This window comes from Bacteroides sp. D22 (assembly GCF_000163675.1).
Taxonomy (GTDB): domain Bacteria; phylum Bacteroidota; class Bacteroidia; order Bacteroidales; family Bacteroidaceae; genus Bacteroides; species Bacteroides xylanisolvens.
In genome coordinates this window covers 83762-140964 of the sequence record NZ_GG774799.1, presented here as the reverse complement: position 1 = coordinate 140964, position 57203 = coordinate 83762, and the positions used below count along the sequence as shown (strand labels likewise).

Annotated in this window: 31 protein-coding genes and 4 pseudogenes; 9 read left to right on the top strand and 26 right to left on the bottom strand. The window is 39.4% G+C overall.

The features are described 5' to 3' along the window. Positions 1-135: 135 nt before the first annotated feature. The 3 genes and pseudogenes from HMPREF0106_RS18735 to HMPREF0106_RS18745 all read right to left on the bottom strand — a co-directional run bounded on the left by HMPREF0106_RS18735 (position 136) and on the right by HMPREF0106_RS18745 (position 1081). Entirely contained in the window at positions 136-507 is a 372-nt protein-coding gene (locus HMPREF0106_RS18735) for a hypothetical protein (protein ID WP_009039253.1), read from the bottom strand. 22 nt (positions 508-529) lie between these two features. Next, a pseudogene (locus HMPREF0106_RS18740) lies at positions 530-801 on the bottom strand (hypothetical protein). Between the two features lie 7 nt (positions 802-808). After that, entirely contained in the window at positions 809-1081 is a 273-nt protein-coding gene (locus HMPREF0106_RS18745; RefSeq protein ID WP_009039252.1) for a hypothetical protein, read from the bottom strand. A 694-nt stretch (positions 1082-1775) separates the two neighbouring features. Between HMPREF0106_RS18745 and HMPREF0106_RS27365 the strand changes: the two genes are divergently transcribed. Then, positions 1776-2033, top strand: coding sequence for a hypothetical protein (locus HMPREF0106_RS27365; RefSeq protein WP_009039250.1), 258 nt, complete (start codon positions 1776-1778; stop codon positions 2031-2033). Positions 2034-2159: 126 nt separating this feature from the next. On the opposite strand, the gene HMPREF0106_RS18755 is transcribed toward HMPREF0106_RS27365, so the two are convergent. From HMPREF0106_RS18755 to HMPREF0106_RS18760, 3 genes are all read right to left on the bottom strand, one after another. Further along, positions 2160-2966, bottom strand: coding sequence for a KilA-N domain-containing protein (locus HMPREF0106_RS18755; RefSeq protein ID WP_009039249.1), 807 nt, complete (start codon positions 2964-2966; stop codon positions 2160-2162). A gap of 705 nt (positions 2967-3671) precedes the next feature. Beyond that, the gene (locus tag HMPREF0106_RS0124380) at positions 3672-3923 is read right to left on the bottom strand and encodes a hypothetical protein (protein ID WP_050427851.1); all 252 of its coding nucleotides are present in this window, start codon (positions 3921-3923) and stop codon (positions 3672-3674) included. 377 nt (positions 3924-4300) lie between these two features. Beyond that, positions 4301-5590: a DUF3440 domain-containing protein gene (locus HMPREF0106_RS18760; RefSeq protein ID WP_009039247.1), complete on the bottom strand. Its 1290-nt coding sequence runs from the start codon at positions 5588-5590 to the stop codon at positions 4301-4303. A 267-nt stretch (positions 5591-5857) separates the two neighbouring features. On the opposite strand from HMPREF0106_RS18760, the gene HMPREF0106_RS26970 reads away from it, so the two are divergent. After that, on the top strand, positions 5858-6001 hold the full coding sequence (locus HMPREF0106_RS26970) for a hypothetical protein (RefSeq protein WP_157133789.1): 144 nt from the start codon (positions 5858-5860) through the stop codon (positions 5999-6001). 408 nt (positions 6002-6409) lie between these two features. On the opposite strand, the gene HMPREF0106_RS18765 is transcribed toward HMPREF0106_RS26970, so the two are convergent. The 8 genes and pseudogenes from HMPREF0106_RS18765 to HMPREF0106_RS27720 all read right to left on the bottom strand — a co-directional run. Beyond that, positions 6410-8602: a hypothetical protein gene (locus tag HMPREF0106_RS18765; protein WP_009039245.1), complete on the bottom strand. Its 2193-nt coding sequence runs from the start codon at positions 8600-8602 to the stop codon at positions 6410-6412. 2 nt (positions 8603-8604) lie between these two features. Next, positions 8605-10806 (bottom strand): HEAT repeat domain-containing protein, encoded by a 2202-nt coding sequence (locus HMPREF0106_RS18770; RefSeq protein WP_009039244.1) that lies wholly within the window; start codon positions 10804-10806, stop codon positions 8605-8607. Positions 10807-10812: 6 nt separating this feature from the next. Continuing rightward, the gene (locus HMPREF0106_RS18775; RefSeq protein WP_009039243.1) at positions 10813-12987 is read right to left on the bottom strand and encodes a hypothetical protein; all 2175 of its coding nucleotides are present in this window, start codon (positions 12985-12987) and stop codon (positions 10813-10815) included. A gap of 25 nt (positions 12988-13012) precedes the next feature. Further along, positions 13013-14572: a DUF6850 family outer membrane beta-barrel protein gene (locus tag HMPREF0106_RS18780; protein WP_009039242.1), complete on the bottom strand. Its 1560-nt coding sequence runs from the start codon at positions 14570-14572 to the stop codon at positions 13013-13015. Between the two features lie 20 nt (positions 14573-14592). Next, positions 14593-15867 (bottom strand): DUF4876 domain-containing protein, encoded by a 1275-nt coding sequence (locus tag HMPREF0106_RS18785; RefSeq protein ID WP_009039241.1) that lies wholly within the window; start codon positions 15865-15867, stop codon positions 14593-14595. Between the two features lie 12 nt (positions 15868-15879). Then, positions 15880-18750 carry a TonB-dependent receptor gene (locus HMPREF0106_RS18790; protein WP_009039240.1) on the bottom strand — a complete coding sequence of 957 codons (2871 nt, stop codon included), beginning with the start codon at positions 18748-18750 and terminating at the stop codon, positions 15880-15882. A gap of 765 nt (positions 18751-19515) precedes the next feature. After that, a complete protein-coding gene (locus tag HMPREF0106_RS18795; RefSeq protein ID WP_009039239.1) occupies positions 19516-21237 on the bottom strand; it encodes a helix-turn-helix domain-containing protein in 1722 nt (573 codons plus the stop codon). Positions 21238-21562: 325 nt separating this feature from the next. Then, a pseudogene (locus tag HMPREF0106_RS27720) lies at positions 21563-22393 on the bottom strand (DDE transposase); the annotation flags it as partial. Between the two features lie 378 nt (positions 22394-22771). Here HMPREF0106_RS27720 and tnpB point away from each other — a divergent pair. Further along, complete coding sequence (gene tnpB / locus HMPREF0106_RS28105) at positions 22772-22981, top strand: IS66 family insertion sequence element accessory protein TnpB (RefSeq protein ID WP_316928389.1); 210 nt, start codon at positions 22772-22774, stop codon at positions 22979-22981. An 820-nt stretch (positions 22982-23801) separates the two neighbouring features. Here the strand turns inward: tnpB and HMPREF0106_RS18805 are convergent. From HMPREF0106_RS18805 to HMPREF0106_RS18850, 10 genes are all read right to left on the bottom strand, one after another. Beyond that, positions 23802-25280, bottom strand: coding sequence for a sialate O-acetylesterase (locus HMPREF0106_RS18805; protein WP_009039238.1), 1479 nt, complete (start codon positions 25278-25280; stop codon positions 23802-23804). 5 nt (positions 25281-25285) lie between these two features. Beyond that, positions 25286-27010 carry a right-handed parallel beta-helix repeat-containing protein gene (locus HMPREF0106_RS18810; RefSeq protein ID WP_009039237.1) on the bottom strand — a complete coding sequence of 575 codons (1725 nt, stop codon included), beginning with the start codon at positions 27008-27010 and terminating at the stop codon, positions 25286-25288. 36 nt (positions 27011-27046) lie between these two features. Continuing rightward, positions 27047-28999 (bottom strand): glycoside hydrolase family 97 protein, encoded by a 1953-nt coding sequence (locus tag HMPREF0106_RS18815; protein ID WP_232286757.1) that lies wholly within the window; start codon positions 28997-28999, stop codon positions 27047-27049. 54 nt (positions 29000-29053) lie between these two features. Continuing rightward, positions 29054-31192, bottom strand: a complete 2139-nt coding sequence (locus HMPREF0106_RS18820) for a hypothetical protein (protein ID WP_009039235.1) — start codon at positions 31190-31192, stop codon at positions 29054-29056. A gap of 923 nt (positions 31193-32115) precedes the next feature. Beyond that, positions 32116-33432, bottom strand: a complete 1317-nt coding sequence (locus tag HMPREF0106_RS18825; RefSeq protein ID WP_009039234.1) for a M60 family metallopeptidase — start codon at positions 33430-33432, stop codon at positions 32116-32118. Positions 33433-33444: 12 nt separating this feature from the next. Then, complete coding sequence (locus tag HMPREF0106_RS18830; protein ID WP_009039233.1) at positions 33445-34806, bottom strand: M60 family metallopeptidase; 1362 nt, start codon at positions 34804-34806, stop codon at positions 33445-33447. A 10-nt stretch (positions 34807-34816) separates the two neighbouring features. Further along, complete coding sequence (locus HMPREF0106_RS18835) at positions 34817-36127, bottom strand: M60 family metallopeptidase (RefSeq protein ID WP_032851072.1); 1311 nt, start codon at positions 36125-36127, stop codon at positions 34817-34819. Positions 36128-36305: 178 nt separating this feature from the next. Beyond that, the gene (locus tag HMPREF0106_RS18840; protein ID WP_009039231.1) at positions 36306-37958 is read right to left on the bottom strand and encodes a DUF1735 domain-containing protein; all 1653 of its coding nucleotides are present in this window, start codon (positions 37956-37958) and stop codon (positions 36306-36308) included. A gap of 55 nt (positions 37959-38013) precedes the next feature. Further along, complete coding sequence (locus HMPREF0106_RS18845) at positions 38014-39864, bottom strand: RagB/SusD family nutrient uptake outer membrane protein (RefSeq protein WP_009039230.1); 1851 nt, start codon at positions 39862-39864, stop codon at positions 38014-38016. 12 nt (positions 39865-39876) lie between these two features. Further along, entirely contained in the window at positions 39877-42981 is a 3105-nt protein-coding gene (locus HMPREF0106_RS18850; protein WP_009039229.1) for a SusC/RagA family TonB-linked outer membrane protein, read from the bottom strand. Positions 42982-43273: 292 nt separating this feature from the next. Here HMPREF0106_RS18850 and HMPREF0106_RS18855 point away from each other — a divergent pair, with 292 nt between their 5' ends. From HMPREF0106_RS18855 to HMPREF0106_RS18870, 5 genes are all read left to right on the top strand, one after another. Continuing rightward, positions 43274-47215, top strand: coding sequence for a hybrid sensor histidine kinase/response regulator transcription factor (locus tag HMPREF0106_RS18855; RefSeq protein WP_198138545.1), 3942 nt, complete (start codon positions 43274-43276; stop codon positions 47213-47215). Between the two features lie 913 nt (positions 47216-48128). Then, positions 48129-48218, top strand: coding sequence for a DUF4372 domain-containing protein (locus tag HMPREF0106_RS28210; RefSeq protein WP_305367531.1), 90 nt, complete (start codon positions 48129-48131; stop codon positions 48216-48218). A 243-nt stretch (positions 48219-48461) separates the two neighbouring features. Further along, a complete protein-coding gene (locus tag HMPREF0106_RS27710; protein ID WP_232286755.1) occupies positions 48462-48656 on the top strand; it encodes a hypothetical protein in 195 nt (64 codons plus the stop codon). Between the two features lie 820 nt (positions 48657-49476). Further along, entirely contained in the window at positions 49477-52626 is a 3150-nt protein-coding gene (locus tag HMPREF0106_RS18865) for a SusC/RagA family TonB-linked outer membrane protein (RefSeq protein WP_009039227.1), read from the top strand. A gap of 16 nt (positions 52627-52642) precedes the next feature. After that, positions 52643-54235, top strand: coding sequence for a RagB/SusD family nutrient uptake outer membrane protein (locus tag HMPREF0106_RS18870; RefSeq protein WP_009039226.1), 1593 nt, complete (start codon positions 52643-52645; stop codon positions 54233-54235). 408 nt (positions 54236-54643) lie between these two features. Here HMPREF0106_RS18870 and HMPREF0106_RS18875 read toward each other — a convergent pair. Then, positions 54644-55326, bottom strand: a pseudogene (locus HMPREF0106_RS18875) (transposase); the annotation flags it as partial. 140 nt (positions 55327-55466) lie between these two features. On the opposite strand from HMPREF0106_RS18875, the pseudogene HMPREF0106_RS27360 reads away from it, so the two are divergent. Then, positions 55467-56366 (top strand): annotated as a pseudogene (locus tag HMPREF0106_RS27360) (IS4 family transposase). Positions 56367-56405: 39 nt separating this feature from the next. Here the strand turns inward: HMPREF0106_RS27360 and HMPREF0106_RS0124355 are convergent. Continuing rightward, on the bottom strand, positions 56406-57032 hold the full coding sequence (locus tag HMPREF0106_RS0124355; protein ID WP_032851070.1) for a discoidin domain-containing protein: 627 nt from the start codon (positions 57030-57032) through the stop codon (positions 56406-56408). Positions 57033-57203 lie beyond the last annotated feature (171 nt).

The window sequence follows — 57203 nt, the reverse complement described above, 5'->3', positions numbered from 1 at the left end:
ACAGGCTATGTAATATTTTCTATTGATAGGAAACATTGTATTTTGTACGCACTCTTATAAACTATAACAGGGTATTCACGCGAAACACCGCCCGTATTTCGATGTGGGCGGTGTCTTCTATATTATATCTATGAATCAGGTAAGTCTGCCACCGAATAGTAGAGCACGCTGTTGCTCGCAGAACTTTTTGTATTCGTTTTCGTCCGTGCCTTTTTCGATGGCTCTGTCGATGACATCACCCAGTTCATCGAAACAGACCTCCTCATTAACACATACCGCGGTGATTCCATGCAGCAGATACACCTCATAGTAATCAGAGCCGTTGAGCGCAACTATCACGTAGCCGGTGTGCAACCGTCCGTTCACCTTGATACGAAGTGCAGGCATACCGTTGTACACCATGGCGGTAAATTCCTTGATACCCCATGACATGAGGACACTTGCCGGTGTCATGGTTATTAACTGTTCTTTGGCGGTCTGTGCGACCTGTATTGCATACTCTTCCATAATTATGACTTTAATTTTATTGTTATTCGAACCATTCGGGATTGTCCTGCTTCAGTTCGGCAATCAGGTCCTCGTCTGGTAATTTGAGACCGTTTTTGTCCGTGAAGAAGAAATCTTGTCGTAGAGCCTTTCGGCTTCCTTACTCGCAAAACCCTCGTTTTCGTCGTTGAAGCTGCCAGGCTGGAGGACATCAAGCAAGGCAGTCGATCCGATAAGGAGTTCTTCACCCTCGTTTGAGTTTACTACACGGCAGATGTAAGTATTGCCGTCGAATTGTACTTCTTGTGTTTTCATAAGCTTGTTATCTTAATGGGATGTGTTTTCCGTTTTCCTTGAGATATTCCATGATGCACTTTGCTTCTTCGTGCGAGGCTCGGTTGCGGTCGTCGTAGTGACGCGTTTCGTCCGCCATGACTGCAATACATTCTTTAATAAGCCGGTAAAGGCTCTGTTGCAATGTCGGGTGCTTTTCGGGAATGGCAGCCGCAAACCGCTTGGGATTGAATCCGTAGTTATTTACCGACATTTCCCAATCTTTCGCGAGTTTGTACTCTTTGCTTTCTTTGATGCCCATTGTCTTTAATTTTTAATGATTTATTTTATTTCCCTTTGTTCGGTTCTTTTTCTGCCTGAACCGCTTGGGATTTACAGATGCTTCAAGGGACTGTCGGACAAGCCATTTCCGCCGCTTTTTCCGGAAAATTACTCTTTCTCGGAAAGGAAGAATTTTACAGGAAATGCACTTCAAAGCGACGGAATCAAGCGCGACAGTCCAAATTTGCGTCTGGAAAACCGACCGGCAAGGGCAGGAAGTAACCGGTCGAACAATCGGAAGTAGCCCAGATTACAATTAGCCATTTCGAACAGGGGGCAGTCGTAACCTAACCTTGACCAATTTCATCTCCTTGCTACATGGCTCGATCAGGAGTAACGGCCGCAGAGATCCTGCCGGAACTAGCCATGCCGCCGATAGTGCTTTGGAAAATTGAAAAACTGATACCTAAACAAGTAAGGAGGAACACGAATGCTTGAAATTTGACTAGTCGGACAATCTTGTATATCAGAAAAATAGCTTTGATAAAGAAACGACATACAAATATCTTACACCTACGTCTTATAATGTAAGTGGCTGGGAAAAAGCTGTAGTCAATATAGCAATAAAGGATGGATTACATTCCGATACGGATTCGGACACCAATATCGAACTCAACCACGAGTACACGTTTGACAGTAGCCAACGGCCCATCAAACATGTATTTTGTTCACAAATGGCAATGGTTACATGTACCTACCAATATAAGGGGAATGACAAATATCCCTCAACCATGATAGAGGAACATCCCGAAGAAGGTGTAACCACCTATCATTACACCTATACGCAGTTCGACAAGAAAAACAATTGGACGGAACGAAAGGTTAGCTATGCCACTGAATATGACGACTACGATGATGACATGAATTATATCGGGAAAAAACAAACATTGCCAGAAGAATACATTGAGAAAAGAGCCATTGAGTATTGGTAAAGTGAATTAATAGTTATAACTGAAGATTTAAACATTGGAGCGGTTTGAAAGTCACTCCGATGTTTTTTATATTATATTCGTTGGAAGGAAGGCCTGCCAAACGTCATACTTCTAAAAGTAGTTTCTTTATTTTAGTAGCTTGCGGTCGTTGTTATTACCCTCTAAAACTTTCATCTGTTGAATTGCAATCTGATTAAGTTTAATCAACCGTTCACCCTGCGGAATGCCTTGGTCTATGAATACCGCATTGAGGTTTTCCATATTTGAGAGGCAAATCAATTCGTTAATAGAAGCATAATCCCGGATATTCCCCTTCAGTTCGGGGTGTTGTTCACGCCACATCTTAGCGGTCATGCCGAACATCGCCACATTCAGCATATCGGCTTCGTCAGCATAGATAATATTGGCTTGTTTGGCTGTTACTGCGGCAGGAATAAGGTTCTGCTTGATTGCATCGGTATGTATGCGGTAATTTATCTTGGATAGCTCACGTTTGGCGGTCCAGCCTAATTGTGTTTGTTCCTGTTCTTTCAGGCGTTGGAACTCTTTCAGCAGATAGAGTTTGAACTGGGGAGAAACCCAAGAGGCAAATTCAAACGCAATGTCCTTATGGGCATAAGTACCGCCATAGCGTCCGGCTTTTGCAATAAGCCCTCTCGAATTGGTCTTTTCAGTCCATTGCTTCACTGAAAGAATAAACCGATTTAGTCCGGCTTCATTTTTAATTCCCTCGAATTCGGGGGAATTAAAATCCGGATTGTACATTTCTTCCCATATTCCAAGAAACTCTATCGTATTCTTGTTGCGTAACCATTTTTCGATAAGAGCCAATCCGTTCTCTATGTTACGCACCATATCTGTCAATGATATATAATCCTTATCATCGTGGTTGATGATAGTTATCTCTGTATTCTGAACTTTAATTTTTGCCATGATATCCATTAGTGATTACTGTGCACAAAGGTATAAACTTTGTTTCAATATTGGTAGGAATACCAGCAAATTAGTATAGATCTGTGATTTTTATTTTCCCTTTGTTACCGTCTATGATTATGCCAAACAGTGAAAGATAATGGCTGTGTTACTGATAATCATAAAAGTAAGGAATATCCACGGAAGACTTTGCAACAGCTTTATGTGGAAAGGCCGCTGTTTGCCTAAAACACGATACCAAAGAATATGGCAAGGAGCACAAACATGGGCGCGAAGCAATAGAACAGGTTGCCAGGGACAGTTATACGTTCCGTTTGCTTGCGGATCATCCTTTCATGTTCCGCTATCCGTTGCTCCATTTTCTAATACCAGTTATCCAATTGGTTTATTAGTCCTGTACCGCGATTTTTCAATTGTACTGCCAAACATGTGGCAGAAGCTGCCGTGCACTTCTGTCAAATATCGAATGGTCTCGGGCAGAATAACCACTGTAGAAGCATTACGAATATCGTCCAGTCTTTTGTCAAGTGTGGTGTCGAGTTTGCCTGTCTTTTCACAAAACGTTTCTGTCGCATTATAAACGGCTGCCAACTGGCGGCTGCAACCTTAACCTCCTGCGAAAAACTGCCGCATTTTGAACTTCGGGAGCTTTGTTTATCTCCTTCTGAATCCTGCTGATTCCTGTGATGTTCTTACCGTAAACTGTTATCTCCTTATTCCTGTTTTCCGTTTCTTGCCCAAATGACAAGTTACCGTATCCATACAGCGACGTATCCATTTCATATCGTCCTCATTCTTATCCCTCCACGACAGGTCGCTTTGACCGTCACCACCTCCGCTGCTTGCTGGAGATTGGCTCAATGCTGCCAATTCAACAAAGATAGCTGCTGCCGGATTGGTAAGTTCAACGGAATAAACAACACTCCGGTAGTCATATTCATTCTCAAAAATATTCATGACCTTTTCAGGAAGATAGTACTTGTAGTTTTCCCCTCCGTAGTTGACAATGTACGGAACAGTACCGGTTTCCTATTGTGAATAGTCATGTGCCGAAATTGAGTGCATTCTTGCAGCCGGTTTCGTTTCCACTTGTTTCTCCTTGGTCGGTATTTTAATTTCATCTGTCGGGTGAAGTGCGTTTCATGTTTTGGGCAGGTTTGCAACGATAAGTCCGTATCTGTGTAACAATAGTACACGATGAAAAAGAGCGAAACATATCTGGGGCTTTTCTGTAATAATCACTCCAAAAGAAATCGAATACACATGACGTATTTACCCAACCGTCCAATTTCATGAATTCTGAATAATAACCGCGATATTCCCATATAAGATATTCATAGAATATACTTATATTTTTTCATGGCATTGTTTCTCATCAGGGTCTCCTCTTTGTTTAGAGCAAATCCCATATACTTACAGGTATGGTCATTGCGCAGGATGCATATACACATCCTTTTATAGGTAGGTATTTCCCGGAATTCTTCAATGTCGATATCGTCCAGATAGTCCATTTTTACCGGTTTCTTGTCTGTCTTGTAATTGGTGCTGTCACCTACTTGAATAGGAATGTTACGGTCCTTCAGTTTCTGTATGACTGCATCACTGAGGACTCCCCCCTTTTCCTTCCAAAACCTCATACTGGTTACCAGTTTGGATTGGTACCTTTTCCGGGTCTGCTCAGGCAGGGTTGAAAGTAGGAACTCCATGAACGATTTCCACGTATATCCTTCCGGCAGACGGACGTTTTTCCTACCAACAGCATGCGTATTCCCGTAAATTCCGGAAAAGTTAACCCCGTTCACCCGACCAATCATCCTCCCCCATGTATTAGGATCAATGACCTTGTATAAGGCAAGACTTTCTATAGCCTCATTGATGAACGGGCTTGCCACTCGCTGCCGGCCAAGGCTTATCCCCGCTTGGTAATACAGGTCATATAAGCGGTTATAGTCCCATTGGAACCGACCGTTGGCGACCCAGATATCCTCTGTCTTCCAGTCGTAAAGAGGATAGAGATTGTATATTCCCTCGTCTATTCGAGTGCTCCATTCGTATCCTTCATACCGCTCTTTGGCACTTTTATAAATAGCCCGCCAACGGTTATAGCTCTCTTGGGTACGTATTCCTACCAGACAGCAGGTACGTTGGGCATTCTTTTGCTGATGGAGCCAGCAAGAAAATTTCACTTGAAAGTCATAATCCCACATTTGGCGGTTATAAAACGGGAAGTTGTCCACAGTCATTGCATTTTTAGGCATCTCCCTGACCCATGCCTCCCTTTTGGCCTCGTCCCATGGCCGCCAGTAATTCTGGAACATGGAGGTGCAAGTGGTTACACGGAAAGGTACACATATCCAATAGACTTCCAGTATATCCCTGTTCGCTTCCAATACCCGTTCCACATAATCAATAGTCATGCTGTACTGTATTTCATAATCCATATGAAATACTCCAAGACGGCGTTTTAAACGGTTCCGACGAATATGGTCTATACATAAATTCAGTAATACTCCGCTATCTTTTCCTCCCGAAAAGGAAATGTATATATTATCGAATTCTTTAAATATTATACCTAGTCTTTCCTGAGTCAGTTCATATACATTCTGTAAAACCATAGTGTCCATAGAAATTTAATAACCGACAGCAAATTTAACACAAAGTACCAACAAATTCCAACAGAATATGAACTATTTATTTCTGGATATTCTAAATTTGCATTGAGAAACTGAATGCTTTATATTACTTTTAGAAAAGTGTAGAGGGTATTTACATTAAAAGTCAATCCATAATATATGACTTACCGAAAGACACGAACATGGGACGTACGCTTGACCTAATCATTAATAAAGATTTGAATATTCCATACCACTCTCATCCTTATGTATTCGGTTGTGAAAATAAAAATAGAAGAAGAAATCAATACCAACCTTATGCTGATACTTTATCATTATCCACAGATGACTATGGCGGAATATGTATGGTCAATGGTGAATGAAAGAATTCGTGAGGAAATGGTGAAGCAATTACGTTTTTAACCGGCGGATATGTCACAAAATAAAACGATAGATGGTTTATTGCAATTTATACAGCAGTATGCATCTGAATATATTATTGACGATTAACAACATGGGATTGAAAAAAATATTTTTGAAAAGACACTATTCTATTCACAATACGATTTGCGGTATATATTAGGAGTCGAAAATCAGTTGATAAGATATCTGGAGTATGAAATATAACCATATATCCTGATATACCGATACATAGCGGCGGAACTCTTTATAAAGACAAGTGTTTTTATAAAGTGATAATTTATTACCAACCTTGTTGGACAAGTAAAACGCATTATAACCCTATAAAGAATCATAATGCGTTTCTTATGAAGCCAAGAAATGATTAACCTACAAACTCCTTTAGATACAAGTGTAACCCATATCAAAGATTTACCTATTTTTACTTTTCAACCTATTTATTGTCTTAACGACTTCATTCATTACTGTTTTCTTGGAAGTTTGGAATGTCTCAAGCTCCTTGATAATGTTTGTCTTGTCATAATATAAGTTATACCAACCTAACGTTTCGGCGGATATTATGCGAAGCCCCTCTTCCCGACTTTCATCCTTTATAATATTGAGTAATGGTTCAATTGCCTTAGCGATAGGTTTATTACGAAATATGCTTATTTCATTCTGTATCTGTTTAGTAGTACTTTCTGGATTATTAATAACAGAGAAATCTCTTTCAAGCCCTTCCTTTCGCCGAGGGTAGTATTCCGATAATTCTTTCACGTATGAAGGGTCATAGAATGACCAATCGGCGGACTGTCTTGTCAATTCGTTCAAAGCTGTATCATGGTCAAATATATCAATACCACTGAAAAATCTGAAGCGGTACCTGTTTTCGTGTCCACGAAGCAAATAGCCTTCTATCCATGCCGGAAGCAATTTCGGATTACTGTTCTTTTCAACATATTCTACCGCATAACGACGAATCAGTTCATAGCTATCATTCATAGCAGTTTTCAATACGTCGACAGCTTCTGTAGGGTAGTTCAATGCCAATAAGCGTAAAGCTTCCAAGCGCACTACGAAATAATCCGATTCGTAATAGCTTTTCTTTAACAGGTCAACAAGCCCCTTACAATCGGCCATGGACAATTGGCGGAGTGCCATCGCTTGCATATCAGCCATCGGAGATTTCAATTGTTTCTTCCAAAATACAGTATTGCCTTCTTCCAAAACCAGGGTCGAGTTGATATCCATATCCAGCCCCGCGTTGTCGGTAAAGTGGAAAGTCGGGTCACCGATCAGATGATTTTCCAGGAAACAGGTGAAACGGGTAAACTGCCCGATACGCATGCCGGCTGCTAATAAACCAATAAACTCATCCGGCCATTTATCCTGGATAGTATTGACCGTACATCCCATAGTGGAAATAGTCCTGCCCTTATTAAAAATATAAGAGCCCACAATGTTGTCATCCAAATGGAAAGAACCATTAAAGCAAGCGTCAAATAGTATGAATCGTGCATTGGGACTTAACAGGCGAATATCTTCGGTATATATATCCATGTTGCGATTTAAGATGGAATCCGATTCGATTTTTTCTTCATCAAAGGCCTCTGCACACCAGCTTTCAGGTACGCCATACTGTTTGGCATATTCTTTGATTGCCGCTTCACGCCCATGCTTCTTTGCGTAGGAGGGCACTTTGCTCCGCAAGAATATTTTGGTATTTTCAATACTTAGATTGACGCCGGAACCGCTTTCATAACCATTGATATATTGCATGGTGGGACCACCATGATGATGGAACAACATGATGTCCAATCCTTCACGCTGGACTTCGTTCAGGTAGAATGGCTTCATCGGATAGCACATGTCAAATTCGTAGAATTTCACAGTATTGCCGGGCTTGAATATTTGCGGCAGCTGTTCGCGTAATGCCATTTGCTCGCCGCTCCATGCGAGAGGATCTTCGGAATTGTAACCATGACCACGGGCCATAGTCAACTGGTTGAGTATATTTTGTTTTTCTTTTTCGGCAACCGCCTTTTTCAAGTAGTCACGCAACATCTGGTAACGATCTTGCCCTTCCAAATGTAACGGACGGATACGGGCCGAATAAATATCCGGTGAAATGTATTGTTTGGAATCGGCGCGTAATGTCAGATAATGATAGTCCGGCTTCAAGCTATCTTGTTTGATGTAATCGAAAGTTAGCCCAAAATCGTCGTAATAACGGTCAGAAGGAATACTCGATCTTTGCCAATTGGCTTTCGGAGACATCTTGAAAGCCGAAGATAAATGATGTGCATCACGGATCATCGGGATAGGGATGTCACCGATGAATACACAGCCTTCCAACGGCGCTTTTTTATTGTTGTGCCATTTGATAAGTTGTGTACGGATAGGTTCGGGCCTTTTCCAGTCATCAATTAGCAGATAAGTACCTAAACCCTCTTTTTCTACACTGGCACGATAGGCGTCAATCTCATTTTTTGCTTCACCATAACTTTTCTGGTCGACTACAATTGCAAAGGTAGTCATCGTTTTTACACTGGGATGCACGACCGTTTGTGCCTGTATATTCATAGAACACAAAGCGGTAATTGCCAAAATGATGTATTTTTTCATATTCATAAACTTAATCGTCTAATTGTCTGTTCAATTTCAATTTTCAGTTCTTCTGGAAGAATGCTTGATCGTTGTATTTTCTTCATCTCTCCGAGAATATACGGACGTTGCACGGAGTAGGTGAACCAGCCTAATGCTTCGGTCATTACCACTCGTACTTCCAAAGGATTGTTAGTATCACGAACTACATTCAGATAATCATCCACATGAAAATGGAAAGGATAGTTGCGTACACTACGGATCGCACTGATACGTTTCGTTTCTGGAGCGGTTGTGTCCATCAATGTCTGATGGCTTTTCGCTTCTTGTACGGACATTCTTTCCAAACTTCTTAACAACCGCGTTTTTTCTTCGGTTTCATTCAAGCGGTTGGCCTTTACATAGAAGTCTTCTACCGCTCTTTCTACTTTTTCCCTCGGATAGAGACTCAAGGCCTTATTGGCACTCATTTGTACGCGTAAACGTTCGTTATGCTCCACCAGCGCCTCTACAATAACGGGCAATAAAGAATCGTCACCTACGAATCCTGCATAAATGGCACTCTGACGGGCTACCATTTCGTAGGCGTCGTTCAACCCTTCGCGCAGTGCTTCAATGAAATTTGCATCCTGATAACGGCTCAACAACTTGATGGCTTCCATACGCACGGTGTTGAAACCGCTCTCTTGATACATTTTCAAAAACAACGGGGATAATTCTTTCTGCGTATCAGTGTCGGCAAGCATACGCATCGCCAGAGCCTGTACATCGGCATACGGGCTGTTTAACAAATCCATCCAATAGGCCTTGTCTTTTTTGCGTATGGTCATGTCGGTACTTAAGGTGTTGGCTTCGACAGGAGCGAAACGAAGGGTCGGGTCACCCAACAAATGGCCTTCGAGTGATGCGATCAGTCTGTTGTATTGTCCGGCCCGTACGCCGTGGGACAGCAGACCGATCATTTCTATGGTCCAACGGTCCTGTAACACATTACGGGTATTTCCTTGCGCCACTAATGTCCGGCCGTCATTGAAAATGTATTGTCCGGCTATATAGTCGTCTTCATGGAAAGAACCGTTGTAGCATGCATCAAACATGATCATCTTCGGATGGGTGGAGAGGTTGCTCCTCATCAAGTCTGCGGTCACGATACGTTCGTCGGCATAGTGGATGGAGTCAGTTTTCCAGAACAGCGGATTGTCCAGATCCTTGAAGAAAACTTCATTTACCTGTCGTTTAGTTTGCATCTGGATACGTACGGTATCCTTATCACGTTTTCCGGCATGGTCCATGACTGCGTTATACAGCGTGCTCTTCAACATCTTATAACGATTGTCAAAATCAGTACACGCCAGCTCGTCGTTAATGAGTTGTCCCGTCGGCATTCCGTGCTCATGGAACATGAATAGGTCCAGGTCTTTTCGTTGCAGCTCACTGAACAGTCTATATTTCATAGGGTGTCTCATGCGGAAATTCCAATGTTTGAATCCCATTTGACGACCGAAGGCCAACGGGAAGTTTTCCTTATACGCTTTTTCGTCATCCATCCATACCATCAAACAGTCGGAATTGTAAGAACCGCCATTGAACGAGAATACCTGATCCAATTGATTGTCCTTATCTGATTTGGCGGCAGCCGCTTTTTTCAGGTAGGCGGCAATAGCTGCATATTTGTCTCCCCCCCTTTTTTCCGGATACTTGATACGGGCCGAATAAAAAGCGGGATTCAACTGTTGGGGACTATCTTCCGCCAATTTATAATAAAAATGCTGCTGATTTACCGAGTCCTGCCTGATGAATTCAAATTTCAAATTCAGGTCATCATAAAAACGGTCGGTCGGTACGGAAGACTGATCCCAGGAGAATGCTTTCTCGTTCATCTTGAAAGCAGTAGTCATATGTTGCGCATTGCGTACCAACACGACAGGCACATCACCCACTAAAACAAAACCTTCCAATGAAGGACATTCCTGATATATTTTAATGATTTCTTGTTTTACTTGATCAGGGGTTTGCCAATCTCCGCTAATCAGATAAGTAGCCAGGCCATCACTTTCTACCGCGGTCCTGTACTGATGCATGGCTTCTTTCGTGTTTACATAAGTCCGGTTGTCTGTTATGATGGCGAAAGCGGTAGGTTGCTTTGCCGACGGCTTTATCACTGTAGTTTGTGCATTTCCTGCCAGCGGCAAGAGAAATGCCAGATATATTATTTTTTTAATCATGGTCGGTTAATCCTTTAGTCTGTAATACGTACGATTAGCTTCTTCACGGAGGCTTTCAGACAAGTTTTTGTCCTTTCTCAACTGGTCGCATGCTTGAAGAATGTCGGGCTTGCGGTAAGAATGAGTGAACCAGGCAAGGGCTTCCAATAAGCTGGCCTTCAACTTTTCACTTTCATTGGAATCGACAAGCAAGTCCAAGAGACCGTCCACACAAGCATGTGCCATATAATTTTTTAAAGAGTTGCAATAAAGAATACGCCAGCGTTCAGCAGTTTCTTTGCTTAACAATTCCTTTTGCATACTGCGGTTGTTATTGGCCTTTTCCAAAGCTTCACGCATTTCCTCTTTGTCTTGCAGCACATAAGTCTCAGCCATCACTTTATCAATCGCTTCCCGTACGGCTGTTTCATCAAAAACATGAAGCCCTAAAACTATATTGAATGCCACACGCTCGGATAGATTATCCTCCACATATGCCTTGATTTGTGGATAGACATATTCATTCAACCCTACGTGTTGCATCATGCGGATGGAAGTACGGCGAATGAATTCATAAGAATCCCTGATGGCTAAAGGCAGTACTTCTTGGAAGTTTTTATCACCTATCTTTTCGAGTAATGCCAGACTGGTGAAACGTACCATCATGAACGGGGAAGTCTCGAAAGTCTTTCTCAACAGAGTTGAAATCCCCGGATAGCCATTACGATAAAGATTGTGCAAAGCAAAATTCTGTATGTCGGCATAGGGTGATTGCAGCAATTCCAACATCCGGCCCTCATCGTATGGCGCTTTGAACAAAGCGTTGGCATCCACCCCGTTAATGGACTGGAAACGCAGGGTCGGGTCACCGATGATATGCGATTCGAGAATGTTTGTCAATTTTGCCCATTGGCCAACCCGGGCTCCCATGCCCAATAACCCCAGCATTTCGTTGGCCATTTTATCTTGCAGCACATTGACAGAATTGGCGAAAGTGGTCACACACTTTCCTTCCGACATGATATAACGCCCGGCAATGTAATCTTTTTCACGGAAATCGCCGTTGTAGCATGCATCAAAAATGACCATACGGCTATTCGGCTTGAAATCTGTAACTTCCGGCAGGATAATGCCTGTGCGCAGGTCCAGTAAAGAATCTTCTGCAATTACTTTAGGATCGGCATATCCGGCAATCCAGGTACTGTCCAGACCGTATTTGTCTTTCATCTTGTCCAGCATCTCGTCGAAAGCCTTTTTGTTACCCTGTTTTTTGCGGGCCAAACTACGATAATAGTATTTCATGGCATCCATATGGGTGTTCCATCTGTTGGTGGCAGGACTTCCGGAAAGATACTGCCGCTCGGGGACACCATGTTCATGGAAAATAGACAAGTCCAGATCTTCGCGCTTCAACATGTTAATTACATCGTCTTTGGGATAAGCGCTGAAGTTGTAACGGATGAAGCGGGCGCGTCCTTCTTTGTCAAATACTCCCGGCAATTGTTCGCGGATAGTAAATGTTTCCGGGGTCCATGCCGTCAGTGAGTTGGAGTAAGATCCATCACCCGTGTACGAAAAGAACTGGTCCAATTTATTGTTTGTCCGATGTTCGGCTACAGTTTTTTTGAAGTAACGGCTGATTTGTGCATAAGGATCCTCACCGTTATCAATAGCTTTGACACGTGCGGAATAGATATCACACTGGATGCGTTGTGGAGATTCTACCGCAAGGTTATAATAGAAAAAGTTATTTTCTACACTGTCCTGCTTCAAGAAATCGAATTGTAGGTCGAAATCATCGTAAAAACGATCGCTGGGTACAGATGAATCCCTCCAGGCATTGTTCTTTTCATCCATCTTGAAAGCAGAAGTCATGTGCTGCGCTTTGCGGATCATCGGAATAGGAATCTCGCCGACAAATACAACTCCTTCCAACTTATTTTTCTTGTAGAGTTTGGCGATTGCTTTTTTTACATCTTCCGGGGTCTTCCACTCATTGTATACGATGAATGTAGGTAGCCCCTCCTTTTCCAAGGTTTCCTGATAGGCCTTGAGCTCGGCTTCGCAGGCCTGATACGTTCCTTCATCTGTAATTACGGCAAATGAAGTATCCTTTACTTTCATTGCCGGTTTGACAAATGTTTGTGCCTGCAGCGACAACATGCTGCAGAGCATCAAACTTCCGGTTATTAATTTACGCATATTGAAAATATTAAGTTTTGTGTTATTAGAAATTACATCCTAAGCTTATAGCCCAATAAGTACGTCCGTCATACTCATAGTCGGAGGTACTTACACGGTCGAATGCAACCTTGGCAAACAAGTTCATGCGTTTATTTTCCTTGACTTGCCGGGAATACGTTACCGATCCGCCGATACCGTAATGGTCACTGGTATAATAATTGGCCAGCCCCTGTTGTAATTCGGTTACGGTCAGATAATCTGCATGACTGCCGCCATATGTATATTCACCTCCCAAATTAGTATTATAAGCTGCATGAATGTCTACTAAAAGTCTACGATTCATACTGTTGCCCAATACAAAATTCTTTTTACCTCCCAAGCCGAAAGATAAATTTTCTGCATTTTGTACAGAGTTAGGCATTAGATATTCATCGTCTTGTTTGGTATAATTCACATCTAATTCTATTTTCCAGCTATATTCGGCTTCCCGGTTTTTACTGAACGCGTAATTCAGAAAAGCAGCTTGGGTCTTATAAACAGAGCGGATGTTGCTGTACAAATCCAGCCAACCGCTTTGTGATTCAGAGTTGTCACGTTGGGAAATGTACTGAATGCCGTCGATATGGCGATTCAGATAGGTCGCTTTCACATAACTAGTATAGCTTTTTCCTCCTTGGATGGCCGCCAAGGAAACCTGGGCGGTTTTATCTTTTACACCGGCTATCTTTTTAGGAGTGGAATAGCTATGCTGGACGGTTTCCGCCTTTATATCATAACTGCCTTCAAGCAGTAGATTGAAAGAGGATGTACTGAAGTTATATTGGAGAGCGCCACCAAAACGATCACCAATATAATTGCTGGTCACGCCGCTCCCAATACCCTTTATGGCTGTACCCAGACCATACAATATATAGTAGTCCTGGTCTACGTAAGTATTGACGTTGCTCATTCTTGAGTCTTCTTTGATGGAGGAATACTTGAAGTTTGCGCCTAACTTATGCGAATCATTCACCTTGTATGTAACTCCCGGTGTGAGTTCCAGTGTATAGAAACGGGTATCTACACGCGGATCGCGCTGTTTGGCTGCCAATGTAGCCACATAATTCCCTTCGATACCCAATGCCCAATGGTTACCAAGCAGAGGAGTGGCGGCACGGAATTTCAGGTCGTAATATTGATTTCTCCATTTACTCAAATGTTGGTCTGCTATATAGTAAGGCATCCCCCTGAAGGGATCGGTAATGGACGCGTTATATCCGGCGTCTGTCAGGTTTTCTTGTGCGAATTTGAACGCACCCCATACATGCACATTTTTCAGGTTTATAAAACCCTCACTGAATACACTTACAGCTGTCTCTTTTTGTCCTTCTTGTGGACGGCAGTAATTTCCATCCTGCAGGTCATATCCCACTATGACATTGGAATAATTTTGTACATCGTCAAATGTCATACCGGCAGCATTTTGTGAATGGAACCACAATCGCTTAGCTTTCAACTGTTCCATAGCGGCAGGAGAGAGACCTTGTGCTGCTCCTCCCATATTTGCAAAGCAGGCTATTATCAGCAAGCCACTTTTCATATAATTCATATATTGTTTTTTCATTGTCCTGTCCTTTCTATTAATTATTGCAACATGTGATTCCATGAAGGCATTTTCGCATTGTGACGGCGCAATACAGGAACAACGCCACGCTCAAAGTCATCCGTACTGTTGTTTGTATCCTGATAGATGTATGTGCCTGTCTCTTCGCGAATGATGGGATTACCTTCATCGTCAGTAGACAACTTACGAGTAATACCTAAGCCACAATAAGTAGCTCCTACCCAAGTAATTCCGGCATCAAGTACACCGGGAACACGTTTGGCATTCATCATTGATTCATTATTTGCCGCTTCTACAGCGTCCAATACGTATTTGATAGGTATTTTAGCAAAATACGTAGTACTGTTCGGTTTGCTCAAATCCGTTGTTTTCATATTCTCGTCATTAACCGGATCCCAATTTTCCCCTTCAGGAACACGGAAAATCACATAAGCACCTCCGAATACGGATGTCAAATACTGTGGCACACTCCCCATTTCGGCTTTTCCCTGATAGAAGACATGTTCCATGTCATAGGCTGCCTGGTCGGGGAAATTCGGATTGTTCATATTAAATTCAAACTCGGAACTACTACCGTCTATAGGACTTTGCGGATTGTAGATGTTCAGTTGATGATTGGCGGCAAATTGGGAAATAATGCAAGATTCACCCGGTTCCAGCGGATATTCAGTACCATTTCCCGGAAATCTCCATACACGTTCTCCATACGCATAATTGTTGCCGTCTGATTCCGGCCAAATCGGTAATTTGGTCGTAGCTGTACCCGGGGTGAGGTTTGCAAAATAAATCCCGTCCAGGTACATAGTCTCGGCTGAGTTGTTGTATATCTCATAGAACTGGTCACGAAAGTAGACTCCTCCTGCTGCCGGACGACTACCGCAATAATAAATTTCCTTGAATATTAGCGGGCTTACTTTGAGACCTTGTACCTTAATATTCAGTGTCTCCCCATCCTTGAACAATGCTTCATTTACGGAGTTACCATTGATATAATATTCGCTATCTTCCGTATCAATGGCAGTTCCAGATACCGTAACCGAATAAATTCCCGGAATAATCCCATCAACCGTCACACTGTTGTCGGTTACTTCCTTCACGTAATGCACATCTTCATCGTAATTATCGAATTTAACCTTCAGATCTTTCAAGGCCGCTACATTTTCAACGGTAATTTCCATATCTACGTTGACACTGATAGGCTCGACTTCTGTTACACCAGACATCTCCTGGAATGAATCGCACCCTATTAAAAGTGTAGTTGCCAGCATAGATAGATATATCAAATATTTTTTCATAAATTCCTAATATTATAAGGTAAGTGATAATTCCAACCCAAAGAAGAATCGATTATTCAATAGAGTAAATGACCCCGGATTACGTTTGGACTCTCTGCGCGGATAGCTTCTGAACATATTGTTGGCAAAGAAAGAAACACGCAGCATATCGCTGATTTCTTTGGTTACATTTAAGTTGAAACAGAAGTATGGACTATATGATTCTTTAATGGCATTGTTATGGCTTACATTCTGTAACATATATCCATATCCGGCGTCTTTCACTTGTTGGGTGGTAGTAAATTGTCCTTGGGGGAACATATTTACGGACGCGTCTTCCAAAGCCAGATAGCCTACAGGTATGGAGTCGTTTCCGAATGTATTCCAATTGGCCTGTTGCCAAATGGCCTGCGCGGTCATCGTTACAACAAAACCGATACGGGGGATATTGTGAGTAGCCCGCAAGGTCGTGACGAATTGTTGCCTATAACCGGCGTCACCGTCCTGGGAATAGATGGCCACCGGTTGTCGGGCTGAAGCTGCATCTTCACTGTTGTCATAGAAACTGTAACCGTTTCTCCAACTTTTTGTACGCATCCATGAACCGTTGAATTGGAAAGCTGTACGGATAGCGTCGATACGCCCTATGTTCAGGTCAAATTCCAGGCCTTTGGTTTCCAAATTCAAATTGTTGGTCGGTTTGGTATAGGTAGACAATACCGGCAGGCTGCTGGTCAGTTCTATGCCGTTTGCCGTACGCTGGTATTCATTATATATAAAAGTGTTGAATGTATTGAAAGTCTGATTCATGGCATAACCGTCCTTGAGGCGTTCTTTATATGCTATCACATTCAGGTTCGTTTTCCCCACTCGCAAGTTGAGACCAATTTCTGCCTTGTGATTCCGGGCTATCCTTAAATCCGAATTGTCTACCTGCTGTACCTCCGTAGTCGTAATGAACAAACGTTGGTCTGCCGGAATATTTTCATTGGCAAGTTCGTTCATATTGATATACTCGAAGTATGCATTTTCAGGATGTAGATAGAGCAGGGAAGGCATTTTAGCTGCAATACCGTAACCTCCCTGGATACTTAATATGTTCGGGATCAACTCAATGGAAGCATTTACGCGCGGTGAGAAGATGCCGCCTACCACTGATGCATGATCATAGCGTACGCCCGCTTGAATATTTAAATCATGGGTGCCACCGACGGACCACTTGAAGTTATCTTCCACATAAGCACCAAACTGATTGACGAAAGGAATATCCTTATAGTTGCGTGGACGGAAAGATGAGTTATGACCATATACGCTGCGATAAGGAGGAGTGCTCGGGTCATAGGTTTTACCGTTACCGACATTACCGTCACTCCGAAAGTCGGCACCGATTAAAATACGGTTGTTTACATGACCGCTTGCTTTAAACAAAGAAGCTGTTACTTTAGCGAACAGATTTACTTCACGGCTGTCAATTTCATAGCGTCCGAAATAGCTGCTCGGCAGATAAACGGCGTAATGATTTTCATCTTCCTGCCCGAAGTTTGTGATTTGATTACCATTGGCATCATAGATATGCTGTCCCGCAAAATTGCTAAGTACCGTACCATTTGTAGTGGTCATGGAATAAGGGGACGTGGCGGAACTGTATACGGTTTCATAATAGCTGTCTTTATCTGTATAAGTACCTGACAAGACATAGCGTAATGTTTTCAACCAGCCTTTATTAATGTTCCATGTACCGTTGGTATTTATGGTGAAACCTACATCACGGCCTTCCGAGGCTGTTTTGGTTTGCTCATCGTCAGGATTGCGTTCACGCTGGTCCCTGCCATAGATAAAATCGAAGCTGGAATTCGTACGCAGCTTATTATTAAATAAGGTATTGGAATAAAGCAGTTTTGTGGTGACACGTTGATAGTGCTGATAACTGGATATCGGATTATTGGTATTATAAGCGTAGTCCGCACTGACATTCAATGCACCTCTCTTCTTCCCTAAATCAAAGCCGGTACCCATGGAGACCTGATAGATGTTCGGGTTGGCTTTCGCTTTGACACGCAAGGGTTCGCGCCCGGCTTTCGTATTAATGATTACCGCACCGGAAGTCAGGTCACCATATTCTACGGAAGGGATACCACGGATAATTTGTATGGACTCGATGTTTTCGGTAGAAATACTACGGACATCGGTACCACCGGCAGGAGAAGCACCTCCCGCCAATGCGGAAGGAGTTTCAGAACCGTTCAGTACTGTGGGATTCATGGCAGACAGGTTGGCATTGTTTGAGATCGGTGCACCGTCGCGGATGATTGCCGTACCCAGAGCGTTCATCGGGGCTTCCGGACCGGTTGAACCGGAAAGTTGCCGGATATTTATCTGCTGAACCGAACTCATGTCCTGATTCTGTGAAATTCCCCCCGGCATCAATGCCATCAAATCATATAAGCTGGTTGCCTGCATGTGGTCCATGGCGGAGCGGGATATGTGAGAAGAAGTAGATTTACCCGAACGGCTGTTAGTTGCAGTCACGGTTACCTCTTTCAATTTGAAGTCCTCATTCTTCATTGTGAAGTTGAGAACCAAATCACGGCTTACGTTTATTAATGTGTCAATCGATACTTTACCTAAATATTGAATCTGCATACGAACCTTGCCGGCAGGTACATTTTCGAGTGTGTACTTACCATTTTCATTAGAAGTGGTACCTAACGTGATTTCAGGAATGGATACAGTCGCAAAACCTAAAGGGATACGTTTGTTTTTGTAGTCGTACTCATAAACGGTACCTGTAAGTTTTACTTTCTGATTGCTTTGCGATCTAACTGGAAGAGCCACTCCCAAGCTAATAAACACAAGCAAGTGCACGATAGTATACCCTAACCTGCTTTTTGCTTTCCTTTTCATAAACAATATCTATAATTTTAGTCTTTTTGGCAAAGAAAAATAATTTTCTGTTAATATACAATATGTTTACTGAAGAAAATCTGAATATAATTTAAAAATTAACAATAAGCGCGCAATAATGTGATAAATTGTAATTTATTTCACTGTTGAAAATTCATAATATATTGTTTTCAGCCTGTATTGTTTCGCCTTGTTATTTTAATTATCTCTTATTGTCCCTTTGTTCCAAGATATGAATAGGAGATGTGTCTGTCTGGATATATCTCCCCTATATCATACGCAAAGTCCCAACTTTCTCAAGCCAAGACTTTGTTATCACCCTAAAAATTTGTAACTTTAGGCATAAGTTTTTTCATTATGGTAAAGTTACATTTTCATCCTTACGCTCCTAACCGAACGGCTCTTTTTCCTATTAAGACCGATAAAAATGTCACAGATAATACTCCCGGCTAATTGTATCCTAAATTAAGAAACCGTCACGTATCGAACCGCATGTGTGGTGGCGTGAGGTTGGGAAACGAAAGTCGTCGGAAAACGAAGCAGTTTTCTTTCTGCCTTCGTTTTCCGACTTGGCATAGACAGTATAAAACTGAAAATGTAATAACAAAATCGAGAAAGGATTTTGGAACGTATAATTTAGTTTTCTAAAGGTTTAAAACAAACCTTAGCCGAGCGAGATCAAGGCTCTCCCAATCCTTTTCATACACAAATACGGAGCTATTTCATAATATAGTCTCGTAAGCTTCTAACATACCGCCTTTTGCTTTATTCTCCCTTCATAAATTTCGTAGGAGAAACATGGTAGAAATCCTTAAATTTCTTGCTGAAATATTTAGAATCACAATATCCTAACATTTCTGCTGTTTCTGTGACGTTGTACTGTCCAGAGGCCAGTAATACCTTTGCTCTTTCCATTTTGAATGTCAGCATGTATTCCATGGGATATTTTCCGGTAAGTTCTTTCATTTTGTTGTAAAAACTGGTACGGCTCATTCCCATTCCTGCACAGAGCATGTCTATCGTATATCCTTGCATTGCCAAATTTTCCTCGATAAGTTGCCGTACTTTATTTAGAAAGGATAGGTTGTCATCACTCTCTCCCTTTATTTTATGAAGCATATGGGCGGTATCTGCAGAGAAGTTGTCAACTTGCTTACATAGTAGCATATAACTGTTTATAAGCATATGTATATCTGTTTTCAAACGGCATATACTAATTGTACGTGGTTCCAGACGGTTGGCGCCACTTTTAGCATGAGAGAGATAACTTTTGCCGTCACTGTCTTCTACCAAAAGAATGACCGGTATGAATGCGGTCATTTCCTCGGCCTTGATGCGCGAACAAAGTTCATCCCCGCATATTCCATTCACATTTTCATCTATAATGATTGCATCCGGTTTTTCTCTAGCCGAAGCCAGAAGCTGTATATCAAGAGTTTCCTGAAACGATATTTTGAATTCTTTAGACAAGGTTGTTTGCAAGTAATCTCCAAATATGTTGTCTGCCATTACCAGCAACACGTATGGGCATTTTCCCTCTATGGAAATACATTCTTTTCCGCTGTAATCCGTCACTCCCGACTGTCCCATCCATTTGCGAAAGAATATATCAGAATTTGATTCCATTTTTTTCTGATTACAGCAGCTAGTGGGCACGACAATCCGGCATGTGGCTGATTTTCCATATCTGCGAATAGTCATTTTTCCCCCATGCAGACGGATAATCTTCCTGACTGTCCGCAACCTACCGCTAGTCAATTGGTGAAACATGGATACAGCAGGTCCCTTTTTCATTTGTTTGTCATTGGTGACTTGTAATTTCCAAAACTCCATATTATGGGAGATAGTCAAATATATACAACCGCCAGGAGCCGTAATATCAATCATCTTGTCCAGAAGCTGTTGGAGGGCCACCGCCATAAAACTCTCGTTGAGCCTGCAACCTGTTTGCCCTTTGCTGTGACTGATCTCTAACCGTACATGATGTGAACTGGCATACGACCGGCAACGAACTAACGTCATGTGAAGATACCTATGAATTTCTACTTCAGTGGTCGAAGCTTCAGTCATCTTTTTCCAACCCATCCTATCAAGCTCTATTATGTTCTGATTGTAGACGATGGCACATTCGGCATATTCCAGAACCGATTCTAACATCCGGCAAGTTTCCCCGGGAACACCACCAGTAACAATTTCCTCCAGTATGTTCCTTATCAGTATCAATGGTAGATGAACCCAGTGCCCCATACTGATAGCAGCATGAACTTTCTCTTGTGGAGATAGCCTGATATTGCGTCCCAGTATATAAACTCCCAGAAGGAGAAAAAATACCATAACGCTGCCCTCAAGGGGAATCGCATAACCTAGTAGCGACAAACTAGAAAGAAGCAGTTCAGGCTCTTGAGTAACATCCGTACCCCCCGGCATATAGCCTTCCTGCAGTGGTAATACAAGATTCAAGAATAGATTGAAATTAAATGTTTCCATACAATTAGTTTTATGTTAATTAATACATGCAAATAGCAATGCAACATACAAAATGGCGCATTGCTATATCTTGTCTTTTACAAGAATGAGATTTACAACAACTAGGAGTAGACAAAAACTCCCAATATGTAGGCAAATTTTGTTAAAAAAGAAGAAAACATCCATTTAATGGACAATCTTGCAGGAAGTATCGGTTTATTACTGTATCAGAGTATCTGCCATCATGAACGAATTGAAGAAATAGCGAAAAACAAAATATCCCCAATGAGTTGTTTCCATATTTTGCCAATACAGAGGGGGGCCGAAAATAACACAACCTCATTTCAAAGAAAATCCAGAGTATTTCCGTTTTCCTGCTTCTAGCTTTTATCCTGCCCAGTGAGTAATGTTGTTTCTGCGTTCCCAAACTACCTTCCAGCCGGGTAGCTCCTCCACGGCTGAGTTCCGACCGTAAGATTTTCAGAAGTGACTCATCTTTGGTCACTCTACCCTTACGTTTAAAGGAAGTACTTATATGATATTTAGTACAAAATTTCCGATTGGCATTATTAGCATGGATTGAATCCGCTGCAAGCGTCTTAATTCTAACCTTGGTCAGTTGTTGTTGCGGATGAATCAGTCTTTTAAACGTACTCCTTTGCTAAAAGCCTTAAAGGAAAAGGAGGCTCCATCTATCCGTATATTATTGACTTTGACTCCGAATTCAACAAATTTGGTTTCCTTACCCCTGATAATGAGACGAAGGTAATGCCGGTCGATATTCACGATACGATTGGACACTTTTTTGCCTCCAAATAAATTCTTCCCTTGCTCAAGGACCGTCTGTATGACCGAGAAACATCTTTGGTAATCAGAGGATAGTGCAAGCCTGTTTCCATAGGATGAATGAAGCCGATCCGCTAGTCAAGTAACTTTCCAATAACTGAAGTAACCTGCGTGTAATCATACGAGGCTGTGATTTCTTGCATTTACACAGTTTACTATAAGCAAGATAGGCATGGCGTACATCAAGATACTTGTTACGGAGATGTTGTATGTGCAATGTCCGGTAATGTTTGCACAGATGACGATGAAGCCATACGATGCCTTCCCATAAGAGTTTGACATCAGTAGGAAAGCGAAGATGGCTTTCGTAACAGGTGGCATCGGTTATACAGTAAGCCCCCGATAAAATCCCCGTTGTCTATTATCTTTTTCGCTCGATCTTTGCGTAAAAAACGATTATACGAAAAATGAACAAAGAAGATTTTTTGGAAATTCTATCCCGACAGCAACGAAGCGGTTTGACGATAAAAGACTTCTGTATCAACGAAACTTATACCGAATCTAATTTTTATTATTGAAAAGGAAAGTTTGACCTCTCACAACCTTACTATGCAGAAAAGGTCCTCTTCCGAAGAGTTCGCTCCTGTCAAATTGACCTCCCCGCCCACTGCCACCCCGTCTTATGATAGAGTAATTATTGGATCCGGAGAGATTCGAATAGAGTTTCCGAGTGGCATAACAGCCCGCTTCAGTGGTATGACTGAATCTTATGCTGCTATGCAATTACTCAGTCAAATTTGCAGTCACCATGTTTTGCCTGAATGATACGATGCGCTACTTCCCTTGCCCAGGCAAAACGGATATGCGCAAAGACACGAATTCACTCTGTGGAGTCATTCATGACAAGATGGACTACGACGCCCGTTTAGGTGACGTATTCATTTTTTATGTTGGTAACAAAATTATGTTGGTGTTATAATGTACATATCTGACATGAAGCAGATTATATGATTTTATACCACACATATTTTTTAAACTAGAGCGAGTTAAGAAAGTTGAGTATACCTTTATTTTTCTTTCATCACTTGGTAACATTTTCTTCACCATATATAGTCCATGTCATAATAGCCTTGCTTTCATTTGCATATTTCCTCTGTATATATTCAAGATAAGGTTTCCAATGAGCTACCAAAATCAGCTGGAGAGAATCAATATCGAGGTGTTTGGAAAGTTCCTGGCAAATAGCCTGACGATTTTATAATTGGTCAGAGGATACAACGAACCAATCTGAACACCATAAAATAGCTGGTAATGAACTATTACCGTTCAAATGTTCGGTTAACTGTGAACCGGAAAAGTTGGCATAGAACTTCAAGGCCATCAAGGCTATTTTACCTTCGAGAGAAAATAACTTTTACGTTCCAGAGAAGCTTCATGCAAATACATTTGTGGCCCAGTTCCGAAAAAGGGAACAGAGCCTGGAGGCGACCTAATTCACTCGTTGCAAAACTTTGACGATATTTTTTAAGCATATCGAATTCTGTAAAATCTAAACAAGGTTCGATTTCTGATATTTTTTGTATCTTTACCATGTGTTTTTTATTTCAGATTACCCTCGTTTTAGGTGTAAAATATTTTTAGGGAGTTTAAAGATACAAAAAGGCAACTAACTTGCGATGAATTAGTTGCCTTGTGAATCATTTTTGCAAGAAAAGATTACAGCACAACTTTAGCACTATATCCTCTCCACATTAATATTATTCAGACTTTAAAATGAATATTTTTTCACTTAATGGTTCTTAACGAATTTCACCTATTTCCTCAGCAGGAATTTCCCAGTTATCTGTACGGAATGGTGCCAATGGAAGACCATAGTTCGTTTTAACATTTGCCTCTGGGCAGAAGTTTTTAAACGCATAGCGTACCGCTACTGGCTCTGGGACCTTATCTGAACTAACCATGATTTTGTTCTCCCACCATTTCAAATGTGCTGTTGCCGGATAGAATACTCCATCTTCACCTGCAATCTCAAAGCCTTGAAATCTCATTGTTCCTGTTTCACTGAAGCCAACAATAGAGTTGGCATCATTGAATTTATATGGTTCAGAAAGATTATTGAATGAAATCACAAGTTTATCCTTTTCACGCTCCATTGACTTATAGGTAGGAGATGGAGCCGGAATTCCCTCAATTCCGTAATCATTTGCCAAAGCTAAAAAAGCAAGGCGTTGTCCAACTTCTAACTTCTTAGCTGGATGTATACAGGTTGGGTGCCCCAAATCTGTTGTAGCAGCTACACCAACATGCTCCAATTCTGCGGCAGCTTGATACTGAGCCTCGATTACAAGTGGCAATGAACGTAAGTGGTCACCTTCATATCTATATGGTGCCAGCTGAGTAATATAGAATGGCATTTCATCATTACCCCACATCTTTCTCCAAAGTTTGATCAAGCCTACCTGAAGGTCCTTATAGTCGTACCAATTAATACGGTTTGAACAACCCTGATACCAGATAAATCCTTTAGCAGTGAAGTTCGCGATAGGAAAGATCATGCCGTTGAAAAGTCCTGCAGGCTTACTACTTTCGCCTTTCCATTTAGCTATACGTTCCATATCAAGACCCTCGATTGCATCAATTGACTTTTTAGACATCCAAGCCTCAATATTTGTTCCTCCCCAATTAGATGTTACTAAACCAATTGGAATTCGAAGAGTTTTATAAAGAGTAAGTCCAAAGAAATAACCTGTCGCACTAAATGCACTTACAGAAGCAGGAGTAGAACACTGCCACTGAGCTTTGCAGTCGTAAACCGGCTCATCTGAAGAATTACGTGGAACAGTGAACATTCTTATGCCCGGATAGTTTTCTGCATCAAGTACAGCCTGCATACAGCCCACAACAGGCTGATTCATGAAACCCGCAACAGGCATTTCCATATTGGACTGACCACCACATACCCATACCTCACCAAGAAGGATATTATCGATTACTAGTTCTTTTCCATCAGAGAAAGTGATAGAATAAGGGCCACCTGCCTCACATGTGGGCACTTTAAGACTCCAGGCACCATCAGTATCTGTCTTTACTTTATACTTCTTGCCGTTCCAAGATGTAGTAATACTAACTGTCTTACCTGCATCAGCTGTGCCCCAAAGAGTAACTTCTGTATTGCGCTGAAGCACCATGTTGCTGCCAAGAATAGATGGTAACTTTACTTCTGCCACTAGTAATGATGGCAGAAGTGTTAATATTGTTGCAAATAATAAATGTCTCATAGTTCTTAGTTGTGCTCAATAACGATATTCTTAGAATTCTTATAAATAAAATGATCTTTCACATCACCATTATAGGGATAGTCGTTAGTCATTTCGATCTTATTGTTACGGAATGTAAAGCCGTCTACGTAGTAAAGATTTACAATACGCGGATCAAAAACACGGAATACATTATTCTCTACTACGATTCCTCTGTGATAGCACTCATCACCCGACTGATCAGGGATACGGCTACCAACAGCAATACAAGCATTCCCCCAGGTAGGATAACCATAATTTCCATTTTCAAATACGTTATTTCTAATGATAACATCTCTTACTCCTGCCTGTTCGAACCAGAAGTTACCGTCCCCCTCGAATAGGATGGCTGCACCCGGGATATGGAAGTAGTTATCCTCAATAATCATCCTGGCTCTTGAACCAAGGAGAAGACCACGTGCTCTGTTCCCTGCCATGTGGCAACCTTTGATCAAGACTTCAGGATACTCCTCGTCAGCAGCAATAAGCATATTTTTCTCGATCCCCTCAGGGAGGTTCTCCTCGAATGTAACTACAGTAGTAATCTTGTTAAGACGCTCAACTTCTTTAACTACAGCATAGCATTTAGTCACTACAGACTTGTTGTCTACTAACTCAACCTTCATGCCCGGCTCAAGGAAGTCAACTCCATATTGACCTGAATTTCTCCACTTAAAGACAACCTTGTCAGGGGCAAGAATCTCATCAACAGCCATGTAGAGACCGTGGATATTTGTTGCATCATCTTTCTGGTTGCAGAAGGTACAGCCAATCATACGGATATAACCGGCACAGTTCACATAGTGAGTTGCATCAGCTGTAATACTGATAATACGACCTGTGTTTGGTGAAGGAACTACATTTACATTATTAAGTTCGATATCACGACTACGCTGGGCTATAACACCCATACCACCACAATGCCAGATGTTTACATTGAAAATATGGATAGTCTCTGAATTAGAAATGAAGAATGCGGGGTTAATTCTACGTGCTGCACCAAATACCATTGTATTACCGACCGTACCCTTCAGGTCATGACGTTTGATACGAATAAGGTTATCCTTGATTCGCTCTGCCGGGATAGTTCTTTTAGAAAGCCAATAGTCACATACCAGGTATGCAGGCTCTTTTTTCTCTGTATCAAACTCCAGCAGGTTAGAAAAGTCATAAACAATACCATTCTCATCAGAGAAATAAAGACAACCATTTGTTATATTACAACGATATTCATCCGGGAAACGAATATCAAGGTAGCCATTACCTGCAGCCTCAATAATACCTTCTGAATGGAAAGTACGAGTATAATCAATAGAAAGACCTTCGATACGTACATTCTTACAATTCTCAAGGCTGAATGCAGAAACGAAACCTGTAAAAAGAAGCTTAGTATCCTGACCTTCTACAGTGAAATTCTGCATACCCTCAAGTTCGAATGCAATTCTCTTAAGACTCTCGTCGTTGTTACTAATAAACTGATATTTCTCGTAAGCCTTGTCAGCTTTAATACAAAGTGTTCCCTTTGGAAGCACTAGTTTTTCTGCTTTTACCTCGCGGCAGTAATCCAAAGCCTCACGAATTGCCGGCATAGCATCAATTTCCATTTGATCCTTAGCCAGATAATCTGTCAAGTACACTATTTTAGGAGTGTTATTACATGCTGTTACGAAAACAACTACCGACAAAAGGAATAATTGAGTAATTTTCTTCATTATGTATTCTATTTTAAATGGCTATTCAAATAATAATTATTTGGCTTCAATAATCAACGCAGCTCCACCACCCTTAGCCAATTTAACTAAGATTTCAGATGCAGAATCTACATCAATAGTAGAGATTTTATATTTCTCAGGTTTAACAGATGAATCAGCAGCATCTGCCAATAGCTTAGCAGTGTACTGTTTTCCTTTTTCAAGGAATGAAAGATTGATAATAACTTCTCTTTCATCCCAGTTTGTCAAGGCACCGACATACCATTTACCATCTTTCTCACGGGTAGTTACAATGTATTCGCCAATTTGACCTGCGATAATATGAGTCTGTTCAAACACAGTTGGAATAGAAGTGATAAACTCAGTACATGGAACGTCAGCCAAATAGTGTGAAGGAGTATCGCAAAGCATAGCAAGTGGAGAATCAAATACTACATAAGTGGCCACCTGATGGGCTCTTGTACCCTGGCTCATAGGCTTATGATAATTAATCTCAAAGCCTTCCTTAGTGCTGTTTATATATGCACCCTGAGTATAATCCACCGGCCCTTGCACCTGACGGATGTATGGGAAAGTTACATCATAAAGCGGCATATCAGGATTAGACCATTTCACCTCCTCAAGACCGAAAACACCCTCGAAGTTTATGATGTGAGGATAAGTTCTATTAAGTCCTGTCGGCTTGTATATACCATGAAGGTCAAGCATCAAATGATATGTTCCTGCGGCTTCAGCCAAACGATAAACCATATCAACACACCTCTGGTCATCACGGTCGAAGAAGTCTACCTTGAAACCTTTTACTCCCATCTGAGAGTAGAAAGCACACGCTTCCTCAAGTTTATCGTCCAGTACATTTGCTACAGCCCAAATAATGATACCAACATTTCTTTCAGCACCATAAGCAATAAGACCTTTCAGATCAACAGCCTCTTTGATAACCATAATATCATCCTTCGCAGACCATCCTTCATCAATTATGATATATGGGATGTTAAATCTGGCTGCAAAATCGATATATGCTTTATAGGTTTCAGTATTTACACCTGGTTTGAAATTTATATTAGTCAAGCCACAGTCATTCCACCACTCCCAGGAAACCAGTCCCGGCTTAATCCAGCTCACGTCCCCAACTTTTCTCGGCTCACCCAAAAGATAAACCAAGTCGTTAGTAGGCAGCTGAATATCATTCTCTGCCACAGCAACAATACGCCATGGATAAGAACGAGTACCCTCCGTTCTAGCGATTACATCCTGACGAGTGGCAATCTTAAGTTGACATCTGGTAGGAGTAATATATGTGCTATCCGGCAACTTAGCAAAAGTTGCTGAATAACCGCCCTCCATACCCTCAAGGAACATACCTGGATAAGAACGAAGATCTGACTCACAAATTAAAAGGGTCTTACCACTTTTATTTTTCACTGCAACAGGAAGAAAAGTCAAGTTAGACTGAGAGCCAAACCTACTTACTTTCTCATAAGTATACTGGCTCTGATAAGAATTTGCAATCAGATCTTTTCCTCTTGAATAAGGAACCCAAGCCATCGGATCTTCCGGGAACACGAACTGTGCCGTCTCATCCAGAACCACTGCATCAGATTCAAATTCAGTTTCGAAACGCCATGCCACACCCTCATTGTAAACCCTAAACTCTAATGTCCAGTCGGCATAATCTACGCGGGCATAATTCCACTCTGCAGAGATTTTATTCTGACGATAAAAGGGGGCATCTACAGACTCGGATGTGGAACCAATTTTCACTTTGTAAGAAGCTTCACCGACACCTAACATCCTGCCCCCCTCAAATTTCATAGCCAAAGCAGATGGTGATACAAGAACCTCTCCTTCATGAACGATAGAATAACTAACACTGTCTTTCAAATCTACAACAAGTTTGATTTTACCATCAGGCGAAGTAACTGTAATGAAATCAGGTGCCTTGGAACACGATGCCAAGATTCCTAGTCCAAGTATCATTACGTTCATAATTAGCTTCTTTACTATAGCATTAATTTTATCCATTAATAATTATGATTTAGTTTAAATTTTTACGCTAATTTTAGCGCCTTCAGAGATTTTGTAATTCTTCACTAAGCCATTTACCTTTATAACAACGTTTAATTTGCCCGCAGCAATACGAGATACTTTTACGTCGATATTTTTCCCAAATGCCCTAATGCTTTTAAGTGCCATTTCATTCCAATCGGATGGCATAGACGGAGTAATGTCAAAGCTCTTAAACCCCGTAGGTCTAATACCAAACATACCCTCAGTAATGATACGACAATACAGACCACTCTCCGCTGCAAGATGTCTCTGTGAGCCCTCTGGCCATGCCTCAATCGCATAGGGAACGTGATTACCTAGAAGACGCCTTTTTGAATAATATTTTAACTTTTCAGTAGCAATATCAGCCATTCCCGCTGCATAAATGCCTCTAAGAGCATATAGAGTAGAACGATCCCAGAAAGTAGTGCTACCCTGAGCTGTTAGCAGACCATCCTTTTCCCAAAGAAGCGGGCTGCATAGTGCATCTACGGTAGCTTCAGCACGATCAAAGATACCGACTGTTAATGGAATACAAATCCATGAACGAAGAATATCATTTCCATCATAATATCTATAAGTATCAAAACCACTAACTGTAGCACCATAATACTTTTCGATATTAACTTTCAATGTTGCAGCCTTGCTACGATATGCTTTAGCGACAGACGACGGCAGCCCAAGTTCTTTTGACAGGCTGGCTGCGCTAAGCAATGCGTCATAATAAAGTGATGAAGTACAAAGATTTGCATCACCAGCCTCAAAACGACCTTCAAGTTCATCTGTATCTGACATTACTACGCCGGCATGATTAAGCTTTCTATCGCAATACTCAAGACACCACTCAATCAATGGCCAGAGTTCCTGTGCCACTGCCTTATCAGCATAAGTAAGCGAGAAACGAGAAGCGCCATAGGCTATCATCGCAGCATCACCTCTGTCTCCGGCACCTGCCCAGATGTCTGTACCTTCAGCAATAATTGAACTTGGAATTGGATTGAACTCAGGGTTCATGAAACGGGCGAAATGACGAAATGAGTTAATTGCCGACTCATTGCCACGCCAGTAACCCAAATATGGGAATAATGGATTTACATACTCTGCTTGGTCATTTGCCCAAATTGCCGCATAATATGACTCCCCCCCCGGTGCATGCATATAGCCACCTGCTGTTTTGCAAATGCTCTCGCCGGTACGAATCTTGGCATAACGGAACATTGTATTAATAACAGAATCCGGCGTTTCTAATATTAATGCACCATCGATATCTTTATTGATAAAATCTCTACGTGCCTGAAACTCTGCTTTAACATCTGCTATAAACTGAGGTTCAGCAGCCTTACGTCCGGAGAAAATAACATCAAAAGTAAGAGATTCACCTTTTCCCAAAACATAAGTACCAGATCCCTGAACCTTGGCTTCCACGATATAAGCACCATCTTTGCCCTTAGAGTCAAGAGTTTTAAAAGTCTGGGTAAACTCAGGAATATATAGAGTCAGAGCACGGTCCCTAATACTAGTTATCACATAACGCTCACACAAATATGGCTTATCCACTGAAGGGAAAATAGTTCTAGTAAGCTTAACTGCAGGAACCGGGGATGTTTCTTTACCTGATCCAATGTTCTGCTTTCCTATGCAATATGTCTCTGCGCTTCCGAATACACCATCAATATAAACAGACTCTGTCTTAGGATTCTGAAGAACAAGACCGTCAACGCTAATAAGCGACGGTACATCTAAAGCAATTCTATGCATAAGACTTGCATGAGTATTATTGGGAAGCCTGCGGAGCATTGGAAATACCAAAGAACGCTCAGTAGTCAGAGTAGAGTTCTCATCAATATTCCAACGAAGGACACAAGCTATCTGCTCACCTGACATCTCGATGTGGTCATAATGAGGAAGCTTGTTCTCAGTAATATTCCACTCAATTACGCCATTTTTGCTGACCTCCCATCTTGCCGCAGTTTCCTTTACCTCCGGTTCATAATATACCTTTCTGTTTGGCTTGAACTCAAATGGGTTGGATGGCCTGGTATCTTTTAAAGAAACAAGAGTCTCATGTGTATTCTTACCTTCGAAAGTGGCATTCTCGATCTCATATAATGGCAGCCACGCATAAGCAACCATATCACCTGAAGCAATCTTAACAAAGGCATTTGGATACTTAACACCGAATACTTCAGATGTAGGGAATACTTTTTGAGTATCGAAACTCACTTCACCATCACACCCTGTTTTTGTAGAGTACACAGGCTCGGCAGATACGCTATTAGAATACCAAACTACAGGATAGAATGTAAGTTCAGCATCTCTTACAGGTTTTCCATTAGGATCCATCACCTTGAATGCAAGATTTTTGGGGAGCATATCAGCTACAAGATTGTCAATCTCAACCATCTTATCCTCGGCAAGGTTGATCATATTTACAGCATATTCACTCCAAAAAGTCTCACCATAAGGATAGTTCATAATACAACGAGTGCCGTCGCAGGCTATCGGAGCAATTGGATTCTTATCAGCATCCACCTTCATTGCATAGATATCTGGCACACCACGACCGTGACCGAATTCATGAATAATACCGTCGATAGCACCTTCGTTAAAAGGATCGTTAAATCTATCATTATGAGTTCTTGAATGATATACTGTTAAAATATTCGAACCACACCAACCACCACCAACTTCTTCAGGGTGGGACTTATATCCATCGATAATCACTAAATAATCATGATTGGGATGTGGTTTTTTAACTTCCTTTGCAGAAATGCCATCATATATATAAAAAGCCTCCCAATCTACCTCGAAATCATATACTGCATCAAATTGACGAGTATGATTGAAAGCCTTATTGACACGCTTAAACATATACTCAATTTTCTGTTTAACTTTGTCAACACCCCCTAAAGAGTCTACTGACTCGCAGTCGATACCTACTTTTACACTAAATCTATAAATCGGTTGTGCAGATGCTGCTATACTAAACAGCAACAAAGCCGCACATACCAAATGTCTGAGCTTCATATTTTATTACAAAATAATTATTGCTAGTACTATTTTTCTAAAGACCTCTCAATCAATTTCAACTCCTCTGGAGTGTAGCAGGTCTTAGTTACATCCTCACCTGCTGCTGTAGATACGTGCGAAAGAAAATACAAGAACTTCTCATAAGAACTTTTCATCTCTGGAAGATCGGCATCTTTGATTGCATACAATGTACGGAAAGCTTTCTTATATACGTCCCAACCATATTTATCCTTAATACGAAGAAATGTATAGTGAAGAGCATCACCATTATTCTTCGCTACACCACTACCAATAGTCTCATCATAGAAAATCTGGTAGTAGTTAATTATATCTGCTCCACGATAAATTATATTTCTTTGGCTTACTGCACCTTGACAAACTTCTATAGCATATGACATTCTGAAATTAGCGAAAATCTCATCATTCCAATTCCATCCTCCCATTCCACTACCAAGCATATTCCTAGCGGAAAAATTATGCCCAATTTCATGAAGAATACCGAAGCCCCAATCATCAAGGTTAGCAGCACGTTCAATTACTTCGGTAACTTTTACTTTATTATTCCATAAAATAGGGTTTCCTGCAAGGGCCCAATATCCAGGTTCAATACCTGGTGTATTTAAAATCATAACCTTACGACCTCCGTATGGAGTTCCTCCTAAGAGTTCCTTATAAGCTTCATATGTCCTGTCCAGGTTTGCCAACCACCGATCCATCTGCTTGTCGGTAATCGTAACCTTATCCTTATCCAATGACACAATGAAATGCTTACTTTCACGATGATATAATTTATCGCCAATCGGTTCGACTCTGACATTATCGTAATAAACTTCTCCTAATGCCTTTCCACCATTATAAGTCCCCCAAGGAAAACCTAAAGCACAACAAATCGTTGCCTCCCCTTTCTGATTTGGAACAAAGTCCATATAAATCTCAGACCATTCCATATCATCATAAACAAACTTAGAGGCATTCCAACCTTGCTCCAAACCATCTGGATTAAGGTATATGACAGCTCCACGTCCCTCTTTCACCCCTACACACTTCATCATGGCACTCATACGATAAAGTTTTCCAGGTTCGAGATTATTCAAGCTATGCATGATTCTTATAGCCCCTCTTTCAGGATTGGAAATCTTTACACATCCACTATTATCGATTCCCCCCTTTTTTTTATACTCTATTTTACCTGTTTTTTCTTCTGTAGAATTGTCAAACCAATTTTTCTCAAACTTTTTACTATGATTGAAGTCGTCTTCAAAAATTACTTTATCCTGAGCAAATACGTTTACACTCATTCCTCCAAGAAATACACAAGCTAAGTATGTAAATAATAATCTCATATTGTTTTAGTGTTAATTCAGTTGTTTCTTTATAGATTCCAATTCTAAGATAGAAAAATAATCCCAAACATCTACATCAGGATTTGTTTCCTTAGCAAACCTGTTAAGGATGTTTACAAAATAGACAAATTTATCGTATTTATTTGTTCCTGAACCTCCATTTTTCCTAAGATAATTAAAGGTCTTCTTATAAGGTTCCCAAGTAATCGATGCTGCCATACGTGCTAACATATAATGAATGCCGTTATCATTTACCTTTGTACCTATTGTATTTTCATAATCTATTTTATACATATCCAAAATCTCTCCTCCTGTGAATACTTGTTTTCCATTTCTGCCATCCATATATACTTTCCCATTATTTTTTTCAAGAGCATAGTGCATACGGAAATTTGCAAACATTTCATCATTCCAGTTCCAAGAAGTATCACCTATATTAAAGACATGTCCTATTTCATGTAAGATTCCAAAACACCAATCATCATGCTGAAGCATTTGAGAGAATGAATCCTCTACAGCAGTACCATTAGCAGTCCATAAAATTGGATAACCGGCAAGTGCCCAATATCCAGAATAGATTCCTTTGGTTGTTTGGATAGCTAATTTTCTACCTTCATGAGGAACCTCCCCCATCAACTCTAAATAAGAGAGATAGATCTTATCCAGATTCTTTAACCATTGCTGCAAGACCTGCAAAGATATATTAACCTTAGATGGCTCAATAAAGATTCTCATATATTCACTTTCTAAAGTAAATAATTCATCCGTCACTTTAACTACGCTAATATTATCAAAATAGGCAGTACCTGTAGAACGACCTCCGTTAGCCATTCCGCCTTGCCAGAAACCTAACGCAGCAACTATTTCAGCCTCTCCGTTATCATCAGACATAAAATCTACAGTTACATTTGTCCAATTTTTAAGCTCAGTACCATAGAGATAGCGTGACGAATTCCAATATTGTTTAGAATTAGGTCGAAATATGACAGGCCCAGTACCTTGACCGTTCGGAATATCTGAATATCTGATACGAGCTGTCATACGGTACATCTGATCCGGTTCTAAATTTGTTAATGTTCTCTTCACGCCAACACAACATTCATCATTTTCCGGTAATTGCTGTATTTTTAGAGCTTTACTGTTATTTACCCCCTCTCCATCAACAACTTCAAGAAGCGTTTTAGAGCCGTTTGCATAATCTACCCTCGTCCATCCTTCCAATCCATTCTCAAAAGAAGCATTAGATACCTCTATTGCATTAGGATTCTCAATGACAGGAGGTGTTGGAGAATCTTCTGGAATAACATTATTATCATCTTTGCAAGCAACAAAGCAAATAATAAAAATAAATAATTGTGTAATTTTTAATTTCATAAATCTTCAATTATTGTTGTGTAGAAAGATATGATTTTATCACTTGTAATTCTTGTTTACTAAACAGTTCGTTCGTATCTACCTTAGCATGCTTAGTAAGAAAAGAGAGAAAATATTCGAATTTCTGCCATTGATTCATGTTTTTCTCTTGCTCCTCGTTTCTTGGAATGGAATATAATTCCTCGAAAACATCTTGATATAATTCCCAACCGTAAGTTTCTTTAATACGAATTAAACAATAACAAAGAGCATTGCCCATCTCTACCGCTCTACCGGCACCTATTGTCCGATCGTAACAGTTGTCTGTTTCTGATTTATATAATTGTAAAAGTTCTGAACCTGTATACGTTTTCTCTTGTGATTCAAATGAACCATCTGCTTGTACAACAGAGGCTGTTGTTATAACTTTTGCATTTAATTTTTCCAAGGCGTAGAACATCCTGAAGTTGGCAAATATCTCTTCATTCCAATTCCAAGCATATGTAGCACTTGAAATATAAGGAGCAAAATTATGCCCTATTTCATGCATTATTCCAAAACACCAATCTCCTCTCCGAATCGTTTGAAGCGATTCGTAAATATAGTTTTTATTCCATTGTATCGGATTTCCGGCATATGCCCATGCATCAATCTCTTTAGAACGAATTGAGATAATTTTTCCATCAAAAGGAACCTTTCCCCTAAATAATTCCTTATAACATTCATATACATCATCCATATTGGCAAGCCATTCATCAACCAATTGATCGGATATGGGCACTAAGTCCTGAGAAACAACTAAACGAAAATGTTTGCTTGTACGAATATATAGATCTTGATTCTCTTTTAAAACAACATCATCAAAATAGGCAAGTCCTCTAGAAGCTGCTGCAGTATTACCTAATCTTAAACATAGAATTATCTCTCCATTTTCTGGAACATCATCTATTTCTAATACCAAGTCTTGCCATTTAGAGTGCGAACCTGTAAGCGCTCCAGAAGTAGGGGCCCAAAGATAATCAAGACAGAGATTAGCTCCCATACCACCGTCTATCATATCAGTTTTAACTTTAGCTGACGCCTTATAATAGCCACCAGACTTTAACCCGGTCACCTTTTGAGCAAACATTACATCAGTGTCCTCATCCAATGCAATAATGGCCAAGCAACGGGAATTATTTACACCACTATTCTCCTTTTGCTCTACAATTGCTGCCTTTGCATTCCACCCCCCAATGTAACTCCATACTCCAGACACAGCTATTGTTGATAAATCCATCGAAATATCATCTTCCATATCACCATTCACAATCAATGAAGGATTTGTTTTATCTTCTTCCAAGGGAATGGTTGTATCTGGTTCCTGTCTAAAATTGTTTGAATCTGAACATGAGAAAAAGACAGTACATAATACTAATAAACAAGTGCTTGTATGCATGACTAAAAAATGAAATAAAATAGTATAGAATATGTAAGAGTTGGCAGCATTGCCACCAAACTCTCACATATTAAACTATTATCTAAAAATTAGGAGTAAAATTATACTGAATTGGAAAACCTCCTTCATCCTTGTATCCATTATCCACAACCTTAAGATCAAAGTGTACAACACCTGTTTTCATATCAACCCAAGAACCATTATCTATAACCTGATCATGACCCCGGCCATAATTTTCATTTGCTCTGTCTATAAAATCTCCAAGTTTTTTTCTATCCGGATATCCCTCAACAGACTCATCAAGAATATTGAAATGAATCACACCTCCACTCCACTTATTGTTGTAATTAATACAATATTTATGCGCCTTTTCATTCTGAGAAGCCGGCCAACCATTCTCACCTGCTAAATAGATTGCAGGTGCTGTAATTCTATTATTCTTTTCCTCACCCCAAATTTCCTTTTCATAATCACCTGCTAATGTTCTAAAAGGCTGAATATAAATCACGCCACTTTCTACTTTAGTTCCCGTAAACAATTCTGATTCATCAAGCACAAGCGCTAACAAATAGGAGTCGGTTCCATCAAAAGGCATAGATGTCAGATCGACTTGATAAGAAACATCGACCTTCTTTTCACCGGCAGTAATCGCTTCTGTCGATACATTGACTTTAGATGGATCGAATGGGATGAATGAAGTATTGTTTGCTGCATTGTAAGATTCTACCAGAGAATTATCTACAGTCAATTTTACCGGCTGTTCATTGCTAATAGGAGCATTCATTTCAACTGAAATTTTTCCATTTCCCGATTTATTAACCACTACCTGATCTGCACCTGTTACCCACATCTTAAGTGTATTCAACTGAACCAACACATAAATTGGCTCCTTTTGTTGAATCTGATATACATCTGAAGCCATAACCAAAGGAAGTAGGAAAATATCGTCACTTTCCATTTTCCCACAAGTGAACGTAATACTTGTTTTATAGTTCATAGTCTCAGGATCCAATACTCCGGTATTAACCTTATAGTATTCAGATGGGAGTAGTTTATAATCAACATCGTTGGCATCATTATAAACTTCAACTGCTGTAGCATCTGCTTCATAAGTCACCATATTAGCATCTATTGTAGTAAAATTAGAAGTTGCTTCGATTTCAACTGTCTGAGGTAATAAAACATCTCTGATAAAACTCAATGAAAAATTCTCCTCAGGGACTTTAACTGTAAATGTTGGTTTTACAATATTAGGAATAAGCAACACCTGTGCTGCATCCCCTTTATCCTCCACCTCAACAGATGAAGCATTCAAAGAAAGAGGGAGTACGTAATTATTAGCAGTAGAAATACCTTTTGCCGCAAGAGCTTTTGGCTTAATCACGACGGGTAATTCTACTACCTTATCCGTTTTATTTAACTTGATAGCAGATGGGAAGTCATAATACTCAGCTGGCATCAACTGATAATTTGTCCCATTAAGATTATTGTATTCTGTTAATAATGTCTCATCTACCCCAATGGTTAAATCAAGCTCTTTTGAAAGTCCGTAAATTCTCGAAATGTTAACTACTGTCTCTTGTTCGTCGTAAATCGATATGGTATTCACCGTATAAAGACCTGTTTTATCAAATACTGGATCCGGTTTTATAGTAATTGGCGACAACTCTGCCTCACAAGCAAACATCACACCAATGAGGGCAGTCGAAAATAATATTTTAAAAAATCTTTTCATAATAAGACTGTATTTTTATCGTTTCAATTCCATACAATCAATAGAACACTCTCTATTAATAGAATGGAGCTTGTACTAATTCTGGATTAAGTTCACACTCAGACGCTTTTATAGGCATAAGGTAATGTTTAATGTCAAATCGCTTAATAGCTGCCTCTGTCATAGAGAAGAACTCTTTATCTGTGGCGTTTTCTCCTTTTGACATATCAAGACCATACTCGTTGTGATTAAAAGCACCATTCGGTCCGTGAGCAATAAACCAACGACGTACATCAAAGAAACGCTGACACTCATAACAAAGCTCTATTTTTCTCTCATGGCGTATCATTTCACGCATCTCTTCCTGAGAATAACTACCCTCATAAGGTGCAATACCCGCACGTTTTCTAATAGCATTAAGATATTTCAAGACCTCATTATGATGAGATTCTCCGTAATATTCATTAAGTGCTTCTGCATAGTTCAGATACACCTCACCTAAACGAATGATTGGGAATGGCACATTTAAATTCCATGTGTCTTTAGCCTTTTCTTTATTTGAGCAGTAATTAAGCGGAATGTTTTTACGAACGGAAAAACCGGTTGTATTTTTATCACCAGGAGTCGATCCATTGCCTGAAACACCTTTATACCAAAAGTCGACTATACCATAACCGTCCTCATCTTGATACGAGTCCTCTTCATTGGGGTACGCATAAGATACACGCTGATTAGGGAAGTGAATGTTAGCATAGAAGCGAGGTTCACGATTTACAAACATGTGGAATGTATTTGCAATGGTACCATTAGCGGCTTCAGTAGAAAATTCTTTATTTTCAAACCATTCATCCAATGGGCGAGCCTTTGAACCGTCTGCCATAAAGAAGTCATTAATCATACCTAACGGCAGTGAATAACGACCATTCCAACCATACCAACGAGCAGGCACTGCACATCTTGCATACCACTGGATAGAATTCGGATGCCCCCATATTAACTCAGGATTTTGATCTTTACCCCAAGTTGTAGTAATTGTACGTATATTCTCAACCACCTCATCGAAAGTAGGTTCACCAGATTCAGCATTAGGCTCTTTCAGACTATATCCATAGTTATCAATTACATCTTTTGCCGCATCTGCTGCTACTTTCCAAAGTTCCTTATCATACTCTGCTGAAATAAGAACTGTTCCATCATTATTTTTCCAATTACTATATACACTGTTGCCATTATATAACGGACTTGCAGCCATTAGATGCATACGTGACTGAATAGCACGAGCCGCCCCGATTGTTGGAAGACCTAATTCAATAGACTCATTGCGTTCTTTAGGCATACCATTTTCGCAGGCCCAATCAATCTGTTCACTAATCCATCGAACACACTCTGCAAAAGGTTTACGTGCCTGGGAAGCAGCTATTTCATCTGCAGTTCTACTACTTTCCTCTATTGGAATAGGACCATACAAACGAAGTAAGAGATAATGATAGTACGCACGCATGAAAATTGCTTCTGCGTATTTTGTACGACGTTCAAGTTCCCCCATCTCAACACATCTATCAAGATTCTCCAAGAAGATATTAATATGACGGATAGCTTGATAATAACGCACAAAGAAATATAAATTATAACCTGTATAACCATAGTAATTATCTGGCGACATCAAGCCTTCAGAAATATTACGAATATTACTTTCCATAACATAAGCAGCCTCGTCAGTACACCAAAAATATGGTATTTGACCGCTATAGTGCATTTCTTGCACCATAAAATCATCACTATACATGCGCGAATACCATTTTTTTGTTTCAACTTCTGAAGCAAAGATTTTATCAATAGTATTTAATTCGCCCGCGTCCTGTTCAAGATAATCAGAACAAGAAGAAAATACTAGTAACATTAATACAATATGTATATATTTTTTCATATTTATTTACTGTTAAAATGATAAATTCAAACCAAGATAAATAGTTTTCTGCATGGGATAAGAGTCTGCACTTGTCTCTGGATCCCAAAAATCAGAGTAGAATTTGCTTATTGTAAGAAGATTCACACCCTGAAGATATACACGCATAGATTTTGCATGAATTTTTTTAGTGAGATTTTCAGGAAGAGTATATCCTAATTCAATATTTTTTATACGCAGATAACTTGCATCCCGTTGCCACCATGTTGATGTTTTGTAGTTGTTTGCATTTGCACCATAACTCAAACGAGGTGAAAAGGCGTTTGGATTTGGATTATCCTCTGTCCAGCGATCAAGGAACATAGTCATGACATTACCCATGTACTTAGGACTACGGTCTGCTTGGAATGGCTGAAAATACCATCCTCCAGTTAAATAAGTAGAACGATTACCCGCTCCTTGTAACAGGAATGAAAAATCAAATCCTTTATATTTAAGAGATGCACCAAAACCATAAACTAACTCTGGCATTGACGGATCACCAATCCAAGTTCTGTCAGCTTCAGTAATCTTACCATCATCATTCAGGTCTTCATAACGAATATCACCTGGGCGAAGCTGTGTCTTATCCATCGAGAACTGCTCATAATATTCAGGCATGTTATCCAACTCTTCTTGAGAAAATAGGTGCATAGCTTTATATCCCAAAGTCAAACCATAACGAACCCCCTTGTAATCTTGCCAAGGATACGCATAATATTTACCGTCTTTAAGGACAGTATTTCTGGTAAAGGTAAAGTTACCTCTTGCTGAAATAAATAGATCTTTATTAATTTGTTTAGAATATTCTCCAGAAATTTCAAAACCTTTATTTTCCATTTCACCCATATTGGCATAAATATCAAAACCGTTTGGAAGACCCGCAACTTCAGAGGTTTGAGGTGACAAGAAAATATTTTCACGTTTTTCATAGAACACATCTGCATTTAAGCGGAAATTATTAAAGAAACCGAGCTCAACACCGAGATTGTATTTTGTCGCAACCTCCCAAGTAACATCACTGTTTGCCATACGTCCTTCTCCGATTCCAGATTGGTATTGGTCATAATTAAGGCCGAGGTTGTTATACCCACCTGCAGATTCATTGATTGTGGCAAGATAAATAAAACGAGTTGAAGGAATCTGATCATTACCGACCTGTCCGATAGACGCACGTAACTTTGCCCATGTTAAAACTTCATTACCAGCCAACCAAGATTCCTCCGAAGCCACCCAGCCCAAAGCAATTGCAGGGAATATACCCATTCTATTACCCTTAGCAAAGTTTTCAGAACCATTAAAACCAACATTTGCCTCTAAAAGATAACGATTATCATAACCATACGTAACACGTCCTGCAAGACCAAGACTACGTTTAGGTAAGGATGTAATATAATCCATTCCTTGAATCATGTAGCGATTGTCCTTTACAAATCCCATAACTAGTCCACCAACATCGTGTTTTCCGAATGTACGGGAATAGTTGATAGTAGCTTCTGCATACTGTGAACGAGTAGACGAACTTGAGTGACTATAATTAAGATAATCCTGATATGAACTTGCATACCATTCTGTTGCTAACAAGTCACCGTTTTCATCACGGCCTGTTGGTTCGAAAAAGTTTATACTACGAGAACGAGTATCTGCAGCATCAGTACTATAGTCATAAGCGTAAGTGAGTTTTGCAGTCAAGCCCTCTGTGATAAAATCCAAATTCTGATCTACAGTTAAATTTGCCCTTAAAGCATTGGAGATATTTTTTACGTAACCCCGTTGAGTTAACATGTTATATGGATTATTAAGACCATCACGGCCGGCCAATCTACCATCCTTTAATATGACAGGAAAAGCATTAGGTGCTGCATTAATTATATCACGATAAATAGAAGCGGAACCACCTTCAGCAGGCTCTGTATTCTCGGAGACATTTCCCTGTATACCAAAACTAACGGTTGTTTTGGGAGATATATCCATATCTACATTTGAACGGAAATTATAACGCTTATAATTTACATTTTCACCAAAACTCCCAATAGAAGAAGGTACCCAAGAATAAGAGCCCGGATTGATATGATACTGTCCCTCTTGATTATAGAAAGATACCGCAGTGAAATAGCGTGCATATTTACCACCACCAGAAATATTTACACTCAGTTTCTCTGACATTGTTAAATCTTTCATCAAAACCTCTTGCCAATCAACATTTGGATATACCTCTGGATCTGTCTGATCACGCATTGCCTTAATCTCGGCATCCGAATATTTAAACGAAGAAGAAATACCAGCAGTAGCATCTACAGCTTCATTGAAAAGCATTGAACGAGTCGCCGCATCTACAAAAGACAGACGCTTACTAGGTGCAGAAAAACCATGTTCATAACGAACATCTATTTTAGCTGGACCATCATAACCACGACGTGTATTTATAAGAATTACACCATTAGCGCCACGAACACCATAAACTGCTGTTGCAGAAGCGTCTTTCAATACAGAGAAAGATTCAATCTCAAGTGGATCTACATTCTCAAGCGGACGTTCTATACCATCAACAAGCACGAGCGGATTAGGATCACCTGTGAAAGTTGCTATACCACGAATCCAGAATTGAGCATCATCCTTACCTGGCTCTCCCGAAGATTGAAGAGCAACAAGACCTGCTACATTACCAACTAAAGATTGACTTAGTGAACGGACAGGAACCTGTAATTGGACAGGTTTTACGGAAGAAATAGAACCTACAACTGTTTCTTTTTTCTGAGTACCGTAACCTACTACTACAACTTCATCAAGACTTTGTGCGTCTTCTTGGAGAAGAATTTTGAGCCTTTGCCCACCTTTTACTTTGATCGTTTGTGTAATAAATCCAACATACGAGACCTCAATTGTTGAATTGTTAGGAACATCAATTTTGAACTGCCCATCTAAATTAGTCACAACTCCATAGTTTGATTGCCCATTTAGTAACATAATGTTAACACCTGGTAATGGCGTTCCTCCCGTATCTGTTACTACACCCGTAACTAAATTTTGTGCAGAAACAACCATACCAATCAATAAGAAGGCAATAAGTAGCAACATTTTGCTTTTTAAGAACTTCATACTGTGATTTTTTTAAGGTTAATAAATGTTTTGAATATCGCTGCAAATATACCCGCACTGACACCACCTGTTTTAACAAAATCGTCTTTTTTTATACAAATATTGTATTTTAATAGCTTTATAAAGATTTAGATTAGTGCAATAAAGATTATTCTTATATATTTGGACGAAATTTATATTTAATACAAATATGAGTAGCAATAGTTTTTTTACATTTATCTTTTGGATTTCCGTATTTATTTTGTGCACTAAACCAACATTTGCAATAGATACAAATTTAAAGTTTGAGCATATGGATATCTCAACAGGTTTAAATTCAAACACGGTTTATTGTACATTTCAAGATAGTAATGGTCAAATGTGGTTTGGAACCAATGATGGATTAACAACATATGATACATATACATTTAAAACTTGGAGAACAGACTCCAATAACCCTTATTCTATTGGTAATAATGGAATCTACTGCATATACGAGGACCGCAATAATCGACTATGGATAGGCACCGAAAAGGGATTATATCTTTTCAACAAAGATTTGGATAAATTCCAACAAATAAATGGATTAAACATCGAAAAATCACATATAAGATCAATCTCAGAGGATTCACATGGTAAAATATGGGCAGCGTCACTGGGACATGGTATCTTCAAATATAATCCAAATAATAAAGAACTTAGAAACTATAGACAATCACAGAATGTTGGACTTAATTCAGATTATTCAACAAAGATATTATCTGACTCATTAGGCAATATTTGGTGTCTCACATCCGGGAGTTATTTACATAGATACAATCACGATAGCGATACTTTCGAGAAAATTCTTATAAAAGATAAAAAAAATGGTATGGTTGAAACAAATGCATTCACTATGTGTTTAGACTGGAAAGGAGATCTTTGGATTAGTGGTTGGGACTGTGGGATATTTCATTATTCTATCGAAGAATCCTGTTTTAAAAATTATCTGACGGACAGGGGCCGACCAATATTACAGGGGCGTATCCATACAATTAAGGCGTTCGAGCCTAACAAGATATACATTGGTTCAGATCAAGGGTTGACATTGTTTGATCCATCTACGCAAAAATACATTACCACTTCTTACAACCGAAACAATAGCAGTAGTTTATCTGATGACTTTGTCTATGATATCCTAAAAGACAATGAAGGTGGGCTATGGATCACTACATATTTTGGTGGTATAAACTATTCAAATCCCAATAGTTCAAACTTCACTATTAGACATTGCGCAACTGAATCAGCAAGAGGAAGAATTATCAGTAAATTTCATGAAGATAAAAATGGTGATATATTCATCGGGACAGATGATGGAGGATTATTTATATATAATCCGATCAAAGACAAGTGCCATCGATATACAATTGATAAATCTAATCCTAATTTAAATATTCACGCAATTTGGAGCAATGATACATACCTTTGGATTGGTACTTATTCTAAAGGCCTATATAGAATAAACCATAAAACAAAATATGTCGAGCATATACCCTATTTTGAAAAAGACGGCATAACAAACGAAAGTATATATTCTATACATGAAGATTTATCTGGAAAAATATGGATTGGTACCAAAACTGCAATTTGGACATGGACAAAAAAACATGGATTTATAAAAGAAAAGGAGTTAGGGTACAATAGTGATATTATTGCTATATGTGAAGACTTAAAAGGGAGCATTTGGTTCGCATCTCTTAATAAGGGAATACTAAAATACACTCCTACTACCCACAATATTACCCACATTTCTAAAGGCTCCAATGGAATCAAAATACCTAATGAAATTACATCTATGTCACTACATATGGACTACCTTTTTATTGGGACCTCAGGGCAAGGGCTAATAAAATACCATATTCCAACAGAATCCATAACAAAAGAGAAATGTTCAAATATTGAGATGGAACATCTATCCATTTATAATATTATAAGCTATAAAGACAATCTTTGGCTCAGTACCAATGAAGGTCTACTCTGTTATAATCCATCTATCGCAAAATGTAACATTTTGGGTAAATATGATGGATTAAATACAAATCTTTTCAATCCTAATTCAGGAATAGTTGCATCAGATGGTAAAATTTATCTCGGTTCAAATAATGGGTTCAATATCGTCACTCCAGATAGACTTAAAAGCAATACTGTAAAACCTAACACTATATTTATCCATACATCAAATACTCTTTATAAACATACAGACAGTACAATCTTATACAAATGGCACAATCCATTCACCATCAAATTTGCTAGTCTAAGCTATCACTCACCAATAAATAACAAATACAAATATTATCTGGAAGGTTATCATAGTAATTGGATTGAGACCAACTGGAAAAATAATCACGTTACCTTCTCAGATCTTCCCTGTGGCAAATATACATTTTGGGTATGTTCTTCTAATAATGATGGAGTATGGGGGACACCTATTTCTTGGAATATTATAGTAAAACCGCATTGGTGGAATAGTAAAGTAGCTATAATAATATATATTCTTATATGTATGGCTCTAGTATTCGGTATTATCACTTACTCAATCATGCACCACGTTCAAAAAAAGAAAAATAGAATAGCGAAAATTAAATATGTTAGGGAAAAGACTCGCATTGAAACTGAGCTACAGTTTTTTTTCAATCTAGCACAAGAGATTCGAACTCCTATCATGTTGATAAATAATCCAATAAATGAAATTGCTAGTATCGAAAATTTACCAGAAAATATAGCACAAAAAATTTCTATCATCCAAAATAGTTCTAAAAAACTTTCTAATCTTGCAGATGAAATTCTTGACTTAAAAAAAATAAATGCAGAAGTAAATATTTATCCTACACCCATAATAGATTTAACAAGCCAGATTGTTAACACCTTTAAAGCAAACAATTCTTTTCTTGACGTGGATATCGTGTTCATTGATGAAATCAAAAAAAATGTAGTCGCCAACCTTAACATAGATGCATGGAATAAAATTATGAACCATTTGCTTTCAAATGCATTAAGATTTACCAACAACCTTATAGAGGTCAGAGCAAAGATCTATAAAAATAATATTATCATTACTATACATGATAATGGAATTGGTATTTCACAAGACGACATAAAGAATGTATTTAATGCTTTTTGGCACTATGATAAGACCAATAGAGTAAATGTACCAGGCTTTGGACTCGGACTTACAATATCAAAATTATTATTGTACAAAATGGATATGACTATAAATATCGAAAGTGAAGTAAACAAATTTACTACATTCACCATTAGTATACCGATTTACGAAAAAAGCATAGCAAATGAAACAATACTAGAAAGAATTCAAGATTTGAACTCATTAGACACTCCTTCAGTAGCGAATATAAATCAATCTGAGATAGATTCGTATTTAAGAAAGCACAATAGAATACTAATTGTAGATAATGACAGAGATTTACAATTATATTTAGCTGACGCACTCTCAAAAGAGTACAAAATTTATACAGCATCTAATGGAGAAGAAGCTATGGAGATACTCTCTATTGGGGAAAAACCAGATATAATAATCTGTGAAGTTATGATACCTAAAATGAATGGCATAAATCTCTGTAAACGGTTAAAAAAAGATGCTAATTTATACAATATACCTATTATTATGTTTGCAGATAATACTGACATTAACACTAAAAGCTATTGTATTCAAAATGGTGCCGAAGCCTTCATTGAGAAGCCAATTAATGTTGATTATTTGAAAATAAGAATAAAAAATATTTTAGAAAAAAGAAAATTACTACAACTTTTTTTTAGCAAACACTCGTTCATTACTCTATCAGAACCTTCTGATAACAATGTTGACGATTGTTTCCTAAAACAATTTAGTGACATTGTTGTCCAATGTATTTCAAAACACGACCTTACAGTGGATGATGTAGCTAAGGAAATGTGCATGAGTAGAAGCGTTCTATTTAAAAAGGTCAAAGAAATAACAGAAATGACACCCAATAATTATATAAAAGCTATAAGACTCCAAAAGGCTGCAGAATTATTAATTCAAGAAGAATACAAGATCAATGAAATATGCTACTTAGTAGGATTCAACAACCATAGTTATTTTACAAAGTGTTTTGTTGATTATTTCGGTCTACTCCCCAAAGAATATATTGCAAAAAGAAAGAAAGAGGAGCAGCGTAATGAGAAAGAAAAAACAAGAAACGATATTCATCCTTTTTCGTGCCAAAACCCTGATTAAATAGGGATACACTCAAAAGATAACAATATCATTACAAGATAGTCATTTTTATTTCTTTAAATATTCCGTACGACAGGAAGTTGTACAAGTAATTGTTCTGCATTACGTCTGAACCTATTGTTACATCAATAGTAGCCTAAAAAGGCGTGCGTTACCAGTAATGATTTGGTACGAGTTCCCTTGACAATATGGACCTATATAGAAATATCCAATGTATAATTGTTAGGTAGCAATATAAGTAAACCGCTGCACCATCGTGACAAAGAATGGCTCACGGATATTGGGTAGCTATAGCCAAAAGGCAAGCAGTTAAGATAGGTCATTTAGGTATATAAGATTACACAGACATCATACTGCTGATGAAGAGAAATGGGGGCTGAATTGATCGTTAGTCACTTATATAGAATCTCCCCGTATTTCCCCTACCGACATCGTAACAGGTAGGGCAACCTTAAGGGAAGCCGAAAGGGATGCAGGTAAAAGATTACAGAGAAAGCGAATACTTTTGTTTAATGCAGAGGATTGAGATTATAAATAAAAATTTGTATCTTTGCGAACTATGGAAATAGGAACGGCTGTCAACGCAATACAAGAAGAAGGTTACACAAAAGGTTTCGTACTGTTGTATGACAGTCGTTCCACCTTGTACAATCAATGCTTACTTTATTACTAACTATCAAGAATTGAAAGTACAATATTATTTTATGCAAGTAAAGTACGAATTACTTGATTCGAACGAACTTAAATTTGTAGCTTTGCATCAGATTATTCTAATGAGATATGTTCCATGGCAAATAGGTTTTTGAGCTGTTGACTTCGTTTCTGAAGCGAAGTAAGTTTAACCGCAGTGTTACCAAGTATGACGGCGATAAAATATGTGAAGCATTTCATTTGCTGAAATCAACTACTTGCTTTGACGTTTGGTCAATTTTCCAACCGTGAAAGCCTGCGAAATTTGATAGTTGCTTTTGAAGCTCATCATTCTAAATGTTATCATTTATGAATGGGCAAGAATGTATCAAAATCATCCTTGGCAAGGGCAAATCAAGATAGAGACTATCACATCTTTGAAGAATACGCTTACTATCTGGTTAACGAAGTACGCAAAAGCGGGTTACTCATATTTTCAAAATTGGTGGTAACGCTTATGCTTTTTATTCGACGACAATTGATTATAGCTTTCAGTCTTCTGTAGGCTAAATTAGGCAAGAAGAAAGACGGTTTCAAAGCGTATACATTATATGATGTGGAAACACAGATTCCGGTATTCTTTCATATTACCGAAGCATCCGTACATGATTCCAAAGCAATGAATGGGATTCCTTATGAATCAGGTTCATATTATATCTTTGATCGTGATTATAACAACTTCAAGATCGTTATATCAGATTCATCAGATGGAGTCTACTTCATTGTCAGAGCCCTAAAGAACCTCGGGTAAAAATCCACCAAATAAGAACGTAGGTTACCTAAGAATGTGCTTTCAGACGCAAAATGTCCTTTTTACGGGATTTATCCCAAACAATACTATCCAGAGTCACTTAGACAGATTAGATATTAGGATGAAAAACAAGGGAGATAATTCACATTCATAACCAACGCAACTCATATTTCTGCACTTCAGGCCGCTGAACTATATAAGAATCGTTGGTAAGTCTAGATCTTCTTCAAATGGCTCAAACAACACCTTAAAATCAAAAGATTTTGGGATACTACAGAGAATGCCGTTCGAATACAGATATATGTTGCAATATGCACTTACTGTTTAGTAGCATCCATTCAACATGATATGCAACTTAGTACTACAGATATTGAGCATTTCTTTGACTGACTAAACTCATATTAGAGACCTCTTTGATAAAACTAAATTTCAAAATAACAAAGAACGATTCAGACCAATGGGCCAAGTTTATTTTATTTTTAATTCGTCTCAGTTTTTATGAGACACTAGTAATAATGTAAGTAAAATGACAGTTTTATTTTAAAATATCTTTCATTCTTTTAACAATGAGTTTCTTCTAAATTTTATCCGATAAAAATTATCGACGAAACGTTTTTTTGTTTGGCTAAACAGCTATTTTCTATAGACCAATCCTTACCGGGTGAATAATTAGGCCTGTAAAATTTATTCTTTTTAGACCTTTCGGTGGATAATTTTCCACATTTTGTGTACAATAAATGTTGCTCGTTTTGTTTATAGATGGTTTATTTTACGGTGTTTTCCGGAAAATTAAATTAATAATTTCTTCATTTTTAATATTATGAAAAAGAAAAAAAAACTAATTTCATTAGCTGTTTTCATTTGTTATATATTAAATATACAAGCGCAAACAGGAAAAAAAGTCACGGGAAAAGTTGTCGATGTTACAGGAGAACTCGCAGGTGTTAGTGTCGTTATTAAAGGAACGGCCCATGGTACGACTACGGACTTTAATGGTATTTTCCAATTAAGCAATGTAAGACCGGAGAGTGTCCTGCAATTCTCTTTTATCGGTTATAAGACACAGGAAATAAAAGTCGGTGAGCGTAATACATTTAATATAGTTATGGTGGAGGACGCACAGACGTTGGATGAAGTTACAGTGGTTGCGGTCGGTTACGGTGATGTAAGGAGACGTGACTTGACGGGAGCTATCGGTTCAGCTAATATCGGTGATTTGACAAAGTCTCCCATGTCTAATATTACGGGTAGTCTGGGCGGTCGTATCGCGGGAGTTCAGGTGACGTCCTCAGACGGGGGGCCGGGTGATAACTATGATATTGTAATCCGGGGAGTGGGTTCGCTAACAGGAAGCACGTCCCCCCTCTATGTAATCGACGGCTTCCCCTCAGAAACATCGGGACTGAGTTCTCTGGACCCTAATGATATTGAGTCCATTGACATATTGAAGGATGCTTCTGCAACAGCTATCTATGGAGCGCGGGGAGCTAATGGCGTGGTTATCATAACAACAAAGAAAGGAACAGCCGGTAAGCCAACAGTGACGTACAATGGTAGTTTGACAGTAAGCAAGGTAAGGAATACTCCTGAAGTCATGAATGCTTATGAATTTGTCAAACTCCAGTCCGAGGTGATAACAAGTGCGGACGAATTTGCTAACACTTACCTTACAGATTTGTATCCGACTATGGAATCTTATATTGGCGCCTCTTCATACGACTGGCAGGATTATATTTTCCGCACGGCGGTCAGCCACAACCACCATGTATCAATAAATGGTTCACAAAAAGGGCTACAATACGCCGGTTCACTGTCCTATAATGACCAGCGAGGAGTCATCATCAATTCCGGTTTGAAACGTTATCAGGGGCGTGTCAATCTGATTCAGAAAGTAAACGACAGGTTTAAAATCAGTTTTAACGCCAATTATTCAAGCAACGTACAGGATGGTGCCACTGCTTCCTCTGCTACATCGTCCATGTCAACCGCCTATATGTATAGTGTATGGGCCTTCCGCCCTGTATCTCCCACTGGTACCGACTTGTTGAACAACATGTATGATGAATCTATCAACATGACCGAAGACTATCGGTTCAATCCCGTGTGGTCGGCACGTTATGAATACCGACATAAAACAACAAACAATCTCCAGTTCAATACCAATGCAGAGTATGAGCTCATAAAAAATTTGCGTTTGAAAGTTTCTGGAGGATATACTACCCGGAACTATAAAAATGAAGAATTTAATGGATCAAAAACCCGGACAGGTAATACGCATCCTTCAAATACGCAAAGTAAAGGAATTAATGCCTATTTGTACGAAAGCGATTCCAGAAGCTATCTAAATGAGAATACCTTGAGTTACCAGCTTAAAAAGAAGAAACATAATTTCAATGCGTTGCTGGGCTTGTCGTTCCAAAAGAATACAAGTTATATTCATTCAATTACCGCGGAACAGATAACCAATGAATCCTTCGGAATGGCGGGACTGGATAAGAGTAGCAGCACACCAACGGTCACCTCGTCAAAAGGAGAGAATACGCTGATGTCGTATTTTGGGCGTATCAATTATAACTACGACTCACGCTACTACCTAACGGCAACCATGCGTGCTGACGGTTCCTCCAAATTCTCGAAAAATAACCGTTGGGGCTATTTTCCATCCGCCTCTCTTGGCTGGTCTTTTGGCCGTGAAGCTTTTATTACGGAAAACATAAAGTGGCTGACAAATGGAAAATTACGCCTTAGTTACGGTCAAACAGGTAACAACCGTATAGGTAATTATGATTATATGGCGCATCTTGTAACCAGCGACGACGTGTACAAGTATCCCTGGAATGGAGAATTCACACAAGGATACGTGCTCAGCAGCATGGCAAATGACGAATTGAAATGGGAAACCACCGAGCAGGTGGATCTGGGAGTGGACCTGGGATTTCTCAACGGACGTGTCAACCTAACCCTGGATTATTACGTCAAAACAACGAAGGACCTGTTGCTGGATGCTAATATTGCCGCCAGTTCAGGCTTCTCTACTGCCACTATCAACGTAGGTAAATTACGCAACAAAGGTTTTGAGGTAACCCTAGAAACCGTCAATATAAAAAACAGGAATTTCACATGGACATCCAACTTCAACATAGCTTTTAACAACAACAAGATTATAGCATTAAACTCTGGACAGGATTACATGACAAGCTATATCAGCTGGGATAACAAATACAAAAACATGCCTGCATATATTAGCAAGGTGGGGGAATCTGCCGGAAAAATGTATGGTTTCATCTATGAAGGGACTTATAAATATGATGACTTTGACACATCGACAGATGCAAACGGAAATACGGTCCATACATTGAAAGAGGGCGTACCCGCCTATGTCTCAAATACCCAGCCCGGAGATCCTAAATACAAGGATATCACTGGTGACGGGATGATAACGGATGAGGACAAAACAACCATAGGTAACGGACAGCCCAAACATACTGGTGGTTTCACTAATAATTTCACATGGAAAAATTTCGACCTGAATATTTTTTTCCAGTGGAGCTACGGCAATGACATTCTGAATGCCAACCGGATGGTGTTTGAAAACCCGGCAAGCAAGCAGAATACCAATATGTATGCCACTTATATCAACCGCTGGACGCCCGACAATCCGACAAGCAATATGCCCCGGTCCACTGCAAATGGCTCGAATGAATACAGTTCGTTGTATGTGGAGGATGGATCATTCTTAAAACTGAAAAATATTTCTTTGGGATACAGTTTTTCTCCCAAAGTATTGGCTCCTTTACGTATCAGTAAAGCACGTGTCTATCTGTCAGCAGAGAATATCGCCACAATTACCGGTTACTCTGGAAGTGACCCGGAAGTCTCAACCCGGCATTCTGCCCTGACACCGGGATTTGATTGGTCCGCATATCCGCGCGCATTCAATATGTCAATAGGGCTAAATGTTACATTTTAATAAACAGTAGGTAGGTATGAAAACAATATATAACAATATCCGTATACTATGTTTGGTGCTATGTTCTTCTATAATCATTGGCGCCTGCGACAGTTTTTTGGAAACAACTCCTTATGATTTTGTTGCTCCTGAAACATTTTATACCAATGAAACCGAGTGTACCATGGCATTGGCTGGGATTTACTATACCCTGGTTTATGAGGAAGTGTATGGAAATTATTATTCATGCATGATTTCAAATGTCGACGATTTAAGTTTCTATTCCAGAAATGTCGGAGCTATTACCAGTCAGGTATATGGTAATGATCATACTCCGAGTAATACACATATATGGGGAACATGGGAGGCTCTGTATTCAGGTATCAATAATGCCAATATGTTGATTGATAATGTTGACAATGCCGATATGGAACAAAGTGTCAAGACTCGGATCAAAGGGGAAGCAAAATTCCTCCGGGCATATTATCACTTCTTGCTGGTACAAGGGTGGTATGAGGTTCCTCTACGCAAAGAGTCTTTTAAGGATGTCAACAATTCATCTTTGGAGGCAACCACGCATACAGAAGCCTTGGATTGGATTATCCAGGAAATGGAGGAGTGTGTAGATATGGTGGACGATGATGATTACGATTTATCGCCGTCATATATAAAAAAGAATACCGTAATGGGGATATTGTCACGCGTTAATTTATGGTATGCCGGTTATCCTGCCAACGGAGGGCAGCCCTATTATGCCAAGGCAGCGGAATGGGCAAAAAAAGTGAAGGAATCGGGCAAGCATCATTTAAACCCGGATTTATATGCAATATGGAAAGCAATGGCATCTGATACGTACGATATAGAGTATAATGAATCCATCTGGGAAGCAGAGTTTATTGGTAACCGTAGCGTAGATGGGAAATATACGGCTGGAAGGATCGGGAATGTTATTGGGAATCTGCAACAATGTGCCACCAATCCGGGCAATGGCTACGGTTACGGTTTTTATGGAGCCACTCTTATTTTGTGGGATTTGTTCGAAGAAACCGACCTGCGTCGTGAGCTTTCAATTGCATCTTACAAATATAACAGCAGTGATGTGATAGTTAATTGGACTGATAAACAAATTGTCCAGCGATGTTGTGGAAAGTTTCGCAGAGAATGGGAAACATCCTCAACAAAGGAAAAAAACTATACCCCAGAAAACTATCCAATTTTGAGATATGCCGATATACTGTTAATGTTGGCAGAGGCAGAAAATGAAGTGAATTCCGCTCCTACTGATTTAGCGTATGAGTGTATTAATGAGGTACGTTCTAGGGCAGGGGTTGAAGAACTGGAAGGGTTGTCATATTTAGAGTTCCAACAGGCTGTACGCGATGAAAGGGCACGTGAATTGTGCTTCGAATCCCTCCGTAAGTATGATCTGGTCCGTTGGGGAATCTATGTGGAAGCTATCCACGACAGGTTAGGCAATGCAACGACAGACTTACGCTGGGCCACTGGAACTCAATACTTAGGGGCGGCAACGTATGCATCCAATACAAGTGAGAAACATCAGTTCCTTCCTATACCAACAAAGGAACTGGATGTAAATACAAAATTGCTCCAAAACAAATATTGGCAATAACAACGGGCTGATTCCAGTTTAAAATACAGCCATAATTACTTGTTGGATATAATGTCATATTCAACAAGTAGTTTACATTGACCGGTGGTATGTATGGAAAATAAAAGAAACTGTCTTTAGAAAATCCTATTCGATGAAAATATTTATTTGCCTATTGGAAAACTATTTTTATGCAAGATAATTGTAATATTATTAAGTGCCCATGAACAGAATATTATTAAATAAGCCATAACTATTTAACTTAGAAAAAGTTTGTAATGAATGGAGATGCTGATGATAATTATTATGATACCGATGGATGGCATATTATTTTTTTTATTTAAAACAAACTGAAGCCATGAAATTCATACATTTCTTATTAATGTTTTTAGGAGGATTACCTCTCAAAACATTAGATATTGATATTCCTAATAACTGAAGTAACCTACGTTTAACCATACGAGTCTGTGATTTCTTGAGTTTACGCAGTTTGCTATAAGCAAGATAGGCACGGCTTACATCAAGATACTTGTTACGGAGATGTTGTATATGCAATATCCGGCAATGTTTGCACAGATGACGATGAAGCCATACAATACTTCCCATAAAAGTTTGACATCAATAGGGAAACGCAGATGGCTTTCATAACAGGTGGCATCGGTCATACAGACATGAAGGTTCTCAAGATAAGGTTTCCAATGGTCAGCCAGAATAGGCTGGAGGGACTCAATATCAAGGCGATCCGCTAGTTCCTGACGAATTGCACTGACGATTTTAAGATTGGTCAGTGGATGAAGCGGATCAATCTGAACACCACAAAATAACTGGTAATGAATATTACAGTTTAAACGTTCAATCAGTTGTGAATCTGAAAAGTTGGTATAGGGTTTCAGGATCATCAAGGCTATTTTACCCTCAGGAGAAAAATAACTTTTACGACCCAAAGCAGGGGACTTCAAATGCATTTGTCGGGCCAGTTCCGAGAAAGAAAACAGAACATGGAGGCGGCCTAATTCACTCGTTGCAAAACTCTGACGATATTTTTTTAGCATATCGAATTCTGTAAAACCTAAACGAGGTTCGATTTCGGAGATTTTTTGTATCTCTACCATATGTTTTTATTTTAGATTACCCCGTTTTGGCCGTCAAACCGTTTTTTTGAGGAGATGCTTAAAGAGATACAATAAGGCAACTAATTCGCAATGAATTAGTTGCCTTATTTCTTTTATTTTATGAATATCCTTATTTAGAAATCGATCAACATGTGTCAAGTCACCGCTGGCAAGAGTTTATCAAAATAGCAACTATCATATCTTTGAAGAATATGCTTACTACCTGATTAGTGAAGCATAGCAAAAGCACATTAGTCATATTTTCCACTTAGTGGTAACGTTTACGCGTTCGATTCGGCAACTATTGACATATGCCCTTCAGGCTTTTGGTGGACTAAATTCTGCAAGAATAAAGGTGGTATCAAAGTTTATACATTATACAATGTAGAAGTATGCATCCTTGCATTCTTTATATACCACCACAAAGCATACATATGCGACTCTAAAGCTATAATTAAAATTCCCCATGAATCAGGATCTTATTATTTTTTTGTCCGCAAATATAACAACTTCAGATACTGTATCCCCCACCAATTTGAATCTTCTTTCGTTGTCAGAACAAAAAAAGATTCAGTACAATGGAAATGTATGTTACCCCAAAGTATACTTTCAGACGCAAGAATACTTTTGACGAGATTTTATCCGCAGCAATACTATCCAGAGATGCTTCGTTTGGTAATACATTAGAACAAAAACATTGTTTGTTTTCTTGACCAATCAAGCGCACATTTTTGCCATTCCCAAAACCGCTGGCAAATAAAACAGCTTTTCAAATAGCTGAAACAGCACCTTAAGATCAAAAAGTTTTTAGGGTACTACAAAGAATGTAGTTCGGATATAAAATTACGATGTAATATACGGCTACTGTCTGCCGCCTATCGTTCAACACGACATACAACTTGATAGAAGCACATAAAAAGTGTTTCAAATATAGAGCATCTCGCTGACCGATAAAACGCTTCCCGAAACCTATAAAAAATAAATTCCAAAATGATAAAGAACAATTGCAACCAGATGGACCAAGTTCATTCAAGGTTTAACTTACTCCAATTTTAATGGGGCACTAATGAAGTTAGATTTTAATATATAGCAACTTCATCTACAAGCAAATAAGCTGATTTTCCTCTTGATTCATGCCAAGCTGGAATAGAGTTTTCACATGACATAACAACTCGTACATAACGAGTTGTTACAGGGAAGAAGCTCAATGTGTGAGTATGTATTCCTTTAGCCGTATTCTCTTTTAGTGGTTGATACAATTCAGAAGCCACCGTGAAATAATTTTCTCCATCGTCAGAAATCTGAACTTTAAAACCTCGAGTATCAAAAAATAACTCACCAAGCCAAGAATGGCATGAAACATAAACAGAAATGGAAACACTTTCCACTTGTGTCGGTTGCATTAAATCAATTGTTGCGTCTAAACCGTTATTACTAAAACCTACCCAACGTTCAGTTCGATAGTCTTCTCCGCCTTTCAATCCATCAACCAAAGCATTTGCCCCACCCAAACTGTATGTATCGCAGACAGGCTGATATAATATAACAGGCTTCAAAGTCGCTTTATTAAAAGAAATATTTTCTGATAATAATTTGCTATCAACATGAGCACGAATTACTTTTGCTTTTAATTGCGTATCTTTATTTATCCTCAAATCCGCAACTAAGCCCTTGAACGTCCTTATTGCGTTTACACGTCCTCTCATTACTGAATTTGCAGATAATTTGAACTTGAAGCACCCACTTCTGCCTACAATATCCCCTTACCCCACAATGTGACTTGAGGCAATACACAATATCATTCCCATAAGTTGTAGGCATTATCCAAAATCAGTCTGGAAAACATCTGCGTAAGCATTATTACAGGTATAGATGTT

Excerpts from the sequence above, each read along its gene's own strand:
- HMPREF0106_RS18735 (WP_009039253.1), bottom strand. The coding sequence starts at position 507 with ATGGAAGAGTATGCAATACAGGTCGCACAGACCGCCAAAGAACAGTTA.
- HMPREF0106_RS18745 (WP_009039252.1), bottom strand. The coding sequence starts at position 1,081 with ATGGGCATCAAAGAAAGCAAAGAGTACAAACTCGCGAAAGATTGGGAA.
- HMPREF0106_RS27365 (WP_009039250.1), top strand. The coding sequence starts at position 1,776 with ATGGCAATGGTTACATGTACCTACCAATATAAGGGGAATGACAAATAT.
- HMPREF0106_RS18755 (WP_009039249.1), bottom strand. The coding sequence starts at position 2,966 with ATGGCAAAAATTAAAGTTCAGAATACAGAGATAACTATCATCAACCAC.
- HMPREF0106_RS0124380 (WP_050427851.1), bottom strand. The coding sequence starts at position 3,923 with ATGAATATTTTTGAGAATGAATATGACTACCGGAGTGTTGTTTATTCC.
- HMPREF0106_RS18760 (WP_009039247.1), bottom strand. The coding sequence starts at position 5,590 with ATGGACACTATGGTTTTACAGAATGTATATGAACTGACTCAGGAAAGA.
- HMPREF0106_RS18765 (WP_009039245.1), bottom strand. The coding sequence starts at position 8,602 with ATGAAAAAATACATCATTTTGGCAATTACCGCTTTGTGTTCTATGAAT.
- HMPREF0106_RS18770 (WP_009039244.1), bottom strand. The coding sequence starts at position 10,806 with ATGATTAAAAAAATAATATATCTGGCATTTCTCTTGCCGCTGGCAGGA.
- HMPREF0106_RS18775 (WP_009039243.1), bottom strand. The coding sequence starts at position 12,987 with ATGCGTAAATTAATAACCGGAAGTTTGATGCTCTGCAGCATGTTGTCG.
- HMPREF0106_RS18780 (WP_009039242.1), bottom strand. The coding sequence starts at position 14,572 with ATGAAAAAACAATATATGAATTATATGAAAAGTGGCTTGCTGATAATA.
- HMPREF0106_RS18785 (WP_009039241.1), bottom strand. The coding sequence starts at position 15,867 with ATGAAAAAATATTTGATATATCTATCTATGCTGGCAACTACACTTTTA.
- HMPREF0106_RS18790 (WP_009039240.1), bottom strand. The coding sequence starts at position 18,750 with ATGAAAAGGAAAGCAAAAAGCAGGTTAGGGTATACTATCGTGCACTTG.
- HMPREF0106_RS18795 (WP_009039239.1), bottom strand. The coding sequence starts at position 21,237 with ATGGAAACATTTAATTTCAATCTATTCTTGAATCTTGTATTACCACTG.
- tnpB (WP_316928389.1), top strand. The coding sequence starts at position 22,772 with ATGCTGCTATGCAATTACTCAGTCAAATTTGCAGTCACCATGTTTTGC.
- HMPREF0106_RS18805 (WP_009039238.1), bottom strand. The coding sequence starts at position 25,280 with ATGAGACATTTATTATTTGCAACAATATTAACACTTCTGCCATCATTA.
- HMPREF0106_RS18810 (WP_009039237.1), bottom strand. The coding sequence starts at position 27,010 with ATGAAGAAAATTACTCAATTATTCCTTTTGTCGGTAGTTGTTTTCGTA.
- HMPREF0106_RS18815 (WP_232286757.1), bottom strand. The coding sequence starts at position 28,999 with ATGAACGTAATGATACTTGGACTAGGAATCTTGGCATCGTGTTCCAAG.
- HMPREF0106_RS18820 (WP_009039235.1), bottom strand. The coding sequence starts at position 31,192 with ATGGTTGCTTATGCGTGGCTGCCATTATATGAGATCGAGAATGCCACT.
- HMPREF0106_RS18825 (WP_009039234.1), bottom strand. The coding sequence starts at position 33,432 with ATGAGATTATTATTTACATACTTAGCTTGTGTATTTCTTGGAGGAATG.
- HMPREF0106_RS18830 (WP_009039233.1), bottom strand. The coding sequence starts at position 34,806 with ATGAAATTAAAAATTACACAATTATTTATTTTTATTATTTGCTTTGTT.
- HMPREF0106_RS18840 (WP_009039231.1), bottom strand. The coding sequence starts at position 37,958 with ATGAAAAGATTTTTTAAAATATTATTTTCGACTGCCCTCATTGGTGTG.
- HMPREF0106_RS18845 (WP_009039230.1), bottom strand. The coding sequence starts at position 39,864 with ATGAAAAAATATATACATATTGTATTAATGTTACTAGTATTTTCTTCT.
- HMPREF0106_RS18850 (WP_009039229.1), bottom strand. The coding sequence starts at position 42,981 with ATGAAGTTCTTAAAAAGCAAAATGTTGCTACTTATTGCCTTCTTATTG.
- HMPREF0106_RS18855 (WP_198138545.1), top strand. The coding sequence starts at position 43,274 with ATGGATATCTCAACAGGTTTAAATTCAAACACGGTTTATTGTACATTT.
- HMPREF0106_RS18865 (WP_009039227.1), top strand. The coding sequence starts at position 49,477 with ATGAAAAAGAAAAAAAAACTAATTTCATTAGCTGTTTTCATTTGTTAT.
- HMPREF0106_RS18870 (WP_009039226.1), top strand. The coding sequence starts at position 52,643 with ATGAAAACAATATATAACAATATCCGTATACTATGTTTGGTGCTATGT.
- HMPREF0106_RS0124355 (WP_032851070.1), bottom strand. The coding sequence starts at position 57,032 with ATGAGAGGACGTGTAAACGCAATAAGGACGTTCAAGGGCTTAGTTGCG.